50 protein-coding genes, 1 tRNA gene and 2 pseudogenes (2 of these 53 running past the window's edge) are annotated in these 56,751 nt (G+C 66.7%); 18 read left to right on the top strand and 35 right to left on the bottom strand.

Annotation, left to right across the window (positions count from 1 at the left end; genetic code table 11):
• From PXD02_RS05760 to PXD02_RS05745, 4 genes are all read left to right on the top strand, one after another.
• Positions 1-761 carry the 3' portion of a DUF2793 domain-containing protein gene (locus tag PXD02_RS05760; protein ID WP_275105945.1) on the top strand. Its footprint begins 316 nt before the window's first position, so 761 of the gene's 1,077 nt are visible here — the last part of the coding sequence; the start codon falls outside the window, past its left edge; it ends in the stop codon at positions 759-761.
• A 20-nt stretch (positions 762-781) separates the two neighbouring features.
• Complete coding sequence (locus tag PXD02_RS05755; protein ID WP_275105944.1) at positions 782-994, top strand: DUF6127 family protein; 213 nt, start codon at positions 782-784, stop codon at positions 992-994.
• A gap of 149 nt (positions 995-1,143) precedes the next feature.
• Positions 1,144-1,818 (top strand): YcbK family protein, encoded by a 675-nt coding sequence (locus PXD02_RS05750; protein WP_275105943.1) that lies wholly within the window; start codon positions 1,144-1,146, stop codon positions 1,816-1,818.
• Complete coding sequence (locus PXD02_RS05745) at positions 1,815-2,072, top strand: hypothetical protein (RefSeq protein WP_275105942.1); 258 nt, start codon at positions 1,815-1,817, stop codon at positions 2,070-2,072. Before PXD02_RS05750 ends, PXD02_RS05745 begins: the two co-directional genes overlap by 4 nt.
• A 197-nt stretch (positions 2,073-2,269) precedes the next feature.
• Here the strand turns inward: PXD02_RS05745 and PXD02_RS05735 are convergent, their stop codons facing one another.
• The 10 genes and pseudogenes from PXD02_RS05735 to PXD02_RS05690 all read right to left on the bottom strand — a co-directional run bounded on the left by PXD02_RS05735 (position 2,270) and on the right by PXD02_RS05690 (position 12,596).
• Positions 2,270-3,415, bottom strand: coding sequence for a cation:proton antiporter domain-containing protein (locus tag PXD02_RS05735; RefSeq protein WP_275105941.1), 1,146 nt, complete (start codon positions 3,413-3,415; stop codon positions 2,270-2,272).
• A 57-nt stretch (positions 3,416-3,472) separates the two neighbouring features.
• On the bottom strand, positions 3,473-3,742 hold the full coding sequence (locus tag PXD02_RS05730) for a thioredoxin family protein (protein WP_377707386.1): 270 nt from the start codon (positions 3,740-3,742) through the stop codon (positions 3,473-3,475).
• Positions 3,726-4,022: pseudogene (locus PXD02_RS05725) on the bottom strand (rhomboid family intramembrane serine protease); the annotation flags it as partial. The pseudogene PXD02_RS05725 and the gene PXD02_RS05730, both read right to left, overlap by 17 nt.
• Positions 4,023-4,063: 41 nt before the next feature.
• Positions 4,064-4,624: an NADH dehydrogenase ubiquinone Fe-S protein 4 gene (locus PXD02_RS05720; protein ID WP_275105940.1), complete on the bottom strand. Its 561-nt coding sequence runs from the start codon at positions 4,622-4,624 to the stop codon at positions 4,064-4,066.
• 1 nt (position 4,625) lies between these two features.
• Complete coding sequence (locus tag PXD02_RS05715; RefSeq protein ID WP_028720451.1) at positions 4,626-5,246, bottom strand: hypothetical protein; 621 nt, start codon at positions 5,244-5,246, stop codon at positions 4,626-4,628.
• Positions 5,247-5,454: 208 nt separating this feature from the next.
• Entirely contained in the window at positions 5,455-6,102 is a 648-nt protein-coding gene (locus PXD02_RS05710; protein WP_275105939.1) for an HdeD family acid-resistance protein, read from the bottom strand.
• A complete protein-coding gene (locus PXD02_RS05705) occupies positions 6,099-7,271 on the bottom strand; it encodes an RNA polymerase sigma factor (RefSeq protein ID WP_275105938.1) in 1,173 nt (390 codons plus the stop codon). Before PXD02_RS05705 ends, PXD02_RS05710 begins: the two co-directional genes overlap by 4 nt.
• 77 nt (positions 7,272-7,348) lie before the next feature.
• Positions 7,349-10,255, bottom strand: a complete 2,907-nt coding sequence (locus PXD02_RS05700; RefSeq protein WP_342759678.1) for an ATP-dependent Clp protease ATP-binding subunit — start codon at positions 10,253-10,255, stop codon at positions 7,349-7,351.
• Positions 10,256-10,318: 63 nt separating this feature from the next.
• Positions 10,319-12,151, bottom strand: coding sequence for an ATP-dependent zinc metalloprotease FtsH (ftsH, locus tag PXD02_RS05695; protein WP_275105936.1), 1,833 nt, complete (start codon positions 12,149-12,151; stop codon positions 10,319-10,321).
• A gap of 16 nt (positions 12,152-12,167) precedes the next feature.
• Positions 12,168-12,596 (bottom strand): MarR family winged helix-turn-helix transcriptional regulator, encoded by a 429-nt coding sequence (locus PXD02_RS05690; protein ID WP_144863637.1) that lies wholly within the window; start codon positions 12,594-12,596, stop codon positions 12,168-12,170.
• A 201-nt stretch (positions 12,597-12,797) separates the two neighbouring features.
• On the opposite strand from PXD02_RS05690, the gene PXD02_RS05685 reads away from it, so the two are divergent.
• The 6 genes and pseudogenes from PXD02_RS05685 to PXD02_RS05660 all read left to right on the top strand — a co-directional run bounded on the left by PXD02_RS05685 (position 12,798) and on the right by PXD02_RS05660 (position 16,824).
• Entirely contained in the window at positions 12,798-13,223 is a 426-nt protein-coding gene (locus tag PXD02_RS05685; protein WP_036751099.1) for an Hsp20/alpha crystallin family protein, read from the top strand.
• 14 nt (positions 13,224-13,237) lie between these two features.
• Positions 13,238-13,636, top strand: coding sequence for an Hsp20/alpha crystallin family protein (locus PXD02_RS05680; RefSeq protein WP_144863638.1), 399 nt, complete (start codon positions 13,238-13,240; stop codon positions 13,634-13,636).
• A gap of 20 nt (positions 13,637-13,656) precedes the next feature.
• Positions 13,657-14,148, top strand: coding sequence for an Hsp20/alpha crystallin family protein (locus tag PXD02_RS05675; protein WP_144863640.1), 492 nt, complete (start codon positions 13,657-13,659; stop codon positions 14,146-14,148).
• Between the two features lie 115 nt (positions 14,149-14,263).
• Positions 14,264-14,698, top strand: a pseudogene (locus PXD02_RS05670) (phosphate-starvation-inducible PsiE family protein); the annotation flags it as partial.
• 109 nt (positions 14,699-14,807) lie between these two features.
• The gene (locus PXD02_RS05665) at positions 14,808-15,869 is read left to right on the top strand and encodes a S1C family serine protease (RefSeq protein WP_275105935.1); all 1,062 of its coding nucleotides are present in this window, start codon (positions 14,808-14,810) and stop codon (positions 15,867-15,869) included.
• Positions 15,870-15,879: 10 nt separating this feature from the next.
• The gene (locus PXD02_RS05660) at positions 15,880-16,824 is read left to right on the top strand and encodes a zinc metalloprotease HtpX (RefSeq protein WP_144863645.1); all 945 of its coding nucleotides are present in this window, start codon (positions 15,880-15,882) and stop codon (positions 16,822-16,824) included.
• Positions 16,825-17,055: 231 nt separating this feature from the next.
• On the opposite strand, the gene PXD02_RS05655 is transcribed toward PXD02_RS05660, so the two are convergent.
• The 12 genes from PXD02_RS05655 to coaBC all read right to left on the bottom strand — a co-directional run bounded on the left by PXD02_RS05655 (position 17,056) and on the right by coaBC (position 30,255).
• Positions 17,056-17,355 (bottom strand): M48 metallopeptidase family protein, encoded by a 300-nt coding sequence (locus PXD02_RS05655; RefSeq protein WP_473092071.1) that lies wholly within the window; start codon positions 17,353-17,355, stop codon positions 17,056-17,058.
• A gap of 75 nt (positions 17,356-17,430) precedes the next feature.
• A complete protein-coding gene (locus tag PXD02_RS05650) occupies positions 17,431-18,216 on the bottom strand; it encodes an NHL repeat-containing protein (RefSeq protein ID WP_275105934.1) in 786 nt (261 codons plus the stop codon).
• A gap of 117 nt (positions 18,217-18,333) precedes the next feature.
• Positions 18,334-20,520, bottom strand: a complete 2,187-nt coding sequence (gene uvrB / locus PXD02_RS05645; RefSeq protein WP_275105933.1) for an excinuclease ABC subunit UvrB — start codon at positions 20,518-20,520, stop codon at positions 18,334-18,336.
• Positions 20,521-20,670: 150 nt separating this feature from the next.
• Positions 20,671-21,885, bottom strand: a complete 1,215-nt coding sequence (locus PXD02_RS05640; RefSeq protein WP_275105932.1) for an NAD(P)/FAD-dependent oxidoreductase — start codon at positions 21,883-21,885, stop codon at positions 20,671-20,673.
• 100 nt (positions 21,886-21,985) lie between these two features.
• The gene (locus PXD02_RS05635; RefSeq protein ID WP_275105931.1) at positions 21,986-23,197 is read right to left on the bottom strand and encodes a cysteine desulfurase; all 1,212 of its coding nucleotides are present in this window, start codon (positions 23,195-23,197) and stop codon (positions 21,986-21,988) included.
• The gene (locus PXD02_RS05630; protein ID WP_275105930.1) at positions 23,194-23,787 is read right to left on the bottom strand and encodes a Yip1 family protein; all 594 of its coding nucleotides are present in this window, start codon (positions 23,785-23,787) and stop codon (positions 23,194-23,196) included. Before PXD02_RS05630 ends, PXD02_RS05635 begins: the two co-directional genes overlap by 4 nt.
• Complete coding sequence (locus PXD02_RS05625) at positions 23,784-24,272, bottom strand: hypothetical protein (protein WP_275105929.1); 489 nt, start codon at positions 24,270-24,272, stop codon at positions 23,784-23,786. Before PXD02_RS05625 ends, PXD02_RS05630 begins: the two co-directional genes overlap by 4 nt.
• Positions 24,269-25,609 (bottom strand): SufB/SufD family protein, encoded by a 1,341-nt coding sequence (locus PXD02_RS05620; RefSeq protein ID WP_275105928.1) that lies wholly within the window; start codon positions 25,607-25,609, stop codon positions 24,269-24,271. The genes PXD02_RS05625 and PXD02_RS05620 overlap by 4 nt, the downstream gene beginning before the upstream one ends.
• The gene (sufC, locus tag PXD02_RS05615; RefSeq protein WP_275105927.1) at positions 25,609-26,364 is read right to left on the bottom strand and encodes a Fe-S cluster assembly ATPase SufC; all 756 of its coding nucleotides are present in this window, start codon (positions 26,362-26,364) and stop codon (positions 25,609-25,611) included. Before sufC ends, PXD02_RS05620 begins: the two co-directional genes overlap by 1 nt.
• A gap of 67 nt (positions 26,365-26,431) precedes the next feature.
• The gene (gene sufB / locus PXD02_RS05610) at positions 26,432-27,952 is read right to left on the bottom strand and encodes a Fe-S cluster assembly protein SufB (protein ID WP_275105926.1); all 1,521 of its coding nucleotides are present in this window, start codon (positions 27,950-27,952) and stop codon (positions 26,432-26,434) included.
• Positions 27,953-27,982: 30 nt separating this feature from the next.
• Positions 27,983-29,023 (bottom strand): cysteine desulfurase family protein, encoded by a 1,041-nt coding sequence (locus PXD02_RS05605; protein ID WP_275105925.1) that lies wholly within the window; start codon positions 29,021-29,023, stop codon positions 27,983-27,985.
• On the bottom strand, positions 29,020-30,255 hold the full coding sequence (coaBC, locus tag PXD02_RS05600; RefSeq protein ID WP_275105924.1) for a bifunctional phosphopantothenoylcysteine decarboxylase/phosphopantothenate--cysteine ligase CoaBC: 1,236 nt from the start codon (positions 30,253-30,255) through the stop codon (positions 29,020-29,022). Before coaBC ends, PXD02_RS05605 begins: the two co-directional genes overlap by 4 nt.
• Positions 30,256-30,382: 127 nt before the next feature.
• On the opposite strand from coaBC, the gene PXD02_RS05595 reads away from it, so the two are divergent.
• Both PXD02_RS05595 and PXD02_RS05590 read left to right on the top strand, forming a co-directional pair.
• On the top strand, positions 30,383-31,897 hold the full coding sequence (locus tag PXD02_RS05595) for a YifB family Mg chelatase-like AAA ATPase (protein ID WP_275105923.1): 1,515 nt from the start codon (positions 30,383-30,385) through the stop codon (positions 31,895-31,897).
• A gap of 128 nt (positions 31,898-32,025) precedes the next feature.
• Positions 32,026-33,423 (top strand): hypothetical protein, encoded by a 1,398-nt coding sequence (locus tag PXD02_RS05590; protein ID WP_275105922.1) that lies wholly within the window; start codon positions 32,026-32,028, stop codon positions 33,421-33,423.
• 16 nt (positions 33,424-33,439) lie between these two features.
• On the opposite strand, the gene pyc is transcribed toward PXD02_RS05590, so the two are convergent.
• The gene (gene pyc / locus PXD02_RS05585) at positions 33,440-36,883 is read right to left on the bottom strand and encodes a pyruvate carboxylase (protein ID WP_275105921.1); all 3,444 of its coding nucleotides are present in this window, start codon (positions 36,881-36,883) and stop codon (positions 33,440-33,442) included.
• 181 nt (positions 36,884-37,064) lie between these two features.
• Here pyc and uvrA point away from each other — a divergent pair, with 181 nt between their 5' ends.
• A complete protein-coding gene (uvrA, locus tag PXD02_RS05580; RefSeq protein ID WP_275105920.1) occupies positions 37,065-39,929 on the top strand; it encodes an excinuclease ABC subunit UvrA in 2,865 nt (954 codons plus the stop codon).
• 4 nt (positions 39,930-39,933) lie between these two features.
• Here uvrA and PXD02_RS05575 read toward each other — a convergent pair whose 3' ends face one another.
• Positions 39,934-40,308, bottom strand: a complete 375-nt coding sequence (locus PXD02_RS05575; RefSeq protein ID WP_275105919.1) for a hypothetical protein — start codon at positions 40,306-40,308, stop codon at positions 39,934-39,936.
• Positions 40,301-40,912, bottom strand: a complete 612-nt coding sequence (locus tag PXD02_RS05570) for a DUF5671 domain-containing protein (protein WP_275105918.1) — start codon at positions 40,910-40,912, stop codon at positions 40,301-40,303. The genes PXD02_RS05575 and PXD02_RS05570 overlap by 8 nt, the downstream gene beginning before the upstream one ends.
• A gap of 163 nt (positions 40,913-41,075) precedes the next feature.
• Here PXD02_RS05570 and PXD02_RS05565 point away from each other — a divergent pair.
• Both PXD02_RS05565 and PXD02_RS05560 read left to right on the top strand, forming a co-directional pair.
• A tRNA-Gly gene (locus PXD02_RS05565) sits at positions 41,076-41,150 on the top strand.
• 296 nt (positions 41,151-41,446) lie between these two features.
• Positions 41,447-42,001 (top strand): TetR/AcrR family transcriptional regulator, encoded by a 555-nt coding sequence (locus tag PXD02_RS05560; RefSeq protein ID WP_275105917.1) that lies wholly within the window; start codon positions 41,447-41,449, stop codon positions 41,999-42,001.
• Here the strand turns inward: PXD02_RS05560 and PXD02_RS05555 are convergent.
• Positions 41,966-44,518: a GcvT family protein gene (locus tag PXD02_RS05555; RefSeq protein ID WP_275105916.1), complete on the bottom strand. Its 2,553-nt coding sequence runs from the start codon at positions 44,516-44,518 to the stop codon at positions 41,966-41,968. The genes PXD02_RS05560 and PXD02_RS05555 overlap by 36 nt on opposite strands.
• A 168-nt stretch (positions 44,519-44,686) precedes the next feature.
• Here PXD02_RS05555 and panC point away from each other — a divergent pair, with 168 nt between their 5' ends.
• Entirely contained in the window at positions 44,687-45,538 is an 852-nt protein-coding gene (gene panC / locus PXD02_RS05550) for a pantoate--beta-alanine ligase (protein ID WP_275105915.1), read from the top strand.
• A 3-nt stretch (positions 45,539-45,541) separates the two neighbouring features.
• Entirely contained in the window at positions 45,542-46,351 is an 810-nt protein-coding gene (panB, locus tag PXD02_RS05545; RefSeq protein WP_275105914.1) for a 3-methyl-2-oxobutanoate hydroxymethyltransferase, read from the top strand.
• 63 nt (positions 46,352-46,414) lie between these two features.
• On the opposite strand, the gene PXD02_RS05540 is transcribed toward panB, so the two are convergent.
• Together PXD02_RS05540 and PXD02_RS05535 are read right to left on the bottom strand one after the other, a co-directional pair.
• Entirely contained in the window at positions 46,415-47,566 is a 1,152-nt protein-coding gene (locus PXD02_RS05540) for an MFS transporter (RefSeq protein ID WP_275105913.1), read from the bottom strand.
• Positions 47,567-47,638: 72 nt separating this feature from the next.
• Positions 47,639-48,640, bottom strand: coding sequence for a 2-hydroxyacid dehydrogenase (locus PXD02_RS05535; RefSeq protein ID WP_275105912.1), 1,002 nt, complete (start codon positions 48,638-48,640; stop codon positions 47,639-47,641).
• 170 nt (positions 48,641-48,810) lie between these two features.
• On the opposite strand from PXD02_RS05535, the gene PXD02_RS05530 reads away from it, so the two are divergent.
• A complete protein-coding gene (locus PXD02_RS05530) occupies positions 48,811-49,377 on the top strand; it encodes an SH3 domain-containing protein (protein WP_275105911.1) in 567 nt (188 codons plus the stop codon).
• Here PXD02_RS05530 and PXD02_RS05525 read toward each other — a convergent pair.
• The 7 genes in view from PXD02_RS05525 to PXD02_RS05495 are tightly spaced (at most 40 nt apart) and all read right to left on the bottom strand, a layout consistent with a single transcriptional unit that may run on beyond the window.
• A complete protein-coding gene (locus tag PXD02_RS05525; RefSeq protein WP_275105910.1) occupies positions 49,374-51,398 on the bottom strand; it encodes a M3 family metallopeptidase in 2,025 nt (674 codons plus the stop codon). The two genes, PXD02_RS05530 and PXD02_RS05525, sit on opposite strands and share 4 nt — an antisense overlap.
• A 23-nt stretch (positions 51,399-51,421) precedes the next feature.
• Positions 51,422-52,504 (bottom strand): HesA/MoeB/ThiF family protein, encoded by a 1,083-nt coding sequence (locus tag PXD02_RS05520; protein WP_275105909.1) that lies wholly within the window; start codon positions 52,502-52,504, stop codon positions 51,422-51,424.
• Between the two features lie 4 nt (positions 52,505-52,508).
• Positions 52,509-52,964 (bottom strand): dUTP diphosphatase, encoded by a 456-nt coding sequence (gene dut / locus PXD02_RS05515; protein ID WP_275105908.1) that lies wholly within the window; start codon positions 52,962-52,964, stop codon positions 52,509-52,511.
• A 40-nt stretch (positions 52,965-53,004) separates the two neighbouring features.
• Positions 53,005-53,787 (bottom strand): crotonase/enoyl-CoA hydratase family protein, encoded by a 783-nt coding sequence (locus PXD02_RS05510; RefSeq protein WP_275105907.1) that lies wholly within the window; start codon positions 53,785-53,787, stop codon positions 53,005-53,007.
• Positions 53,780-54,643 (bottom strand): hydroxymethylglutaryl-CoA lyase, encoded by an 864-nt coding sequence (locus tag PXD02_RS05505; RefSeq protein WP_275105906.1) that lies wholly within the window; start codon positions 54,641-54,643, stop codon positions 53,780-53,782. Before PXD02_RS05505 ends, PXD02_RS05510 begins: the two co-directional genes overlap by 8 nt.
• On the bottom strand, positions 54,636-55,367 hold the full coding sequence (locus PXD02_RS05500; protein WP_275105905.1) for a glutathione S-transferase family protein: 732 nt from the start codon (positions 55,365-55,367) through the stop codon (positions 54,636-54,638). Before PXD02_RS05500 ends, PXD02_RS05505 begins: the two co-directional genes overlap by 8 nt.
• Positions 55,360-56,751: the 3' portion of an acetyl-CoA carboxylase biotin carboxylase subunit gene (locus PXD02_RS05495; protein ID WP_275105904.1), read on the bottom strand. 537 nt of this gene lie beyond the right edge of the window; 1,392 of the gene's 1,929 nt are visible here — the last part of the coding sequence; its start codon lies beyond the right edge, outside the window — the gene reads right to left on this strand; the stop codon is at positions 55,360-55,362. Before PXD02_RS05495 ends, PXD02_RS05500 begins: the two co-directional genes overlap by 8 nt.

Below are 56,751 nucleotides of genomic sequence, written 5' to 3'. Positions count from 1 at the left end.
GGTCTGATTGGGTCGGCACCACGCCCAGCCAGTTGCAGAACATGGCGCTCCTCGGCATCGGCACGACAGCGGATGGGTCGAACCCGTTCTCGGCCAAGCTGAACGCCGCGCTCTGGACCGCGAAGACCGTGGCCGAGGGCGGCACCGGCGATCTGTTCTACACCATGAACAAGGAGGCCGCTGGCGACGATCTCGGGCTGACGCTGCAGACCGGCTTCGTGACCAAGGCGCTGCTGGGCCTCTTTGGCTCCGACCGGTTCCGCCTCGCAGTCTCCGCCGACGGCAGCACCTTCTTCGACGGGCTGAGCGTGGACAACGCCACTGGCATCGTCGACCAGCCCCGGCTGCCCCGGTTCAAGGCGTACACCAACTACGACAACTATGTCGGCGTCGGCACCTGGACGAAGATCGGGCTGAACAATACCGACTACAACGATCAGGGCACCTTCGACGCCGCGAACAACCATTTCGTGGCCCCGGTCGACGGCACCTACCTCTTCGGCGCGACGCTGCTTTACAAGGTCAACGCCAGCACGTCCGCACGAATGAGCGGCCGGTTCGTGCTGAACGGCACGACGGAAATCCGCGGCTCCCTCGGCGAAATCTCCGCCACCCACGTCTCGCTCGCCACCGCGATCTGGCTGCAGACCATGGTGCCGCTCACCGCGGGCGATACCGTCGAGCTGCAGGGGTACTTCCGGGTCGCGGACGGCTACTTCGCCGCCGATCACACGTCCTTCTGGGGCTGCAAGATCGGCTGAGCGGTGGAAGGAGGATCCCGATGACACCACCCCGATCCGACGGCTTCGTCCGCATGCCCGACGCCGAATTCGAGGCGATCCTGACCCGGGCCGCCGAGGAAGGCGCGAAGCGCGCGCTCGCCGATGTCGGTCTCGACGGCGACGAGGCCGCGCTCGACATCCGCGATCTAGCTCGCTCGTCGACTGCATCCGCCTGGTGCGCCGCACCGCCATGCAGACCGCCGTCCGCATGATCACCACGGGCGTCATGCTGGCGCTGCTCGCGGGCATCGCCATCAAGCTCAAGATCTTCGGCGGCAGCCCGTAGCCGCGCCCCATCCCCATTCATCAGCCCGCAATGACCCGCCCTCGTGGCGGGTTTTTTTTCGTTTCGGAGAACCCCATGACCACGACCTTCTACGACCACTGGCGCGACGTCCCCGTGAGCAGCTGGCGCTGGCCCAACTTCTCGCCAGCCGAGATCGCCTGCCGGGGCACTGGCAAGCTGCTCATCAACGAACCCGCGCTCGACAGGCTGCAGGCGCTGCGCGACCGGCTGGGCAAGCCGCTGATCGTCCGCTCCGCCTATCGCAGCCCCGAGCACAACCGTGCCGTGGGCGGCGCGACCCGCTCCAAGCACCTCGACGGCGCCGCCTTCGACATCGCCATGGCGAACCACGACCCGGTGGCGTTCGAGGCGGCGGCGCGGGAGGTCGGATTCCTCGGCTTCGGTTTCTACCCGCGCTCGGGCTTCATCCATGTCGACCTTGGACCCGCCCGGCAGTGGGGCGAGCGGTTCCCGGTCCGGGCGACCGCATTTGCAGCCGAGACGCCGCCCGCGCGCGAGGTGCTGGCTGACAGCCGCACCATGAAGGGCGGCGGCGCAGCCGGTGTGGCGACGCTGGGTGCCGCCGGGGTCGAGGTGGCTCAGAGCGTCCTGGCGGAGACCCAGTCCGCGATCCTGCCGCTCGTGCCGTATCTCGACACACTGCGCTGGGTGTTCATCGCGGTGGCGCTCGCCGGCATCGCGGTCACGATCTACGCTCGGCTCGACGATTGGAAGAAGGGGCTGCGATGATCGCCGCGCTCCTGACCGGGTTCGCCGCCCGCCCGTGCATGCGGGTAGCTCTGCGCTACGGCGCCATCGCGTTCGCCGTGCTCCTGTTCCTGCTTTCGCTTCGGCGCTCCGGGGGGCGAGCGGGACGCCTCGCCGCACGCCTTGAAACCATGGAGAAGGCCAATGACGTCCAACGTCGGATGCTGGAAGCGGCGGCTCGCCGTCCTCGCGATCACCACGAGCTTGCTGAACGGATGCGGGACGGTTCGTTCTGAGCATGGCAGGCTCGCGACTTGCCCGCCCGTGGTCGAGTATGGCCGGGAGTTCCAGGCGCGGGCAGCCGACGAGCTCAATCTGCTGCCGGAGGGATCGGCAATCGTTGAAATGCTCGCCGACTACAGCGTCATGCGGGATCAGGCTCGGGCGTGCTCTTAGTAAACTGAGCAGTATAGTTATCTTTATGTTTGCCCTACTAAACCTTTAGCCCCGCCCACCTGACCATAAGCGTCCCGGCCAGCATGCTCACGCCAATCGCGAGGAGTAAAGGACCAGCGAATTCCTCTGCAACAATGCCCGATGTCGAGGAAACCGACAGCAGCATGAGACTAAACTCGCCCCCATGAGCAAGAATGATTCCAGTTCGCCATGAAATCTGAAGCGACTCGCCGAATAGTCGGGCGACGGCCATAACAATCAGCGTCTTGCCCACGAGAAGAATGACAAGCCAGATCAGTACTACACGCCATGCAGATGGAATGATCCAAAGTGGCAATTGCGTCCCGATGCCGACAAAGAAAATCCCGACAAACAGATCGCGGAAGGGCCGAATCTCGTTCTCGACAGCATGGCGCGCGTCGCCCTCGCCGATGATCATCCCGGCCGCGAATGCGGCGAGTGCCGGAGAAAGGCCGGCGGTGGCCGCGACAATCGCAGACCCTAGTACAATGGTGAGCGCGAGAAGCTGGGCAAGTTCCGGATCGCCACGCGACGCTACCCAACGGGCCAGCAACTGCAACGGGCCACGGGCAATGAACAGAGCTGCAACCAATGCCGTTGCACTGGCGACGACCGTTATCACGCCATACCCTTCGGCGGCTCCACTCATCGAATCGTGCAGAAGCAGGAATGCGACAGCTGCCAAGTCTTGAAACAGAAGCACTGCAATGGCCAGACGCCCTTGGGCCGATCCCAGAGCGTTCGCGCTTGCGAGCACCTTGAGGCACATGGCCGTGGATGACATGGCAACGGCCCCGCCGATGAGGATTGCGGGGACGGGCGCGAGATCGAAGATCAGACTCGCTATCAACGACACCGATATCGTCGTGACTGCAACCTGCGCGGCTCCAAGACCGAAGACATGCTTCCTGAGCGTTACGAGCTTCTCGAACGAGAATTCCAGGCCAAGAGCGAACAGCAGGAGTACTACTCCGATCTCGCCGATGCTGCTCAGGGCAGCGTTTTCGGCGATCAGGCCGAGGCCGGCAGGTCCGATGACTATGCCGGCAAGAATGTAACCGACGATACTGGGCACGCCGATCCGTGAACATATCGTCACGAGCACGAACGCGGCAAAGACCAACAAGGCCGCACTTTCAATAAATCCGGTCACGCCATGCATGTTCTTGTCCTTCTTCTCCTGATGGCATGGCGCAGGTAAGGCCAATACCTGTAAACTCTAGACGTGCGACCGCGCCCACTGCGCTATCTGCGCGGCAGGCATTGCACCGCTCGTCCTCGCGATTTCCTTGCCGCTCCTGAACAGGATCATGGTGGGAGTGCCGCGGATCCCGTAGCGGCCGGCAATCTGCTGTTCGGCCTCGGTGTCGAGCTTGCCCAGGCGGACATGGGGTTCGAGCGAGCGCGCCGCCGCCTCGAACTGGGGCGCCATCATCTTGCATGGCCCGCACCACTCGGCCCAGCGTGAATCTACCCGGTCCGAGCCGATCTTCGACGGCGGGGCCGAAGATCCACAGCGTCCACATGTTCAGTATGAGGTGCAGCCAGCCCCCGTGCAGAAAGATGTTGGTCAGGAACGGGGTCCAGTCCGACGGGGCGACGAGGCTTAGTTCCCCGAAGAAGCGCGAGGGAACCAGCGCGAACTCGAACAGGAACCGGTCCAGCACGCGCGGCGGCAGGCCGCTCTGGCAGAGGAAAGCGAGAAGGCTGATCCCGACGACTGACCAGACGGCCACGGGGGGTATCTGCGAGCAACGGTATCGGCCCATGGAAACATCTCATTTCCCCGAGCGCATGCAGCTGGCCGTCATCACGTCGTCTTTCTTGCAATTGTCACAGCCGTCCACGCCGGAGGATCAGAGGCGGGGAAGGATTCGAGCGAGGCTTCGAGGACCGGATCGAAACTCTCCCTGTCGCTGGTAGACGGGTCGGCCGTGCTCTCATGCTGGACGCCTCTTGAGAGGCGGCGATCGGGGCGGAACGGGACCCGGAAGGCTCCCGGAGCATCGACGCCCCTGTGCAGCCGGTGGCGCGTCTCCCCCGCCCACGGGTTCGCCATCCGGGCCCCCCCAGCGTCCTCGCGCACGACATAATGCCAGTCCTGCCGCTCTGCGAAGTCCACGGCGCTGTCGCGATCCGGAAACTTCAGCCGGATCGGACGATAGGGATCGCCGCTTGCCGTCCATCCCATCAGCGGCTCGATCTGCGGCGGCCGGGACGGCTCGAACTCGAGAACCCAGTAGCTGGGCCGGGGCGCCGATGTCATCGCGGAACGCGCCGGGCGGTAGATGACCGCGGTCGGCACGTCCCAGGATGGCAGATCGGTTCCGGGAATTTTCGGCGGGAATGGTGGACGATTATGGCCGCGCATATCAGTTCTCCCGGGTGTCGGTGGATACGAGAAGGTGACGTTCGAGATCGTCGAGTTTTTCCATTCGCCTCGAATTCAGGCGAACGGCGCGTTCGATGTTCTGCGAAGGAAAGGCAGCAGCGTGCAGGACGTCCGACCGCATCGCTATCGTGAGATCGGCGACGGCATTCATCACGCCCTCTCCGTCCCCGTCCGAGAGCGTGCCGTCAGCAAAACCGGACTGCAAGCTCTCCAGTACCTGCTCGAAGCTGGACACGACCCCTGCACTCGCGACCACAGCCAGCTTGTGGCTGAGAACACGCAGTTCATCGATCAGCTTCGCATCGTGCCTTGCGGTTTCCACGATCTCTGCGACCTTCTCGATGCAGGCCATGTAAATGTCGCATTGCTGCTGGAGGATGATGACCCTTCCTTCCTTGCGAAGCTCGAGATCGGTCTGGCGATTGAGAAGCGCCGCGGTCAGAATGATCGTCACGACAGCGCCGAGAAAGATGAGCGTCATCTCCTGCGCGAAAGGCAGCGTGTCTTCGGCAAGATACATCGAGCGAAAAAGGAAAACGATGCCGATGCCCAAGGCAGCGGCCGCAGCCGCAAGTGCCAAGTCAGGCAGGCGGTTCGACATCAGCACCTCGCATTTTCGGTATCAGGGGGCATGCACGGCCTTGCATCGGCGCACGCCTCTGCGTCCGGGTGCCGCAGGAAGATCGGCGTCGGACCGCTGCCGAACGGATTGAAGCCGGCGCTAAGGCAACGGTCGAAGATCGTTTCGTCCCATCGGGTGAAATCGGGCTCCTCGCCGGCAAGTCGCCCGTCATCCACCACAGGGCACCTCACGCCTTTGCCGATGGGGGAGCGTCATCGAAGGCCGCACCGTCCGAACGATCCGCCTTGCGAAGCCGTAGCCCGAGGAGGATCATCATCACCCCGAAGACCGCGGCGTAGAAGCCGATCAGCCAGCCGAGCGCGAGGAAGCTTTCGACCGGGCGCGTCAGCAGCATCCAGGTCACGACGACACCGAGAACGACCGAGACGAGGCCGCTCAGGATCAGCCAGATCTCGCCCTCGATTTCCTTGCGCAGGCGGATTGCTGCCGCGATCTCGAGGGCACCCGAGAACACGGACCAGAATGCGATGCTGGCCCAGAGGAATGTCGCAAGCACAAGCGTCGCCACGAACGGCGAGAAGACCACGACGACCCCCGTGGCGATCCCCAGAATGCCGCTGAACATCAGCCAGCCCCAGCGATCGCCCCCGCGGATGTTGCGGACGGCGGCGACGAGGCCGAACACGCCATCGGCGAAGGCGAAAGCGCCGAAGACCAGCGTCAGAGCAAGCAGCGACTCCGCAGGCATGAGGAAGGCGAGAACCGCGATCACCAGCGCCAGGACACCGCGCAGCACGAACAGCCACCAGTTCCCGGACAGGCTGCACAGCATGTCCTGCATCGTGTCGGATTGTTTTGCAGAGGTTGTCGTCATTGGTCCATCTCCTGTTCAGGTTTCAACTCAGTAGTACCGATTGTCTCCGCGCCGGCCAGGGCGGCCACCACGCGGCGGCGGTCCTCGACCGGCTGAGGCAGACACTGCGTCCGGGCAATTTCCCTTTCCACGGGCGCGCGCCCCGATGCCTCGCCGATCAACCCGGCCTCGACCAGCGTGCCGCGCAGTGTCTCCGCCGCGTTCTCTGCAATCTTCAACACTTCCGCCTCAGTGAGACCCAGGAGGTGCGCCGTCTCCGCGATCGTGGCGTCTTCCAGGTACATCCGATAAAGGACGCGGCGCTCGACCGGAGCAAGATCTGCGATAGCCCGGTGCAGTGCCATGGCGATATCATGACGATCCACTTCGGTATCGGGGTCTGTGCCGCCGTCGTCGGCGATGAGGTCCTCCAGCATCAGCACTTCGTCGGGCTGGTAGAACTCGAACATCGCCTGATCCGCCTCGGTCGGATCCTCCGCCGGGGCCTCGGGTTCCGCCTCGATCGAGGCGGCATCCTCGGGCACCGCGCGGCGCGCAGCCTGCGCCTCGGCCTCGATGGTCTCAAAAGCCAGCCGTTTCAGCCAGTCGCCGACGGAAAACTCCGAAGGCCGATCCTCGAAGCGGGCCAGCCCCTTGAGGATCGTCGCATCGAAGAGACCGCGAACGCTCAGATATCCCTCCGGCACAGACCCGCTACACTCGAGATAGGTCAACTCGCGCCTGACGGTATCGTAGACCGTATCGAGATGATCCTCGATCAGGTCGAAGAAGAGTTGGCGCCGGTCCGCTTCCGCCGCATCCCGCGCGGACGGCAGCGGGGCGCCGATCCGGCGCCGGCGGGCGGGACGCTTGTATTCAGACTCGTGCTTGAGGCGCGCCACATGCCGGTCAACCCGCTGGCGCAGGTCGGCAAAGGCCTTGCGCAGGACAGGCTCGATCTCAAACCCCTCTTCCTGTGCCGCGATCACGCCCGAGGGCAGTTGCAGGCGCAGGCTGACCTGGATGCGCGTCTTGCCCCTCGTCTGGGAGGCGACGACTTCGAGCCGGACCAGATCCTCGCGGAAGCGTACAAGGTGCGGTTCAAGTTGCCGCACCTCTTCCTCGATGACCTCAGGCGCGCGCTGTTGGCCGTGCCGGTCGAGATTGCGGAATGATCTGATGACGTTCATGCCGTGCACCTTCCTATAACTCTCCGAAGAGATGGTCCGGCGCGACCGATATCGCGCCGGGCCAGTCTTTTGCGCTGTCACTCGGCGGACTTGTCGTCCTTGGACTGCACCTCATCCTTGGCCTCGGCCGGGACGTCGGGCGTCGGAGCGTGCGCCTTTTCTTGGGCAACTTTGCCGGACTCGTCGATCCCGGCCTTGGCCTGATCGTCCGGGCTGTCGTCACCGGTGTCCTTTGCGATCTTTTCGAACACGACCTTCTGCTCGTCCGCCGACCAGGCGACGCGGACCTTGTCACCATCCTCGATCCGCCCGGAGAGCATCTCGCGAGCCAACTCGGTCTCCAGCTCCGACCGGATCAGCCGGCGCAGCTCGCGGGCGCCGAATTCGGGGCGGAAGCCGACCGCGCCGAAGTGATCCACGACGCTCACGTCGAACTCGAGCTCGACGCCCTGGCCGAGGGCGGTCCGTTTCACCCGGTTCAGCTGCAACCCCACGATCTGGCGGATTTCCGACTGGTTCAGCGAGTGGAAGACGATGATCTCGTCGATCCGGTTGATGAACTCTGGCCGGAAATGACCGCGCAACACCTCCATCAGCTCGGACTTCTGCTTTGCCTCGTCGAACTCCTTGGTGCCGCGCTTCTTGAGGTTGCGCTGGATGATGTCCGAACCGAGGTTCGACGTGGCGATGATGATGGTGTTGGTGAAGTCCACCACGCGCCCCTTGCCGTCGGTCAGCCGACCGTCGTCGAACACCTGCAACAGAATGTTGTAGACATCCGGGTGCGCCTTCTCGATCTCGTCGAGCAGCACGACCGAGTAGGGCCGACGGCGCACCTTCTCGGTCAGTTGCCCGCCTTCGTCGTATCCGACGTAGCCGGGAGGCGCGCCCACCAGCCGGGCGACCGAGTGGCGCTCGCCGTACTCGGACATGTCGATGCGGATGATTGCGTCCTGATCGCCAAAGATTACTTCGGCGAGCGTCTTGGCCAGTTCCGTCTTGCCAACCCCGGTCGGCCCGAGGAAGAGGAATGTCGCGGTCGGGCCGCGTCCCTCGCGCAGTCCTGCGCGCGCCAGGCGCACCGCATCCGCCACGGCGCGGATGGCCTCTTCTTGGCCGATGACGCGCTCGTGCAGCTTCTCCTCGAGCTTGAGGAGCTTGTCTTTCTCCTCGGTGGTCAGCTCAGTGACCGGAACGCCGGTGATCTTCGAGACGATCTGCGCGACATGATCGGCGCGCACCTCGGCGGTGGCGGAGGCCTGGTCGCGCTTCCAAATCTCCAGAAGCTCGTCCAGTTCCTTCTGCTTCTGTTCGAGTTCCTTCTTCAATTCCGCTGCCCGGTCGAATTGCTTGCGGGCTGCGGCATAGTCCTGCTCGCGCTTGATCTGCGCGACCTCGGCCTCCAGCTCCTGGACGTCCACGGGGCGCGCTGTGGCGCTGATCTTCACACGTGCGGCGGCCTGATCGATCAGGTCGATCGCCTTGTCAGGCATGAAACGGCCAGTGATGTAGCGGTCCGAAAGCTCGGCCGCCGCGACGATGGCCTCGTCGGTGATCGTCACCTTGTGGTGCGCCTCCAGCGTGTCGCGCAGACCGCGCAGGATCATGATGACCTGAGCCACCGTAGGCTCCTCGACATAGACCGGCTGGAAGCGACGTTCGAGTGCTGCGTCCTTCTCGATGTATTTCTGGTACTCGTTGAGCGTTGTCGCGCCGATCAGGTTCAGCTCGCCCCGCGCCAGCGCCGGCTTGAAGGTGTTGGCGATGTCTAGACCGCCTTCGCCACCGCCCTGACCGGCGCCGACGATGGTATGGATCTCGTCGATGAACAGGATCAGACTGTCCTTCTCCTCGGTGATCTCCTTGAGGATCTTCTGCACCCGCTCCTCGAACTCGCCCCGATACTTCGACCCGGCCACCATCGAGTTGATGTTGAGTTCGACCAGCCGCTTGTCGCGCAGCGCCTCTGGCACTTCCCCTGCGACGATCCGTTGTGCAAGTCCCTCGACGATGGCGGTCTTGCCCACGCCAGGCTCGCCGATCAGCACCGGGTTGTTCTTTTTCCGGCGGGCCAGCACTTCGATCGTCGTCTCGATCTCACGGGCGCGGCCGATGACGGGATCGAGCTTGCCCTCGCGGGCGAGCTTCGTCAGGTCACGGCTGAACTGGTCCAGATCGGGCGTGCTGGAAGGCGCCTCCACGCGGCCTTCCTCGGCTCCCTTGCCCACGACCTTGGTCACCTGCTGGCGAAGCGCCTGCGGCGTGAGGCCGTACTTGCGCAGGATAGACGCGGCCAGGCCCTCGCCCTCCTCGGCGAGGCCGATCAGCAGATGCTCGGGGCCGACATAGGAATGGCCGAGTTCGTTCGAGGCGATGAAGGCCCGGTTCAGCGCGTCCTTCAGGCGAGGACTGACGCCGATTTCGCCCTCCGTCTTGGCCTCTCCACGCTTCGCTTCCTTCTCGATCTGGCGCCGCAGATCGTCCACATCGACCTTGAACTGTTCCAGGATCGTCTTGACGACGTCGGACGAGGTCAATGCCAAAAGCAAATGTTCGGTATCGACCTCGCTGCGCCCGAACTCTCCGGCCTTCTGTGCGGCATCCTGCAACAGCTTGTTGCCCTGTTCGCTCAGCCGGTCAGCGATGGTGCGTCCACCGCCGCGCCGCGATCCACGCCGCGGGGCACCCTCACCGAAAGTGGCGTCGACGACATCGTCATCGCCGTCACCCATGGAGCCGAGCGTGCCGCCCCGCAGCGGGCTGTCGCCGAGAAGGCTGCCGAAACCGCTATCGCCGAAGAATTCGTCGAAAAGGGAATGCCGCCCGAACAGGGACTCCAGCGGCGATGCGCTGCGGCCCGACCGGCGCACCATTTCACGGTAGTGCTGATCGCACAGCTCCATGTTCTGAACTCTGCCGTTCACCGAAGCGCGCACGCGCGCCGTCGCCGGGCGACCGCAAATATCGCAAGTTCCATTTGCCATTTTTGCTCTCCGTTTCTTTATCCAGTCAGGGTTGTCCGCCGATCATCTGCGTCAGTTACGGCGTCACGCAGCGACCGCTTCCGTTCTTTTCACCTGGGACCCAATTGCCACCAGATCGGGCTCGTCCAGTGTCTCGCGTTGCAGGAGATCCTGCGCCGATTGCTCGAGCAGCGCCCGGTTGGCTTCGAGAAGCGAGAGGGTGCGCTTGAACACGCCATCCACGATGTCGCGCACCTTCGCGTCCATCCGCTCGGCAGTGGCGTCGCTGTAGCGGCGGTTCAGCCACGACGACTGGTCGCCGGTGCCGAGAAAGCCGGGCCGATCGGTGTCGTAGCTGACATGCCCGAGGTCTTCGTCCATCCCGTACCGCGCGACCATGGCGCGGGCGATATCGGTAGCCTTGACCAGATCGTCGGCCGCCCCGGTCGAGAGGTGGTCGTAGACGATCTTCTCGGCCGCGCGCCCGCCGAGGAGGACGGCGATCTTGTTCTCCAGCTCCTCGCGCGTCATCAGGAAGCGGTCCTCGGTCGGGCGCTGGATGGTGTAGCCGAGCGCGCCGATGCCGCGCGGGATGATCGAGACCTTGTGCACCGGATCCGTGCCGGGCAGAGCCATCGCCACCAGCGCGTGCCCCATCTCGTGATGCGCCACGATCTCGCGTTCGCGCGGATTGAGCACGCGGTTCTTCTTTTCCAACCCTGCGATGATGCGCTCGACGGCATTGTTGAAGTCGTCCATCGTCACCGCATCCGCCTTGCGGCGCGTGGCGAGCAATGCTGCCTCGTTGACGAGATTGGCGAGGTCCGCCCCGGAAAAGCCGGGAGTAAGCGCTGCGACCTTCTCGGCATCGACGTCCGGGGCGAGCTTCACCTTTTTCATGTGAACGCCGAGAATCTGCACACGTCCCTTCTTATCCGGCCGATCCACCAGCACCTGCCGGTCGAAGCGTCCCGCACGCAGCAGCGCGGGGTCGAGGATCTCTGGTCGGTTGGTGGCGGCCAGGAGCACGATGCCCACCGAAGGGTCGAAGCCGTCGAGCTCGGTCAGAAGCTGGTTCAGCGTCTGCTCACGCTCATCGTGGCCGCCAGCGATCTGGCCGGAGGAGCGCGCCCGCCCGAGAGCGTCGAGTTCGTCGATGAAGATGATCGCCGGCGCGGATTTCCGGGCCTGCTCGAACAGGTCGCGCACCCGTGCGGCACCGACGCCCACGAACATCTCGACGAACTCCGATCCCGAGATCGAAAAGAAGGTCACGCCCGCCTCACCCGCCACCGCGCGGGCCAGCAGCGTCTTGCCGGTGCCCGGCGGCCCAACGAGCAATATGCCTTTGGGGATATGTGCGCCCAGCTTTCCGTATTCGGCGGGGTTCCTGAGGAACTCCACGACCTCCTCGAGCTCGGCCTTGGCCTCGTCCACGCCAGCCACGTCGGCGAAGCTGACGCCGGTTTCTTTTTCCATGTAAACTTTGGCCTTGCTGCGGCCGACCTGCATGAACCCGCCGAAGCCCTGCTTGTCGGCGAACTTGCGGAACAGCAGCATCCAGATTCCGAAGAAGACAAGCGCTGGCGCTACCCAGGAAATCAGCGTGCCGAGAAAAGTGTTTTGCGGAACGCCAGTGATCTCGATACCTGACCGGTCTATCCGCTCCAGGATTGCGGGATTCACTACGGTCGTCACAAACTGCTTCTTGCCGTCGACCGGTTCGGCGAAGGTGCCTGTGATAGTGTCTGCCCCGACCGCGACAGAGGAAATTTTCCCGTCAGCGAGATACTTCTCGAACTGGCTGTAGCTGATCGGCGCGACGGATTGCCAGCCGGCGATCAGGTTCTGGATGAAAAGCACGGCTATGAAAGCCACCACCCAGTACCAGATGTTGTATTCGGTCTTCCTTTCCATACCTATTCGCCCCCCTCTAGCGTAAAAGCCGCGACTTGATCCGCTCGAGCAGCGCCAGCAGAATGCGCCTTTCGTCCGCCGACAGATCCTGCAGGATTTCATCTTCGAGCGCCGACTGCCGCGGCGCGAGTTCCTCCAGCATCGCCCTGGCCTTAGGTGTTGCCGTGACGATCTGCGACCGCCGGTCGTCGGGCGAGGGCCACCGCTCGACCCAACCGCCCTGTACCATGCGATCGACGAGCTGGCCCGCAGTGGCCCGGCCTACCTCCAGCCGCCCGGCCAGATCGCCGATGGTCAGCCCGGGCGAATCCTCGACATGTGTCGCCGCCATCCAGGACAGGCGGGTCAGGCCGCTGTCGCCGATCTCGTTGTCGATCCGCTGCTGGATGAGCTGCGCGACCCGGTGGATCGTCGTCCCGATCAGGGCAAGATCAGAAGAGATCATGGGTATCCTTCCTCCACTGCATGAGAAACAGGATAGACTGCTCTCCATCCAAGGCGCAATGCATGCACCATATATGCTTGCATAATAAATGGGACCGCCTATCTTGATAGGCGGTCTCCGAACCCACATCCGGCCGGCACCGTTGCCCGGTCCGTCCATGCCGACGGTTCGGGGGCATCGATCAGCAACAGGAGGCCAGCAATGCTCTACCCGACATATCTGCGCCGCAGCGATCCCTTCGCGCTGATGCGCTCCATGATGCGCGATCTCGACCGTGGTTTCTGGCCGCCGTCCCGCGCGGCGTTCCCGGCGGTGAATGTCTGGCAAGGCCCTGAGGCCGTTGGAGTCACCGCTGAACTTCCCGGCATCGAACCGGGCGACATTGAGATTTCGGTCAAGGACAGCGTCCTGACCCTTTCGGGCGAACGCAAGGCGCCCGAGGTTCCCGACGGTGCGCGCTGGCACCGCAACGAACGCGGTTACGGCAGGTTTTCCCGCGCTATCCGCCTGCCGTTCGCGACCTCGGATGACAAGGTCGAGGCGAGGATGACGAACGGCGTATTGCGGATCGTCATCTCCCGGCCCGAGGAAGAAAAGCCGAAGAAAATCGAGATCAAGGCAGCCTGAGAAGAGCTGGCACGATGAGCACCGACATCACGCAAGCCGCCGAAAAGACGCCGACCGACTCGCCCGAAACCACCGGCGACGGACGCATCTACCGCCCGTTGACCGATATCGTCGAGACCGATCAGGGCGTCTCCATGATGCTTGAAATGCCTGGGGTCGCTCCCGATGCGGTCGAAATCACGCTCGAAAATCGCGTGTTGACGATCCGCGGCAAGGTTGACCCGGTGCGGCCGGAAAACCTCGAACTTGCCCATGCCGAATATGGCGAGGGCGATTTCGAGCGTGCCTTCACGCTTTCCGAGGACTTCGACCCCGACAGGATCGAAGCCGAGATGCGTGGCGGCGTCCTCACCCTGACGCTCCCCCGAGCCCCTGAAGCGCAGCCGAAAAGGATCGTCGTCAAGGGCGCCTGAAAACCGAAGGAGACCATATCATGCAGATCAAAGACTTCATTCCCTGGGCGCGCAAGGACGGCGCGCCAGATGCCAAGAGCGGCGAAGACAACCCGATCGCGACACTCCAGCGCGAAATGAACCATGTGTTCGAGAACTTCTGGAACAAGGTCGGTCATTTCGAATGGCCCTGGGGCAGCGGCGAAGCCAAATCCGACATGGTCGAGACCGACAACGCGATCGAAGTGTCGATCGAGCTGCCGGGCATGGAGATGAAGGACATCGAGGTGACAGTTAACGATGACATGTTGACTGTGAAGGGGGAGAAAAAGATCGAGCGCAAAGAGGAGAAGAAGGGATACTATCTCTCCGAGCGCAGCTACGGCGCGATCTACCGGACAATTCCGCTCCCTCCCGGTGTGGATGGCGAAAAGGCGCAGGCATCCTTCAAGAACGGGGTTCTGACGATCAAGCTGCCCCAGACTCCCGAGGCGCAGGCGAAGGTCAAGCGCATCGAGGTCAAGAACGGCTGATTTGCCACATTGGGTGTCGCCGGTTTGCGGCGTCCCCTCCGCTCCTTGCGATATCGCACCGTCTGGAGAAGCCCCGGGGAGCTTGTCTCTCCGGGGCGGCCTTCGAGAGGCAATCATGAAAGACTTGCAACGATCCGGGCTGACCCGTGAACAATGGTCGGCGATGACGCTCTACGAGAAGTTCGAGCAAGTTGTCATCTTCGTCCTCAGCGTCATCATTGCGGCGATCGTCGTGGCGTCGGTCTGGGCGCTGATGCGCGAAGTCGTGAACCGCCTGGTTCTGGGGGCATTCGACACTCTCGATTACGCCACCTTCCAGGTGGTGTTCGGCATGATCTTCACCGTGGTGATCGCGCTCGAGTTCAAGCGCTCCCTTCTTGTTGCGACCGAACGCAGCTTCGGGATCCTCCAAGTCCGCACGATCGTGCTGATCGCGCTCCTCGCCGTCGCGCGCAAATTCATCATCCTGGACCTCGGCGAGACGGAGCCGGCAAAGATTGCCGCACTCGCCGCCGCAGCGCTTGCACTGGGCGCTGTCCACTGGCTGGTGCGCGATCAGGACCGGCGCGAGCAGCACCATGCCGGAACGGCGGCAGGCGGGGGTGACCGGGTGCTTCCATGCGCGGCTCGTTGCGGCGACCGCGGCCGCGCTCGTCCTGATGGTGGCCTGGCAGAGCCTGCCGATCCTCCAGTCCGCCATCCTCGGCCGCTTCGCCGAACCGCGCACCGTAGCGCCGCGGGGCGATCTGGCCGCCTCCGAACAGAGCACCATCGCGATTTTCGAAGCCGCCCGCGACAGCGTCGTCTTCATCACCACGGCCGAACGGGTGATCGACCCCTGGACCCGCAACGCCTATGACATCCCGCGCGGCAACGGCTCGGGCTTCGTCTGGGACGAGCTCGGCCACGTGGTGACGAACAACCATGTCATCGCCGGGGCGAGCGGCGCGACCGTGCGCCTGGCCGACGGCCGCGCCTATCCCGCGCGACTGGTCGGCCGCGCCCCCGAGCACGACCTTGCCGTCCTGCACATCGGGGTGGGCGCGGACCGGCCGCCGCCGATCCCCATTGGCACCAGCGGCGATCTGCGCGTGGGCCAGAGCGTCCTTGCCATCGGAAATCCCTTCGGGCTCGACTGGACGATGACGACAGGCATCGTCTCTGCCCTCGGTCGCGAGCTTCCGGGCGAGGGCGGACCGCCGATCCGGGGCCTGATCCAGACCGACGCGGCGATCAACCCCGGCAATTCGGGCGGACCGCTGATCGACAGCGCCGGGCGGCTCATCGGCGTCAACACCGCCATCTTCAGCCCCTCGGGCGGCAGCGCCGGGATCGGCTTCGCGGTGCCGGTCGATACCGTCAACCGGGTGGTGCCGCAGCTGATCGCGCGCGGCCGCTATGACCCGCCGCGGCTGGGCATCCTGACCGATCCCCGCATCGATGCTATGATCGCGCGCGAGGGCGGGTCTGGTGCTCTGGTCCTTGGTGTGGAACCGGATAGCCCCGCAGCCAGTACCGGGCTGATCCCGGCGCGGGTGTCCCAGGACGGACTGATCGTCGTAGGTGACCGTATCGTCGGTCTCGGCGCCTCGAGGATAGGTGATTCGCGGGATTTATTCGCTGCTCTCGAAGAGTATCGGCCGGGTGACAGGGTCGAGTTGCACATCCAGCGCGGCGCACAGCTCCTGCGTCTCGAGATCACGCTTCGCCAGCCGATGTAGGACGGGCGACATGACGACCATGCTGATCCGGCACCGGCTGTTGAACCTTGTCCAGTCTGCGCTTCTGCTGACCCTCATGGCGGCCATCGCCTGGGTATCGGTGACTGCGGTCCTCGGTGCGCAGGCCGGTCTCCTCGCGGCGCTCGGCATGCTCCTGGGCCTCGCGTTCGCGCCCGACCTCTCGCGGCGGATGCTGATGTCGGCCTACCGGGCGCAGCGCCTGACCGCACGTGAGGCGCCGGGCCTCGTCGCCACCCTCGCCGAACTGGCGCGCCGCGCCGGCCTGCCGCGCATCCCCGCGCTCTATCGCGTGCCGAGCTCCCTGCCCAACGCCTTCGCCATGGGCAGCCCCGAGGACAGCGCGATCTGCGTCACCGACGGGCTGCTCGGGCTACTTGACGGGCGCGAACTGGCCGGTGTGCTGGCCCACGAGGTCGGCCATGTCGCCAATCGCGATCTCTGGCTCATGGGGCTGGCGGATGTAATGTCGAGGCTCGTGTCTCTGGCAAGCTGGATCGGACAGTTCCTGCTGATCCTCAACCTGCCCCTTGTCCTTGTCGGCGCCGTCCATGTGCCCTGGCACATCGTGCTGCTGCTCATCCTTGCCCCCACCCTGATGACGCTTGTCCAGCTTGGCCTGTCTCGGACCCGCGAATATGATGCCGACCGGGCCGCGGCCGAGCTGACCGGCGACCCGGAAGGCCTCGTTCGCGCGTTGCGCAAGCTCGACCGTCAGCTCGGCCGCTTCTGGGAAGAGATCCTGCTTCCCGGGAGGCGGATGCCCGATCCATCGCTGCTTCGGACGCATCCGCCGACCGACAGCCGGATCCGCAGGCTCCGCGAACTGGCCGCGCGCAGGACGGCCCCGATCCCGCCCCTCGCAGACTTTCCGAGCGACAGGTTTCGTGCGCCGAAGACGGCGCCCCGCTTCCGAAGCTTCGGCCTCTACTGGTAGGAGACGGCAGCGGTCCGTCTTTCCCTGTGACGGCCAGCGATGGCAAAGAAGCAGAGAAGGTTGGATATCAGACCCATCCCCTCCGCCACTTGCCCTCGCGAAAACGTTCTCCCGATCCGGCTACGGCCGGATTTTTCCGTTGTTTTCGAGGGTTATACGGAAGGGGCTGAGCACTGGCCTCAGCGCCAAGGGGCTCGGAAGCGGTCTCTCAGGGCCCGTATTCTCCAGACCTCATGACTGCGCAGATTTGGTGAATTTCCTATAAGTGCTTGTCGGAACAAAGAAAAATCCCGGCCCTGAAATTACTTGGATTGGGGTCGCGTTTGCGTCTGCCGCGACCGGGTTCGGAAGTTCTCGGGCCATGGCCCGTTCCAACCTCTGCTTCCGCCGCTCCCAATCGGGCATCACCTTGTCAAGTAGCTCAAAGAATGCGGCGCCGTGATGTGGCTCGGCCACATGGCAGAGCTCGTGGGTGATCACGTAGTCGATGGCGTCGACCGGCGCCTGCACAAGGCGGCGGTTCAGCAGCAGGCGTCGGTGCGGCCTTGGCCTGAAAAAGCACGGGCCGCAGCGGATGCCGCGGCCCGTGGTTCATGTCGCGGACAGTCAGGACAAGGCCCTGCCGCGCCGCCCGGCCCTTCCCAGCAGCACAAGCCCCCCCGCCAGCAGCACCCCTGCGGGCGGGACCGGGACGGGCGCAGGCTCGGCGCCGGATTCCGTATAGAAGCTCTGCCCATAGGCCGCCCCCAGGCCGTGACCGGCGAAAGACAGCCGGTTTGTCGCAAGCCCGGTCGTCACGTCCACCTCATAGATCGAGGTGCCAGCCACGCCGTACAGCTTGCCATCGGGCGCCGTCGCCAGCCCGAAGACGTTGCCGACGCCGAAAGGACCGATGGCCGCCGTGCCGCCCGGATTTGCCAGGTCGATCTTGACCAGCTGGTTCGCGCTGGAAGCGAGATAGAAATCGCTTCCCACAAAGGCCAGATCGCCGCCCGAAAAGAATCCGATGGAGCCAAGCGAGCTTCCCGCCCCGGTCGTCGTATTCAGCGTGTAAAGATTGGTCGTCGTATTCCCCGCCCCATACAGCGTGCCGTCAACACCGAAGACAAGGGCGTTTCCACCGTTGATCCCATGGGTTCCGATCAGGGTGCTGGCCCCGGTGCCGGGATTGATGCGGTAGAGAGCCGTGAAGCTCATCCCATAAAGATTGCCTGTCGGATCGAAGGCAATGTCGGTCATCACCACGCCCATGTCGCCGATGACGGACACCGCGCCGGTCGTCGTATCAACCGTGCCCAGCATACCGTTCGAATCGTGAACATGCATCGTGGCGGACAGCGCAGGAGTCGCCGCCATCACAAAGAAGGCGGTCGTCATTCGCTTGATGTACATCGTGCGGTACCCCCCAGTATCGTTAACCAAACCAAAGCAAACCGACCAGTCTGCCCGGACACCGTAACACGGACCATGATTCGCACGAAGTCGTGAATGGAGGCAGCGGTCCGGGCCCTATCGCCGCCGCTTGGACCGCTTGTTGCCGCCGCGCTGTCCCGCCCGGCCCGCCGTGGACCGGCCCGAGGCCTTGACGGCATCCTCGGCCGCCTCCTCGATCACGGACTGGCGCGCCAGCGGATCGTCGGCGACGGCCAGTTCCACGGCTTCCAGGCGCTTTACCTCGTCGCGGATCCGGGCGGCTTCCTCGAATTCCAGGTTCTCGGCGGCCTTGCGCATCTGCGCGCGCAGGGCGTCGAGATGGGCGGCCAGGTTGGCCCCGACCATCGGCTTGTCGATCTTCGCCGTCACGCGCGACTGGTCGGTGTCGCCCTGCCACAGGCCCGCCAGAACATCCTCGACATTCTTGCGCACGGTCTGGGGCGTGATGCCATGCGCCTCGTTATAGGCCATCTGCTTGGCGCGGCGGCGTTCGGTTTCGGCCATCGCGCGTTCCATGCTGCCGGTGATGCGGTCGGCATACATGATGACGCGGCCATCGGCGTTGCGCGCCGCCCGGCCGATGGTCTGGATCAGCGAGGTTTCGGACCGCAGGAAACCCTCCTTGTCCGCGTCCAGGATCGCCACCAGCCCGCATTCGGGAATATCCAGCCCCTCGCGCAGCAGGTTGATGCCGACCAGCACGTCGAAGGTGCCCAGCCGCAGGTCGCGCAGGATCTCGATGCGTTCGATCGTGTCAATGTCGCTGTGCATATAGCGGATGCGGATGCCCTGTTCGTGGAAATATTCGGTCAGATCCTCGGCCATGCGCTTGGTGAGCGTCGTGACCAGGGTCCGCAGCCCGGCGGCGCTGACGCGGCGGATCTCGTCCAGCAGGTCGTCCACCTGCATCTCGACCGGGCGGATCTCGATCTCGGGGTCCAGAAGGCCGGTCGGGCGGATGACCTGTTCGGTGAAGACGCCGCCGGTCTGGTCCAACTCCCATTGCGCGGGCGTGGCCGACACGAAGACCGATTGCGGCCGCATCGCGTCCCATTCCTCGAATTTCAGGGGTCGGTTGTCCATGCAGCTTGGCAGGCGGAAGCCATGTTCGGCCAGCGTGAACTTGCGCCGGAAGTCGCCGCGATACATGCCGCCGATCTGCGGCACGCTGATATGGGATTCGTCGGCGAAGACGATGGCGTTGTCGGGGATGAATTCGAACAGCGTGGGGGGCGGCTCGCCCGGCGCGCGACCGGTCAGATAGCGGGAATAGTTCTCGATGCCGTTGCAGACGCCGGTGGCCTCCAGCATCTCAAGATCGAAATTGGTGCGCTGTTCCAGCCGCTGGGCTTCCAGCAGCTTGCCCTCATCGACCAGTTGCTTCAGCCGCCCCTGAAGTTCCGCCTTGATGCCTTTGATCGCCTGCTGAAGCGTCGGGCGGGGCGTGACATAGTGGCTGTTGGCATAGATGCGGATCTGGCGGAAATTGTCGGTCTTCTGGCCGGTCAGAGGATCGAATTCGGTGATCGCCTCAAGCTCGTTCCCGAAGAAGTCGAAGCGCCAGGCGCGGTCTTCCAGGTGGGCGGGCCAGACCTCGACCAGGTCGCCGCGCACCCGGAAACCGCCGCGCTGAAAGGCTGCGTCCAGTCGGCGATATTGCTGGGCCACAAGCTGGGACAGGAATTCCCGCTGGTCATAGCTGTCGCCCACGACCATGTCCTGGGTCATCGCCGAATAGGTCTCGACCGAGCCGATGCCATAGATGCAGCTGACCGAGGCGACGATGATCACGTCGTCGCGTTCCAGCAGCGCGCGCGTGGCCGAGTGGCGCATCCGGTCGATGGCCTCGTTGATCTGGCTTTCCTTCTCGATATAGGTGTCGGATCGCGGCACATAGGCCTCGGGCTGGTAATAGTCGTAGTAGCTGACGAAATATTCGACCGCGTTGTCGGGGAAGAAGCCCTTGAACTCGCCGTAAAGCTGGGCGGCCAGCGTCTTGTTCGGGGCCAGGATGATCGCGGGGCGCTGCGTCGCCTCGATCACCTTGGCCATGGTGAAGGTCTTGCCGGTGCCGGTCGCGCCCAGCAGCACCTGGTCGCGTTCGCCCGCCTGCACGCCATCGGTCAGTTCGACGATGGCGGTCGGCTGGTCGCCCGCGGGCTCAAACTCGGTCCTGAGGACGAAGCGCCGCCCGCCTTCCAGCTTGGGGCGGGTGACCTCGGCAAAGCGCGTGGTCGGGGCGTTGGTGTTGTTGTGACCCATCGGGCGTCCTTTTCGGCAGACTTCCAAAGTGTGTCGCCGCACGCGAATGTCAACCGGCAGTGCTGACCGATTGCGGCAGCAAGGGGGCGCTCGCGCCCCCTCTTGGCCTGCGGCCAATTCACCCCCGAGGATATTTGCGTGAAGAAGAAACTACCGCTTGAAGCGGGCGGGCTGCAATTCGGCCCAGCCCTGCTTACCGTCCAATTCATCAGCCAGGATTTCCGCGGTGACCGGACCCAGCGTGAAGCCCTGATGGCCGTGGCCGAAATGCGCCCAGAGGTTCGGCTGGTCGGGCACCCGGCCGATCACCGGCAGCATGTCGGGGATGCAGGGGCGGCGGCCGGTCCAGGGTTCGGCCTCGACCGGGGAACCGATGTCGAACAGCTCGCGCGCGGCCTTTTCGCCATGCTTCAGCTGCGGCGGCGTCAGGCGGGGATGGCTGGTCAGTTCGGCCGCCGTGGCGATCCGCAATCCGCGCCGCATCGGCGACATCACCACCGAGTTGCCGAAATCCGCGATCGGATGGTTGGGCGGCGTCTGCATGTGGTAATGGCGGTGATAGCCGCGCTTGAAGACCATCGGCACCGTCAGGCCGAAGCGTTGCAGCAGCATCGGCGACCAGGGGCCGAGCGCCACGACGGCATGTTCGCCGCTATGCTCGTCCACCTTCCAGCCGTTGCCCGCGCGATGCAGATCGCCCGCGTCGGCGTTGACGATCCGCCCGCCCCGGCGTTCGAACAGCGCCGCATAGGCCGCGACCAGCCCGCCGGGATCGGAACAGGTCCAGGCGTCCGCCCAATGGGTCGCGCCCTCGACCTCGATCTTGATCGCCGGTTCCAGGGCGCGCAGGGCGCGGCCGTCCATCAGCCGCGCCTCGACCCCGAATTCGTCCAGGAACCGCTTGGCGGTGACACGGGCCTTTTCCATCCGCGCGGGGGTCCGATGGACCTCGATATAGCCGTCGCGGCGGATGATGTTGTCGGCGCCCGCCGCGTCGATCAGCGGCGCATGGCGGTCGGTCGATTGCCGGATCATCTTGCCCCAAACCAGCGTCGCGCGGCGGTGACCCGAAGGCAGCGAGTTGATCGCATAGGTCCAGACGGCGTTCAGTTGCGACAGCAGGCCGCCGACGTTCCATTTCACGTCATAGCCCCGGCCGAGCGCGATCTGGATCAGCGCGCCGGGGGCCAGCGGCATGGCATAGGGTTCGACCGCCTCGGTCTGGATCAGGCCGGCATTGCCATAGCTGGTTTCCCGCCCCGGCACGCCGCGTTCGACGATGGTCACCTGATGACCGCGCGCCTGCAAAGCCAACCCGGTCGTGACGCCGACCATGCCTGCACCCAGAACCAGAATCTCTGCCATGTCCTTCCCCTGACCAAGTTTCAGTCAGGGATGCAGAGTCACTCGGATCGGGCAAGGATTATCGCACGATCTTCGGCAGCCATTCAAAACTTTGCAAGATTCAGGCGAAAAGCTCTCGGCAAAAGCTCAATCCTTCGACCAGAGCGTCCACTTCCTGCCTGGTGTTATACATCGCGAAGGAGGCCCGCGCGCTGGCGGTGATTCCGAAGAACTCCATCAGCGGCATGGCGCAGTGACTGCCCGCGCGCACGGCGATGCCGCGCTTGTCGAGGATGGTGGACAGGTCATGGGCATGGGCGCCCTGCATGGTCATCGAAAAGATCGCACCCTTGTCCGGCGCATCGCCCTGGACGGCCAGCCAGTTGAGGCTGCGCAGCCGGTCGCGGGCATAGTCGCGCAGGGTCCGTTCATGGGCGGCGATGTTCTCCATCCCCAGATCCATCAGGTATTCCAAAGCCGCGCCCAGGCCGATCTGGTTGACGATGCCGGGGGTTCCCGCCTCGAAGCGCAGGGGCGGATCGGCATAGTCGATGGCGTCCCGCGTCACCGTGCGGATCATGTCGCCGCCGCCCATGAAGGGACGCATCTCGGCCTGCCGCTCGCGCCGGATCCACATCGCGCCGGATCCCGAGGGGCCATAGAGCTTGTGGCCGGTGATGCAGTAGAAATCCACGCCAAGGGCCGCCAGATCGACCGGCATGTGGACCGCCGCCTGCGACCCGTCCGCCAGCACCGGCACATGGGTCGCCCGCGCAATCGCCCCGACGTCAACGATGGTGCCGGTGACGTTGGACATATGCGTGACGGCGATCAGCCTGGTCTTCGGTCCCACGGCGGCCAGAACCTTTTCCGGCGGCAGCGACCCGTCGGGTTCGGGTTCGACCCATTTCAGCACCACGCCCTGGCGTTCGCGCAGGAAATGCCAGGGGACGATATTGGCATGGTGTTCCAGCACCGTCAGCACGATCTCGTCCCCCGGCTGGAACCGGGGCGCGGCCCAGCCATAGCTGACCAGGTTGATCCCCTCGGTCGAGCCGCTGGTGAAGATCACCTCGTCTTCATGCGGGGCGTTCAGGAAGCGGGCGATGATGGCGCGGACGCGTTCGTAATTGTCGGTCGCGAGGTTCGACAGGAAATGCAGGCCGCGATGGACATTGGCATATTCGCCCTCATAGGCGCGGGTGATCGCCTCGATCACCTGGCGGGGCTTCTGGGCGCTGGCGCCGCTGTCCAGATAAACCAGCAGGCGGTTGTTCACCTGCCGCGACAGGATCGGGAAATCGGCGCGGACACGATCGACATCAAAGCTCATTGCGCTATCTCCGGCAGGATACCCAGGGCGGCCGCGATCAGCGACAGGACGAAACCCGCCACGAAGGCGGTGCCGATCAGGCCCAAAGCGACCTTGGCGCTGTTGCGGAACCCATGCAGCGCCTTGGTGAACTGCACCGTCAGCCACAGGAACAGCGCGATGGCGGCCAGGCCCAGCAGGCCCGCCACGCCGGGCAGGACCAGGGACAGGACCAGTTGGACGACCTGGATCAGCAGCAGCAGAACCTCGATCCAGACGGTCAGCAGCAGCGCGTCCTCGAACCGGCCGTGGCCGCCGAACAGGCGGCCGACGCCCGACATCAGCCCGGCCGCCAGCACGATGGCGACAAGCTGCATGGCGGCCAGCGCCATCGGCTGACGGCTGAGCATCACGACCTGGGTTCCGTCCGGGTCAGGGCCGTTGACCAGCATCGCCGCAAGCGAGGTCAGCAGCGCGGAAACCGAGACTGCCACGATCAGCGCCATCCAGCGCGCCGAGACCGGCCAGCCCTGCGCCATCAGCGCATGGGCCGCTGCCTGCGGATCCCGGAACGACAAACCGACCAGGGCCTTGACGTCGTCGAAACTCATGCTTCCCTCGCCAGCGCCGAAAGGCCGGCGCCCCAGATCATCAGAAAACCAAGGCCGCAGACGGCGCGGACCAGGGTCAGGCCCGGTCCCTGCCCCACCAGTCCCGCGACCAGCCCGGCCAGCAGCATCGCGGGCGCGACCGCCAGCAGCGCCCAGAACAGCGCCAGGCGCGAATCCTCGGGCGTCAGCCGCCACGGGGTCAGCCGCGACAGGGCCGCGACCAGCCCCGCCAGGGCATAGCCCAGGATCGGCATCATGAACATCACCGCCAGCAGCGCGCCGCCCATCCGCGCCTGGAACGGGACCGAGGGGTCGATCTGCGCCAGCCGCGCGTTGGCGGGCGCCTGCGCGATCAGGAAGATCAGCATCGCCGCCATCAGGACCGCCAGCTTGACCCGTTCCGGCATGTCGGAAAGGCCCCGCACCACCCGGCGCGGGGCCACCCAGCTTTGCAGCACGCGGGGGACGATGCCCCCCCTGCTCATTGCGTGGCGTGAAGGGTCAGCCATGCTTCCAGCCGGTCGTTGATCTCGGCCCGCAGATCCTCGTCCTCGATCTCCTCAAGCGCGTCGGCCAGGAAGGACAGCACCAGGAACACGATGGCCCGCCCGTAGGGCACCCCGCGAGAGCGCAGATAGAATAGCGCCTCCTCGTCGATGGCGCCGGTCGTGGAACCGTGCGAGCATTTCACGTCATCCGCGTAGATTTCCAGTTCCGGCTTGGCCAGGAACTGGCTGCGTTCGTCCAGCAGCAGCGCCTGGCTGATCTGGTAGCCGTCGGTCTTCTGGGCGCCCGGCTTGACCAGGATCTTGCCCTGGAACACGCCCTCGGCCCCGTTCTTCAGCACCTTCTTGAAGACCTGGCGGCTTTCGCAGCGTTCGGCCCCGTGGGTGATGAAGACGGTGTCGTCGTGATGGAACGACCCGACATTGCCGTCGCCCAGCACGGCCGCGGCGATATGGGCCACCGCGTCGTCGCCCGCGATGTCGATCACCGCCTCGTGCCGCATCAGCGTGCCGTTGACCGACAGGCCGAAGCTTTTGAACAGCGCGCCTTCGGCCACGCGGGCGAACAGATGCGACAGGCCCAGCTTCTGATGCCCGGCGCGCTTGGCGGTGATGTGGTGCAGCCGGGCGCCGGGGCGCAGATCGGCCTCGATCACGCCGTTGGAGCGCGCGCCCACCATGCCGGTTTCCAGGAAGGTCAGTTCGGCGCCCTCCTCGACCCGGATGACGTGGTGCCAGGCGACATCGGCATCCTCGGACGCGCGGCGGTGGATCACATGAACCGGGCGCGCGGGCGAGGATGTGACGCGGATCAGCACCCCGTCCGCTGCCGCGGCCGTGTTCAGCGCGGCGAAGGGGCGGCGCACCGGGGTCTGGCCCGCCGTTTCCAGCCTGCCATACAGATCGGCCGCCCAGTGGTCCGGCCGGGTGTCGGCATGGGCCAGTGTCTCGATCTGAATCCCTTCCAGCGCCAGGTCGTCCGAGGCGGCGGCGTCGAAGCGCCCGTCCACGAAAACCAGCTTCAACCGGTCGCGGTCACCGAACAGCGGCGAATCCGCCTCTTTGTCCAGCAGCGGGATGGGTTGCGGAACCGGCGCGTTGAAGGCGCGCGGATCGGTATAGCGCCAGTATTCGTCGCGCGGACCGGGCAAGCCCATCTCGCGCAACCGCGCCAGCGCGTCCCGGCGCGCCGCCGCCGTGAACCCGCCCTGCGGCAGGGTCAGCACCGCCATCCGCGCGTCAAGCGCGTTGGCGGGCCTCGGCGATCCCTCGACGGTCGGGGTCTGGTCCTTGGTCCTGACTGCCGCGTCCGCCATCAGCGGGCCTCCGCCAGCAGGTCGCCATAACCTTCTTCCTCGACCTGCAAGGCCAGTGCGGGACCGCCCGATTTGACGATCCGGCCATCGGCCATGATATGGACCACGTCCGGCTGGATGTGGTTCAGCAGCCGCTGATAATGGGTGATGACCAGGAAGCTGCGGTCGGGCGAGCGCAGCGCGTTCACCCCGTCCGAGACCAGCCGCATCGCATCCACGTCAAGACCCGAATCGGTCTCGTCCATGATGCACATGCGCGGCTCCAGCATGGCCATTTGCAGGATCTCGTTGCGCTTCTTTTCCCCGCCCGAGAAGCCGACATTGACCGGGCGCTTCAGCATGTCCGGGCTGATCTGCAATTCGGCGGCCTTGGCGCGCACGATCTTCAGGAACTCGCCCGAGGACAGTTCCTCCTGCCCGCGCGCCTTGCGTTGCGCGTTCACGGCGGTGCGCAGGAAGGTCATGTTGCCAACGCCGGGGATCTCGACCGGATACTGGAAGGCGAGGAACAGCCCGGCGGCGGCGCGTTCCTCGGGCTCCATGTCCAGCAGGCTTTCGCCGTCCAGCGTGGCGGTGCCTTCGGTCACCTCATAGCCGTCGCGGCCCGACAGGACATAGGACAGCGTGGATTTGCCCGACCCGTTCGGTCCCATGATCGCATGAACCTGACCGGCGGGAATCTCCAGCGACAGACCCTTCAGGATCTGCTTGTCCTCCGCCTCAAGTTTCACATGCAGGTTGTCGATTTTCAGCATCTTTTCCTCATCAGATGGTGGTGGCGGTGCCAGCGGTCCGGCACCATCATCAAATCCCTTCGCGGCCTCAGCCGACCGAGCCTTCCAGCGAAATGGCGACCAGCGACTGCGCCTCCATGGCGAATTCCATCGGCAGGGCCTGCAAGACCTCGCGGCAGAAGCCGTTCACCACCAGGGCCACCGCCTCTTCCTCGTCCATGCCGCGCGACCGGCAATAGAACAACTGGTCGTCATCGACCTTGCTGGTCGTCGCCTCGTGTTCGACGCGGCTGCTGGTGTTCTTCACCTCGATATAGGGCACGGTATGGGCGCCGCATTTGTCGCCGATCAGCAGGCTGTCGCATTGGGTATAGTTGCGGCTGTTGGTCGCGCGCGGGTGCATCGACACCAGACCGCGATAGGTGTTCTGCGCCTGCCCCGCCGAAATCCCCTTGGAAACGATCCGCGACCGGGTGTTCCTGCCAAGATGGATCATCTTGGTCCCGGTATCGGCCTGCTGGAAGTTGTTGGCGATGGCGATGGAATAGAACTCGCCCTGCGATTCGTCGCCGCGCAGGATGCAGGAGGGGTATTTCCAGGTGATCGCGCTGCCGGTTTCCACCTGCGTCCACATCACCTTGGCGCGGGCCTCGCGGCAATCGGCGCGCTTGGTGACGAAGTTGTAGATGCCGCCCCGGCCTTCCTCATCGCCCGGATACCAGTTCTGGACGGTCGAATACTTGACCTCGGCGTCTTGCAGGATGACGATCTCGACCACCGCCGCGTGAAGCTGGTTCGTGTCGCGTTTGGGCGCCGTGCAGCCTTCGAGATAGCTGACGTAAGATCCTTGATCCGCAATGATAAGCGTGCGTTCGAACTGGCCGGTGTTTTCCGCGTTGATGCGGAAATAGGTGGACAGTTCCATCGGGCAGCGCACGCCCTTGGGGACATAGACGAAGGATCCGTCGGAAAACACCGCGCTGTTCAGCGTCGCGAAATAGTTGTCCGACTGCGGCACGACGCTGCCCAGGTATTTCTTCACCAGGTCGGGATGTTCGCGGATCGCCTCGCTGATGGAACAGAAGATCACGCCGGCCCTGGCAAGCTCCTCCTTGAAGGTCGTGCCCACCGACACGCTGTCGAAAACCGCATCAACGGCCACGCGGCGGCCCTCGACGGGGGCTTCGTCGGCGCCCTCGACCCCGGCCAGGATCATCTGCTCTTTCAGCGGAATACCCAGCTTTTCATAGGTCGCCAGCAGCTTGGGATCCACCTCGTCCAGCGACTTGGGCTTCACCTCCATGCTTTTCGGGCGGGCATAGTAATACTGGTCCTGATAGTCGATGACCGGATAGTTCAGCATCGCCCATTTCGGTTCCGTCATGGTCAGCCAGCGGCGATAGGCTTCCAGCCGCCAGTCCAGCATCCATTCCGGCTCGCCGTTCTTCTGCGAGATCAGGCGGACGATATCCTCGGACAGCCCCTTGGGGGCATAGTCCATCTCGATCTCGGTGTCCCAGCCGTATTTATAGCTGCCCATGTTCTGCACGGTCTCGACCGTTTCGCGGTCGACGCCCTCGCGCACCTCAAGATCGGTGATCTCGTTCATCCTTTGTCCTTCCATGGGCCGGGCGGTCGCCTAGCCAGTCCTGTCGCGCCAGCGTGAATACGCGCTTTCCCACACTTGCGCAAATCGGTTCACCTGATCGTCGCCCACAGCCGGGCTTATGGATATCCGAATTGCCGATTGCGCGGCCCTGTCGTCGAAACCCATGGCCTGCAAAACGCCGCTGGCCCGAACCTTGCCCGAGGAACAGGCCGACCCGGCTGATATCGCAAAGCCCGCCAGATCCATCTGCATGACCTGGGTCTCCCCCTTCCAGCCCGATGTAAGAAGGCAGGTCGTGTTCGGCAAGCGTTTCGCGCCCTTTCCGGCAATCATTGCGCCCGGCGCGGCAGCCAGCAGCCGCTCCTCCAGCGCATCGCGGCGTTCGGCGACCTGATCCCACAGCCCGGCGTCAAGATCCCGTTGCGCGGCGGCGGCGGCGGCGGCGAATCCCAGGATGCCGATCAGGTTCTCGGTCCCGCCGCGGCGGCCCTGTTCCTGCCCCCCGCCCCGGATCAGCGCCGGAATGTCGGTGCCGCGCTTCACGATCAGCGCGCCGATGCCCTTGGGACCGCCCAGCTTGTGGGCGCTGACAAAGCCCGCCGTGACGCCCAGCCAGTTGAAGGCAAAGGGGATTTTTCCGAACGCCTGGGTCAGGTCGCTGGAGGCCAGCCCCTGCGGCAAGTCCTGGATCACGCCGGTTTCGTTGTTCGCCAGTTGCAAGGACGCGCGCGCCGGATCGGGCACCGAGACGATCCCGTCCCCGTCCACCGCCAGATCCTGTTCGCACCAGACCTTGACGGCGCTGTGTTCGACCGGCGCGCAATGAACGCCACGGTCCGCCAGCACCATTGCCGCAGCCTCGGTCGTGCCGGATGTGAAGATCACGTCCGCGCCTTCCGCGCCCAGGGCCGCCGCCACCTGTTCGCGCGCGCGCTCCATCGCCATCTTGGCCTCGCGCCCCTCGGTATGGACCGAGGACGGGTTTCCGACGATCTCCATCGCCTCGCGCATCGCGGCCTTCACCTCGGGGCGCAGCGGGGTGGTGGCGTTCCAGTCCAGATAGGTTCTCATCCGATCACTCCGGCGATCTTCTGGGCCAGCTTGCGGGCCACGGCGTCCTTGGCCATGCGCGGCCATTCCTCGGGTCCGTCCTCGGTGATGACGGTCACGGCGTTTTCGGACCCGCCCATGATGCCGGTGCCCTCGCTGACATCATTGGCCACGATCCAGTCGCAGCCCTTGCGCAGCCGCTTGTCGGTGGCATGGGCGACGACATCGTTGGTTTCGGCGGCAAAGCCCACCACCAGCCGGGGACGGCGCGCGCCGGGCTGGCTGACCCAGGCCAGGATATCGGGATTCTCGGTCATCTCCAGCGACAGAGGCTTGCCCGATCCGTCCTTCTTCATCTTCCTGGCCGATGAATTCCTGATCCGCCAGTCGGCCACCGCCGCCGCCATCACCGCCGCATCGGCGGGCAGCGCGGCCTCCACCGCGTCGCGCATCTGCCCGGCGGTCTGGACGCGGATCACCGTCACCCCCTCGGGCGGGGCCACCTCGGCCGGGCCGGTGACAAAGCTGACCCGCGCGCCCATGTCGCGCAGCGCGGCGGCAATCGCCGTCCCCTGCGCGCCCGAGGAGCGGTTGGCGATGTATCGCACCGGGTCGATCGGCTCATGCGTCGGGCCTGACGTGACGATCACATGCCGCCCCGACAGCGCGCCCGACCGCACCTGCGATTCCGGCAACAGCTTCAGCGGCGCGACGGGTGACAGTTCCTCGCGGATCGCGGCGACGATGGCCTCGGGCTCGGACATGCGGCCGGTGCCGAATTCGCCACAGGCCATGTCGCCGTCCTCGGGGCCGACGAACAGGATGCCGTCGTCGCGCAGGGTCCGCAGGTTGCGCTGCGTCGCCGGGTGGTGCCACATCCGCACGTTCATCGCGGGCGCGACCAGCACCCGCTTGTCGGTCGCCAGCAGCAGGGTCGAGGCCAGGTCGTCGGCCAGCCCATGCGCCATCTTGGCCAGCAGATCGGCGGTCGCGGGGGCCACGACCAACAGATCGGCATTGCGCGACAGCTGGATATGGCCGATCTCGGCCTCGGAGGCGATGTCCCACAGGCCCTCATGCGCGGCTTCCCCGGCCAGGACGGATACGGTCATCGCCGTGGTGAACTGCGCGCCGGCCTGGGTCAGGACCGGCGTGACGGCCGCGCCCTCGGCCCGGATCAGGCGGATCAGCTGGGGCACCTTCATCGCCGCGATGCCGCCGCCCACGATCAGCAGGATACGCTTGCCGTTCATCTTGCCCCCTTGGCGATACGCATCAGACACATAGCCCCCCGGCCCCCGCGTCGCAAGCAATCGGACCCCCGTTAACCTTTCCTTAAACCGATCCCGTTAACCATCGGCGGGATTGAAGGGGGTTTCCATGGTCGCCATCGCCTATTCGGTCGCCTTCGAGGGGATCGAGGCGCGGCTGGTCGAGGTTCAGTGTTCCGTCGCGGCGGGCCTGCCCGGTTTCGCCATCGTCGGCCTGCCCGACAAGGCCGTCAGCGAGGCGCGCGAGCGCGTCAAGGCCGCCTTCGGGTCGCTGTCCATCGCCATGCCGAACCGGCGGCTGACGGTGAACCTGTCCCCCGCCGACATGCCCAAGGAAGGCTCGCATTTCGACCTGCCCATCGCGCTGGCGATCCTGGCCGCGCTGGAGATCATCCCGTCCGAGGAACTGTCGCGCTGCGTGGCCTTGGGGGAACTGGCGCTTGACGGGCGGCTGGTCGGCGTCGCGGGCGCCCTGCCCGCCGCCATGGCCGCGGCCGAGGATGAACGCGCCCTGATCTGCCCCCGCGCCTGCGGCCCGGAAGCCGCCTGGGTCGATGCGGTGCCGGTGCTGGCCCCCGCCACGCTGCGCGAGGTGATCGACCACCTGACCGACCGCGCCCCCATCGCCCGCGCCACGCCCGGCATGATCGACCGCGCCATCACAGGCGGTTGCCTGTCCGAGGTGAAGGGCCAGGAACGCGCGAAGCGCGCATTGGAAATCGCCGCCGCCGGGCGGCACCACCTGCTGATGGTCGGCCCGCCCGGCGCGGGCAAGTCGATGCTGGCCGCCCGCCTGCCCGGCCTGATGCCGCCCCTTGGCGCGGCCGAGGCGCTGGAGACCTCCATGATCCATTCGCTGGCGGGCACGCTGGATGACGGCGGCATATCCCGTCGCGCGCCCTTCCGCGAACCGCACCACACCGCGTCGATGGCCGCCATCGTCGGGGGCGGGCGGGGTGCGAAACCGGGCGAGATCAGCCTGGCCCATAACGGCGTGCTGTTCATGGACGAATTCCCGGAATTTCCCCGGCAGGTGCTGGAAACCCTGCGCCAGCCCATCGAGACGGGCGAGGTCGTGGTGGCCCGCGCCAATGCCCATATCCGCTATCCCTGCCGATTCCTGCTGATCGCCGCCGCCAACCCCTGCCGCTGCGGCTATCTCGCCGATGCAAGCCGCGCCTGTTCGCGCGCGCCGACCTGCGGGTCGGACTATATCGGCAAGATCTCGGGTCCGCTGATGGACCGATTCGACCTGCGGCTGGAGGTTCCGGCGGTCGGCTTCATGGACCTGGAACTGCCCTCGGGCGGCGATACCTCGGTCCAGATCGCGGCGCGGGTGGCGGCGGCGCGCGACGTGCAGGCGGCGCGCTTCCGCGACCATCCGCAGGTGCGCGTGAATGCCGAGGCCTCGGGCAGTCTGCTGGACCAGATCGCCGCGCCGGATGACGAAGGCCGGGCGCTGATCCTGAAGGCATCCGAACGCCTGGGCCTGACCGCGCGAGGCTATCACCGCATCCTGCGCACCGCGCGCACCATCGCCGACCTGGCCGGTTCCGCCGCCGTTCGCCCCCCTCATCTGGCCGAGGCGATCGGCTATCGCCTGCCCTTCGTGGCGGGCGGCTGACCGGGGGCGCCTGTGGATGGCTGACTGTGGGTGGCTGACTGGGGGGCGGCTGACTGGGGGCGGCTGACGAATTGCGTATCGTGCAAGGCGGATCTATGGCAGGGCGACCCTGACGACGGATCCCTGCCATGCCCCACAAAAGCGCCCGGATCGGCGGCATCCTGATCGCCCTCGCGCTTTTGGCGACCATCCCGCATCAATACGGGGCGGGCCGGTGGTCCGAGGTCGTCGCGGCGGCGCTGCTGGTCGCGGCGCTGGCGCTGTTTTCCGCCTCTGCAAGCCTGTCGCGGCTGGCCTTCGTGGCGGTTGGGATCGGGCTGATCGCCTGGGCGGCCGCGACTCGCCAGGGGTGGCAGGAGGCGATCCTGACCGCCCTGACGCGCGGCGGCTTCATCATCGCGCTGTTCACGGCGTTGTCGGCGCTGCGCAGCGCGGCCATCGGATCACAGGCGATTCTGGAATGCGGGCGGTTTCTGGCGCGCCAGCCGCCCGGCCGCCGCTATCTGGCGCTGACGGTCGGCGGGCATCTGTTCGGGCTGATCCTGCTCTATGGCTCGATCTCTCTGCTGGGATCGCTGGCCGCTGAAAGCACCGCGCGGGAAGCGGACGGGGAACTGCGCCGCCACCGGTTGCGCCGGATGTTGGTGGCGATTCAGCGGGGCTTTGCCTCGACGCTGTGCTGGTCGCCGATGGGGCTGTCGATCGCCGTGGCGATGACGGTCGTCCCCGGCGCGTCCTGGCCGAAAGCCGTCGCCTTCTGCCTGGTCAGTTCGGTCCTGATGATCGGCATCGGCTGGCTGCTGGACACGATCCTCAAGCCGCAACTCTCTGCCCCGCCCCCGCCGCGCGCGGTGGAAAGCGATAGCTGGCTGCTGCGCCTGCGCCCCTTGCTGGTGCTGCTGGGCATCGTCGTGGGCAGCACCCTGGCGCTGCATGTCGCGGCCGGCGTGGAGGTGACAGGCGCCGTGATGACGGTCGTGCCGCTGATCGCCATGGCCTGGATCCTGATCCTGCCGCCGCTGCCGGGCGGGCGCATCGCCACCCTCGCCGCCCGCATCGGCCAGTTCGCCATGCGGGAACTGGCGGGCTATAGCGGAGAGATCATCCTGCTGTTCATGGCGGGCTTCATCGGCAGCCTGGGAAGCTGGCTTCTGGTGCCGGTCATGCAGGCGCATGGCCCGGACCTGTCGGCGATCCCGCCGCTGCTGATCCTGGCGGCCCTGGTCTGGGTCATCCCGCTGACCGGCCAGATCGGCATGAACCCGATCCTGGCCGTGTCGCTGCTGGTGCCGCTGCTGCCCTCGCCTGCGGCGCTTGGCATCCATCCCACGGCCATGGTCCTGGCGATCACCGGCGGCTGGGCGATCAGCGGCAATACCTCGCCCTTCACGGCATCCGTGCTGCTGGTCGGCAAGCTGGGCGGGGTCGAGGCGCGCCATGCCGGGATGGTCTGGAACGGGCTCTACGCCCTGGCCACTGGCACGGCGCTGACCCTGTGGGTGCTGGTCGCCGCGACCCTGCTGTAAGGGCTGCGGCGGCGGGTCATTCCACCTCGACCAGCAGATCCTTTGCGTCGATCTGTTCGCCGGGTCTGACGTGGATGGCTTTCACGGTTCCGTCGCGGTCGGCGTGGAGGCCGGTTTCCATCTTCATCGCCTCGATGGTCAGAAGCAGGTCGCCCTGGTGGACCTTGGCCCCCACTGTCGCCGCGACCGAGGCCACCACGCCCGGCATCGGAGCGCCGATATGACCCGCATTCGCCGGATCGGCCTTGGGGCGCGCGGCGGCGGTCGCCGCGGCCTTGCGGTTCGGGACGCGAACCTGGCGGGGCTGGCCGTTCAGCTCGAAGAAGACCTTCACCTCGCCCTTCTCGTCGGTCTCGCCGATGGTCAGGAAGCGCACCTCCAGCGTCTTGCCGGGGTCGATCTCGACGCTGATCTCGTCGCCCAGCTCCATGCCGTAGAAGAAGTTCCGCGTCGGCAGGGTGCGCACCGGGCCATAGATCTGATGCCGCGCCATGTAGTCGGAAAAGACCTTGGGATACATCAGCCAGCCGTTCAGATCCTCGCCGTCAATCTCGACGCCCAGATCCTCGGAGAGCGTCGCGCGGGCGGCCTCCAGATCGACGGGGGGCAGATGCGCGCCGGGGCGGTCGGTGATGGGGGCCTCGCCCTTCAGCACCTTGCGTTGCAGCGCCTCGGGCCAGCCGCCGGGGGGCTGGCCCAGATTGCCCTTCATCATGTCGACGACCGAATCGGGGAAGCTGACCTCGACGCCCGGGTCCAGCACCTGCGCGGGCGTCAGATGCTGGGCGACCATCATCAGCGCCATGTCGCCCACCACCTTCGAGGACGGCGTGACCTTGACGATGTCGCCGAACATCCGGTTCACGTCGGCATAGGCCTGGGCCACCTCGTGCCAGCGATCCTCCAGCCCCATGCTGCGCGCCTGGGCCTTGAGATTGGTGAACTGGCCGCCCGGCATCTCGTGCAGATAGACTTCCGAGGCGGGCGCTTGCAGGCCGCTCTCGAAGGCCGCGTATTGCTCGCGCACCCGTTCCCAGTAGTTGCTGATCTGGCGGATCGCGCCGATATCCAGGCCGGTGTCGCGGTCGGTGCCTTTCAGCGCCGCCACGATCGACCCAAGGCAGGGCTGAGAGGTGCCACCACTGAACGCGTCCATCGCCGCATCGACCGCATCGACGCCCGCCTCGGCGGCGGCCAGGATCGTCGCCCCGGCCAGGCCCGAGGTGTCGTGGGTGTGGAAATGCACCGGCAGCCCGACCTCGTCCTTGAGCGCGCGGATCAGCACGCGCGCGGCGGCGGGCTTCAGCAGGCCCGCCATGTCCTTCAGCCCCAGCACATGCGCGCCCGCGGCCTTCAACTCCTGCGCGGTCCTGACGTAATAGGCCAGGTCGTATTTGGACCGGTCCGGGTCCAGCATGTCGCCGGTATAGCAGACCGTGCCCTCGCAGATCTTGCCGGTCTCGATCACCGCATCCATGGCGACGCGCATGTTTTCAACCCAGTTGAGGCTGTCGAAGACCCGGAACACGTCGACGCCGGTCCCGGCCGCCTGGCGCACGAAGGATTGGACCACGTTGTCGGGATAGTTGGTATAGCCGACGCCGTTCGAGGCCCGCAGCAGCATCTGCGTCATCAGGTTCGGCATATGCGCGCGGATGTCGCGCAGCCGCTGCCAGGGGCATTCCTGCAGGAAGCGATAGGCCACGTCGAAGGTCGCGCCCCCCCAGCATTCGACGCTGAACAGTTGCGGCAGGTTGGCGGCATAGCTGGGCGCCACGCGGATCATGTCGATCGACCGCATCCGGGTCGCCAGCAGCGACTGATGCCCGTCGCGCATGGTGGTGTCGGTGACCAGCAGCCGCGTCTGGGCGGCCATCCAGTCGGCCACGGCCTGCGCGCCCTTCTCCTCCAGCAATTGCCTTGTGCCGGGGGCGGGATCGGCCCCCCTATCCTTTGCGGGCGCGGGCGGCACCGGCGGGCGTCCTTGCGCGGGCGGCGTGGCGCGGCCCGCCGTCTCGGGATGGCCGTTCACGCTGATATCGGCCAGATAGGTCAGGATCTTGGTGGCCCGGTCCTGGCGCCTGTCGAACTGGAACAGCTCGGGCGTGGTGTCGATGAACTTGGTCGTATAGGTGTCATCCAGGAAGGTCGGGTGCTTCAGCAGGTTGATCACGAAGTCGATATTCGTGCTGACCCCCCGCACCCGGAACTCGCGCAAGGCGCGGTCCATGCGCCGGATCGCCCCTTCGGGGGTCTGCGCCCAGGCCGTGACCTTGACCAGCAGCGAATCGTAATAGCGCGTGATCACGCCGCCCGAATAGGCGGTGCCGCCGTCCAGCCGGATGCCGTTGCCGGTGGCGCTGCGATAGGCGGTGATCCGGCCGTAATCGGGGATGAAGTTGTTCAGCGGATCCTCGGTCGTCACCCGGCATTGCAGCGCGTGGCCCGACAGGGTGATCTTGTCCTGGCTGGGCACGCCGGTCGCCTCGGCCAGCGTCGCGCCCTCGGCGATCCTGATCTGGCTTTGCACGATGTCGATGCCGGTGACCTCCTCGGTCACGGTATGTTCCACCTGGACGCGCGGGTTCACCTCGATGAAGTAGAACGCTTCGCTGTCCATATCCATCAGGAACTCGACGGTCCCCGCGTTCTGATAGCCGACCGCCCGGCCGATCCTCAGCGCCAGCTCGCAGACCTCGGCCCGCTGTTCCTCGGTCAGATAGGGCGCGGGGGCGCGTTCCACGACCTTCTGGTTGCGGCGCTGCACGGTGCAGTCGCGTTCATAGAGGTGATAGAGCCCGCCATGCGTGTCGCCCAGAAGCTGCACCTCGACATGGCGGGCGCGCAGGATCATCTTTTCCAGATAGCCCTCGCCATTGCCGAAGGCGGCCTCGGCCTCGCGGCGGCCCTCGCGGACCTTCTCGACCAGTTCCTCGGGGCCGTTGATCGGCCGCATCCCGCGCCCGCCGCCGCCCCAGGACGCCTTCAGCATCAAGGGATAGCCGACCGCCTCGGCATCGGCCTTGATCGCCTCGAAATCCTCGCCCAGCACCTCGGTCGCGGGGATCACCGGCACGCCTGCCGCAATCGCCACCCGCCGGGCCGAGGCCTTGTCGCCAAGCGCCCGCATCGTCTCGGCGCGCGGGCCGATGAAGGCGATCCCGGCGGCGACGCAGGCATCCACGAAATCGGGATTCTCGGACAGCAGCCCATAGCCCGGATGGATCGCATCCGCGCCGCTTTCCCTGGCCACCCGGATGATCTCGGGGATCGACAGATAGGCCGCCACCGGCCCCAGCCCCGCACCGATCCGATACGCCTCGTCCGCCTTGAAGCGGTGCAGCCCCAGCTTGTCCTCCTCGGCATAGACCGCGACCGTCCGCTTGCCCAGCTCATTCGCCGCCCGCAGGACGCGGATCGCAATCTCGCCACGGTTCGCAACAAGGATCTTCTGAAACATCGCGCGGTCCCCTTCGAAGTTGCGCGCGAGACTAGCGATGCCGCAGCGCAGCGCAAGCCGCACGGTGGACCGACCGCAACAAAAAGGTTACGCGGGGTCGTGTTCGCTTGATGTTCTTATTCTGCGGTTGCTTTTTGCGACGAGGTCACTATCTGATGCGCTTGGCTGACAGGGACGGTCCATGGAACAGAAGTTCATCGAAGTTCGCGGCGCGCGCGAGCATAACCTGAAGGGCGTGGACATGGACATCCCGCGCGACAAGCTGGTGGTGATCACCGGATTGTCGGGTTCGGGCAAGTCGTCCTTGGCCTTCGACACCATCTATGCCGAAGGGCAGCGCCGCTATGTCGAAAGCCTGTCGGCCTATGCGCGCCAGTTCCTGGACATGATGGGCAAGCCCGATGTGGACCATATCAGCGGATTGTCCCCCGCGATCAGCATCGAACAGAAGACCACCTCGAAGAACCCCCGGTCCACGGTGGGCACGGTCACGGAAATCTATGACTATCTGCGGCTGCTGTTCGCCCGCGCGGGCACGCCCTATTCCCCCGCAACCGGCCTGCCGATCGAGGCGCAGCAGGTGCAGGACATGGTCGACCGGATCATGGAGATGCCCGAGGGCACCCGCGCCTATCTGCTGGCCCCGATCATCCGCGACCGCAAGGGCGAATACAAGAAGGAATTCCTGGAGCTTCGCAAGCAGGGCTTCCAGCGCGTCAAGGTGAACGGCCAGTTCCATGATCTGGACGAGCCGCCCATCCTGGACAAGAAGTTCCGCCACGACATCGACGTGGTGGTGGACCGCATCGTCGTGCGCGAGGGGTTGGAGACGCGGCTGGCCGATTCGCTGCGCACCGCCCTGGATCTGGCGGACGGCATCGCCATCGTGGAAACCGCCGCCGCCGAGGGTGAGGGCGATCCCCAACGCACCACCTTCAGCGAGAATTTCGCCTGCCCGGTCAGCGGCTTCACCATCCCGGACATCGAGCCGCGCCTGTTCAGCTTCAACGCGCCCCTGGGCGCCTGCCCGGTCTGCGACGGGCTTGGGGCGGAACTGTTCTTCGACGAACGGCTGGTGGTGCCGGACGCCGCCCTGTCCGTGGACAAGGGCGCCATCGCCCCCTGGGCCAAGTCGAAATCGGCCTATCTGACCCAGACGATCAACGCGCTGGCCAGGCATTACGGCTTTGACAAGAAGACCCCCTGGAAGGATCTGCCCGCCGACGTGCAGCGCATGTTCCTGCACGGATCGGGGGCCGAGGAGATCGCCTTCCGCTTCGACGATGCCGGACGCGTCTATAACGTCACCCGCGTGTTCGAGGGCGTGATTCCCAACATGGAACGCCGCCTGCGCGAATCCGACAGCGCCTGGGTGCGCGAGGAGTTCGAGCGGTATCAGAACAACCGTCCCTGCGGCGCCTGCCACGGCTATCGCCTGAAGCCAGAGGCCCTGGCGGTGAAGATCGCCGGAAACCATATCGGCGAGGTGGTGGAACTGTCGATCCGCGAGGCCCTGGCCTGGATCGAGGCCGCGCCCAAGCACCTGTCCAGGCAGAAGAACGAAATCGCCGTGGCGATCTTCAAGGAAATCCGCGAACGGTTGGGTTTCCTGGTGAATGTGGGCCTGGACTATCTGACGCTGAGCCGGGCGGCGGGCACGCTGTCGGGCGGCGAAAGCCAGCGGATCCGCCTGGCCTCGCAGATCGGGTCCGGGCTGACGGGTGTTCTGTATGTGCTGGACGAACCCAGCATCGGCCTGCATCAGCGCGACAACGATCGGCTGCTGGACACGCTGAAGGGACTGCGCGACCAGGGCAATTCGGTGATCGTGGTCGAACATGACGAGGATGCGATCCGCCATGCGGACTATGTCTTCGACATGGGACCGGGCGCGGGCGTTCATGGCGGCACCGTGGTCAGCCAGGGCACGCCTGACCAGATCGCCGCCGATCCTGCCAGCCTGACCGGGCAATACCTGTCGGGCGCGCGCGGCATCGCGGTGCCGAACGAACGCCGCAAGGGCAACGGCAAGACGCTGACCGTGGTCAAGGCTACCGGCAACAACCTCAAGGAGGTGACGGCGGAATTCCCGCTGGGCAAGTTCGTCTGCGTGACCGGCGTGTCGGGCGGCGGCAAGTCCACGCTGACCATCGAGACGCTGTTCAAGACCGCAAGCCTGCGCCTGAACGGCGCCCGCCAGACCCCCGCCCCCTGCGAGACGATCAAGGGGCTGGAGCATCTGGACAAGGTGATCGACATCGACCAGCGGCCCATCGGCCGCACGCCGCGGTCGAACCCGGCCACCTATACCGGCGCCTATACCCCAATCCGCGACTGGTATGCGGGCCTGCCGGAATCCAAGGCGCGCGGATATAAGCCCGGCCGGTTCAGCTTCAACGTCAAGGGCGGCCGCTGCGAGGCCTGCCAGGGCGACGGCGTCATCAAGATCGAGATGCATTTCCTGCCCGATGTCTATGTCACCTGCGAGACCTGCAAGGGCAAGCGCTACAACCGCGAGACGCTGGAGGTCCAGTTCAAGGGCAAGTCCATCGCCGACGTGCTGGACATGACCATCGAGGAGGGGCAGGAGTTCTTCAAGGCCGTGCCCGCGATCCGCAACAAGATGGACGCGCTGATGCAGGTGGGCCTTGGTTACGTGAAGGTCGGCCAGCAGGCCACCACCCTGTCGGGCGGCGAGGCGCAGCGAGTCAAGCTGGCCAAGGAACTGGCCCGCCAGTCCACCGGAAAGACCCTGTATATCCTGGACGAACCCACCACCGGCCTGCATTTCGAGGATGTGCGCAAGCTGCTGGAGGTGCTGCACCATCTGGTCGATGAGGGCAACACGGTCGTGGTGATCGAACACAATCTGGATGTCATCAAGACCGCCGACTGGATCATCGACATCGGTCCCGAAGGCGGCGACGGCGGCGGGCGCATCGTCGCCACCGGCACGCCCGAGGACGTGGCCAAGGTCGCCGAAAGCCATACCGGCCGCTATCTGGCGCCGATGCTGGCGCAGGCGCGGGTGCGGGCCGCGGAATGACGGTCTAGCGAAGCTCTATCCGCCACACTCTGCATCCGGCCTCGTCGCGCAGGGACATTTCCACCGGCAGTTCGAAGCCTGCACAAAGGCGGATGCTGTCCGGGGCCACAAGCTCGACCCGATAGGGTGCGGCGGTAAAGGGATCGGCCAGGCGGGGGGTCATCGGGCAAGCCTCGGTCGGGGTCGGATCGATCACGACATGCCCCGCCTGTTGCGCCTTGCAGTCGAGCAGCGACTGGATCTGGGCCAGGTCGTTGTCCCGCGTCTGGTCGCGCCTTTCTGCCCGGCCCTGTCCAGGCCCACCGGTGGCGACCAGCCCCGCCGCCAACACCGTCACGCCAAGCACCGTCAACCCCTGGACCGCCCACCGCCTAGCCATCCAGATCCTCGCGGTAACAGGCGGCGACCAGCAGCCCGGTCAGCGCGACCAAGGCCAGCTTGGCCGCAAGGCGCGGCGTCAGATCGCCCGACAGGAACGCATGGACGGCCGCCACCACGTCCCCCAGCAACACCAGGGCAGCCGCCAGCACCGTGATCGAGGCGAAGATCCGGCGCGCCTGCGACCGGCGCCGGGGATCAGAGCCGATGTCGCGGCGCGCCATCCGCGCGTCCAGCACCACGAACAGCGGCAGAAAGGCGATGAGAGCGGCGATGGAAAACCGCATCGACCCGCTGTCGCGCAGCCCCCTGTCCACCAGATCGGGAAAAACTCGGTCTATGACCTGAAACCCCAGCCCCAGGACATGATAGCAGACCAGCACCAGGGCGATCATCAGCAGCGCGTAAAGCATGGCCTCGCGCGCCGAGACATATGGCCGCGGGCGCGGCACCGGAGGCAGGTCGCCGCCCGGATCCCAGGCGGACAGGGCCTGGTCGATCTCAGGCCCGGTCCAGCCCGCCTGGCCAAGCGCCGCGCGGATTCGCGCCGCGTCATGGCCGGCCGCCATCGCATCGCGCACGAAATCCGAAAGATGATCGACCATCGCCACCTTGCGCACACCCTTTTCCGGGCAGGTTCATGCGCTTTGCCCCAAGCTGTCAACGGCCCGGAAAATTTCGCCGGGTTTGACGATTTTCCTCTTGCACCCCCCGCCGCAGTCCCATAAATCACCGCTCACCGAAGGCGATACACCCTCGGGAACGGATGCGGGCGTAGCTCAGGGGTAGAGCATAACCTTGCCAAGGTTAGGGTCGTGAGTTCGAATCTCATCGCCCGCTCCAAACAAAAAAGCCGGACCTTGGGGTTCGGCTTTTGTTTTTGCTGGATAAAAAAATTCGCCTTTTGGTTGCAGAATCTGCAAGGTGGGCTATGATCCTTCAAAAAAGGCTCTGGCCCCATCACCAATGACTCAAAAAACGAACAATAACAGGCCAGAGCTTAGGCGGGCGACCCGGAAACCCCTGACACAAGCGCGAAAATTACGGCTGACTCATTCCTGAGCGTGCCGTTAACCATCCGGGTCGCGCCACTTTTCGTCGATTATCTTTACACTGTCAAGTTGAGTAACGGAGATGGGATGGCCCCACGCCCTGACCTGCCCCCGCTGTTGATTCAGGTCGGTCTGGACATTCTGGACGAGGACGGGTCCGAGGGGCTGACCCTGCGGCGAATAGCCGCACGGGCGGGGGTGTCCCATGCCGCTCCGGCGCATCATTTCGGCGGGCTGCCGGGGCTGAAGGTTGCAATCGCGACCTGTGGATTCCGGTCCTTCCTGGACCACCTGAATGCCGCGCGCGACGGCATGTCCGACAGCGACCCGTTTCAGCGCCTGCTGGCGGTGAACCTGGCCTATATCCAGTTCGCGTCCTCGCGCAGGGGGCTGTTCCGGCTGATGTTCGACCAGTTGCCCGCCCAGGATCCCGAATTGAGCAAGATCGCGCTTGGCAGCTATGCCGTGCTGAAGCAGCTGTGCGCGCCCTTTGTGGAAGGGCGCCCCGCCGCGGCCCTGGAGACCGCCGTCTGGGGGCTGACCCATGGTTATGCGGCACTGAACCTGGATCAACGCCGCCCGCCGAATTCCCCTTTGGACATCTCGTCATACGAAGCCGCGCTGCGCCTGCTGATCGGCTGACCGGCGGGCGCCACGCGCGCGATTTCGGCCGTCCATGCGGATCCGGGCGTTTTGCGGATCATAGGGACTGTCCTCGGCCACTTCGGCGTCCCACAACTCGCGGAACATGCGGACCTTCAGCCTGGTGCCCGGCCGGGCGAGGTCGGGGCGGACATAGCCCATGCCGATCTGCTTGCCGAAGGCCACCGAATAGCCGCCCGAGGTCAGGCGACCGACAGTCCGGCCGTCCAGGAACATCCCCTCGCGCCCCCAGGGATCGGCGTCCTGCGGCCCGTCGATCAGCAGCGTGACGCAGAGGGACCGAATGCCCTTGTCCTGCATCGCCGCCTTGCCCCGGAAATCCTTGGACAGATCCACGAAACGATCCAGCCCGGCCTCAAGCGGCGTGGCGTCCCGGCCCAGTTCGGTCCCAAAGGCACGATAGGATTTTTCCTGCCGCAGCCAGTTCTGCGCCCGGCTGCCCACCAGCTTCAGGCCCAGCGGCTCGCCCGCCTCGACCAGCCTGTCGAAGAGGTGATTCTGCATCTCGATCGGGTGGTGCAGCTCCCAGCCAAGCTCGCCGGTATAGGCCACGCGGATGGCATTGACCGGCACCATGCCCAGCTCGATCTGTTTCGCTGACAGCCAGGGGAAGCGCTTATTCGACAGCGCGGTGTCCGGCTGCGCATCGCGGATCAGACCCGCCAGAATGTCGCGGGACGCGGGCCCCGCCAGGGCAAAGACGCCCCATTGCGTCGTCACATCCTGGATGGCGACGTATTCGCCGCCCGCCGCCATGAAATCCTCGGCCGATTTCACCAGGTGGTCGCCGTCATAGGCCGCCCAGGCCCCGGCAGAGACCAGGTAGTAGTCGTTCTCGGCCAGCCGGACGATGGTGTATTCGGTCCGCGTGGTTCCCGCATCGGTCAGCGCATAGGTCAGGTTGATGCGCCCGACCTTGGGCAGCCTGTTGGTCGTCAGCCAGTCGAGGAAGGCCGTCGCGCCCGGCCCCTTGACCATGTGCTTGGCGAAGGCCGTCGCGTCGATCAGCCCCGCCGCGTTGCGGATCGCCTCGGCCTCGGCCTTGGCATAGCGCCACCAGCCGCCGCGCCGGAAACTGCGCGAGGCGTGATCGTCGAAGCCCTCGGGGCCGTAATAGTTCGGGCGTTCCCAGCCGTTCACATGGCCGAACTGCGCGCCGCGCGCCTTCTGCCGGTCATAGGCGGGCGCGGTGCGCAGCGGGCGGCAGGCTTCGCGTTCCTCGTCGGGGTGGTGCAGGATGAAGACATGCTCATACGCCTCTTCGTTCTTGCGGGCGGCGTATTCGGTGGTCATCCAGCCGCCGTAGCGGCGCGGATCCAACGAGGCCATGTCGATCTCGGCCTCGCCGTCCACCATCATCTGCGTCAGGTAATGGCCGACGCCGCCCGCCGCCGTGATGCCGAACGAAAAGCCCTCGGCCAGCCACATATTGCGCAGGCCGGGCGCCGGGCCGACCAGCGGGTTGCCGTCGGGCGTATAGCAGATCGGGCCGTTGAAATCGTCCTTCAGGCCCACGGTTTCGGAGGTGGGGATGCGGTGGATGAAGGACATGTATTCCCCTTCGATCCGCTCCAGATCCAGCGCGAACAGATCGGCGCGGAAGCTGTCGGGCACGTCAAAGAGGAACCGCGCCGGGGCATTCCGTTCATAGGGCCCGAGGATCCAGCCGCCGCGTTCCTCTCGGACATACCATTTGGCGTCGGCATCGCGCAGGACCGGATGCTCGGGGTTGCCCTCGGCCCGCCATTTGACCAAAGCCGGGTCCGGTTCGGTGACGATATACTGATGCTCGACCGGGATCGCGGGGATCTTGATGCCCAGCAGCCGCGCGGTGCGTTGCGCGTGGTTGCCGGTGGCGGTCACGACATGCTCGGCCCGGATCTCGACGGTCTCGCCCGACCCGACCAGGTTGCCGCCCTTCTCGACCAGCTTCTCGCAGGAAACGATCCATTCGGACCCGGTCCACTTATAACCGTTGACCTGGATCTTGCGCTCGATGGTGGCCCCGGCCATGCGCGCGCCCTTGGCCATGGCCTGGGTCACGTCGGCGGGGTTGATATAGCCGTCGGTCGGATGGAACAGCGCGCCCTTCAGATCCTCGGTCCGCACCAGCGGCCAGCGGTCCCTAATCTGCCGGGGCGTCAGGAATTCGTGTTCGATCCCGACCGTCTCGGCGGTGGCGGAATACAGCATGTATTCGTCCATCCGCTCCTGCGTCTGCGCCATCCGCAGGTTGCCGCAGCGCGTGAAGCCCGCGTTCAGGCCGGTCCGGGCTTCCAGTTCGGCATAGAGCTTGACCGAATAGTCGTGGATATGGGTCGCGGCAAAGTTCATGTTGAACAGCGGCAGCAGCCCCGCCGCGTGCCAGGTGGATCCGGCGGTCAGTTCGTCCCGCTCGACCAGCAGGGTTTCCCATCCGGCGCGGGCCAGATGCAGGGCGATGCCGCAGCCGACCGCGCCGCCCCCGACGACAAGAACCTTCACATGCGACTTCATCCGCGCGACTCCCTGGGCCTGTTGTTGCCCCGTTACTGCCACGGCCCGCGCCAAACGGTTCGATAGGCCCGACCTATAAGGGCGAAAAGCGACATGCTGCGACGCAGCACTTGTGCGAATCTGCAACGGTCCCTTAGGGTGCGCGCCACTGGGGGGATGGGGGACCGGATGCAGATATGCCGCGACAGGCAGGCGATGCGCGATTGGCGGCAGGGCCAGGGCCGCGTGGCCCTGGTGCCCACGATGGGCGCGCTGCATGACGGGCATCTGGCCCTGGTCGCGGCGGCGCGCGCCTGGCTGGACGCGCAGGGCGGCGGCCGGGTCGTGACCTCGATCTTCGTCAATCCCACCCAGTTCGGCCCGAACGAGGATCTGGCGGTCTATCCGAGGGACGAGGAAAACGACTTGGCGCTGCTGCGTCAGGCGGGTTGCGACGCGGTGTTCCTGCCGACCGTCGCCGAGATCTATCGCCCCGGCGCACAGACCGTGGTCGAGGTCAGGGATCTCTCGCGGATGCTGATGGGCCGGTTGCGCCCCGGCCATTTCCGGGGCGTGGCGACGGTGGTGACGAAGCTGTTCAACATCGTCCGCCCGGATGCGGCGGCCTTCGGCGAAAAGGACTATCAGCAGCTTGCCGTGATCCGCCGGATGGTCGCGGATCTGGACATGCCGGTCCGGATCCTGCCCGTGCCCACGGTGCGCGAAGCCGATGGCCTTGCCATGTCGTCGCGCAACCGCCGCCTGTCGCCCGGGCAGCGCGCCGCCGCCCCGGTGCTGGCCCGCGCCCTGGACGGGGCCGAACGCATGGTGGCCCAGGGCGCGGGCCTGTCGGCCATTAGGGCCGAGATCCGCCGCATGATCCGCGCCGAACCCCTGGCCGAAATCCGCTCCATCGACATCCGCGATGCCCACGACCTGTCGCGCATCGCCACCATCCAAGCCCCCGTGGCGATCCTGCTGGCCGTCCGTTTCGGCGACGTGCTGCTGATCGACCAGCGGGTCGCGCATCCGAAAGGCTGAACGATGTCCGCCCAAGCCCCCGTCAAGCGCGTCACCGCCCCGCAGATCCTTGCCCGCAAGGGCGGCACCCCCATCGTCGCGCTGACCGCCTATACCGCGCCGCTGGCGGCGAAGGTCGATCCCCATGCCGACATCATCCTGGTCGGCGACAGTCTGGGCATGGTGGTCCACGGCCTGCCCTCGACCATCGGCGTGACGATCGAGATGATGATCCTGCACGGCCAGGCGGTCATGCGCGGCAGCCAACGCGCCATGGTGGTGATCGACATGCCCTTCGGCAGCTACGAGGAAGGCCCCCGGCAGGCCTTCCGCAACGCCGCCCGGATCCTGGGGGAAACCGGCTGCGGCGCGGTCAAGCTGGAAGGCGGCAGCCGCATGGCGCCGACGATCCGCTTCCTGGCCGAGCGCGGCATCCCGGTGATGGGCCATGTCGGGCTGACGCCGCAGCAGACGCATACCTTCGGCGGCTTCAAGACCCAGGGCCGCGACACCGACAGCTGGGCGCGCCATATCCAGGACGCGGCCGACGTGGCCGAGGCCGGGGCCTTCGCCATCGTCGTCGAAGGCGTGGTCGAGGATCTGGCCGACCGCATCACCGAGGCAGTGGCCGCACCCACCATCGGCATCGGCGCCTCGGTCCGCTGCGACGGGCAGATCCTGGTGCTGGACGACATGCTGGGCCTGACCGGCCGGGTGCCGCGCTTCGTCCACAGGTTCGCGGATCTGGGCGCGCAGGCGGACCGGGCCATCGCCGATTATGCGGCGGCCGTCCGGGACCGCAGCTTTCCGGGGGACGGCAACGTCTATCGCTGACGGACCCGGATCAGGACGGTGCGGCAGGCGGACCGGTGTCCGCCGCGCGGCGGCCTTCTTTCCCTAGCCCTCGAAATCCGCCCTGCGCGCCAGTCGCGACAGGGCCAATGGCACCAGCAGCAGCAGCGACAGGCCCAGATAGATCAGCGAAAAGCTGGTCCGCTCGGCCAGGAAACCGATGGTTCCCGGCGCCAGCAGGATCCCGGAATAGCCCATGGTCGTGACCACCGACAGGCCCACGCCCTGCGCCAGCCCCGGCAGGTTGCCCGCCGCCGAAAAGGCGATCGGCACCATGTTGGCGATGCCGATCCCCGCCAGGCCGAAGCCGATCAGCGCCACCGGGGGCGATCCGGCCAGGGCCGCCAGGGCCAGCCCCGCCATGGCGATCAGCGTGCTGGCCTGCAACGTCCTGACCGCGCCATGCCGCCGCCGGATGCCGTCCCCCAGAAAGCGCATCACCGCCATGGTTCCCGCGCAGGCGGCGAAGCCCCAGCCCGCCAAGGCCAGCGAGGCGCCCATTTCCCGTTGCAGGTAAACCGCCGCCCAATCCAGGATCGCGCCCTCGGGGATCATCGAGGCAAGCGCCATCACCCCGATCAGATAGGGCAGCGGCGTGCGCGGCAGACGCAGCGGCTGATGCGCCTGCCCTGCCGCCGGGCTGTCGCGCAGCAGCCGGGGAAAGGCCAGGGCCAGGATCGCGGCGACGATTCCGGTCACCGCGACCGCATGGGCCAATTCGCCCATCGCCTGGATGCCCAGGCCGCCCGCCCCCGCCCCGGCAAGGCCGCCCAGCGACCAGAAGCCGTGGCAGGACGACATGATCGCGCGGCGCCCCGCCCGCTCCACCGCCACGGCATTGGCGTTCATCGCCACGTCCATGGCGCCGATCAGCCCGCCGAAGACCAGCACCGCCGCCGCCACCGCCCATACCGTCGGCGCAAGCGAGATCCAGATCAGGCTGGGCGCGAACAGCACCGCCGCCAGCCTGACCGCCCAGGCCGACCCGCGCCGCGCCACCAGGGCGCCGAAGACCGGCATCAGGCAGATCGACCCGACCCCCAGCGACAGGACCAGCAGCCCCGCCACCGATTCGCCGATTCCCAGCCGCGCCATCATCGCGGGTAGCTTCGGCGCCCAGCTTCCGACCACCAGGCCATTCGCAAGGAACAGCGCGGATACCGCCCGGCGTGCCCCGGCCCCGACAGCAGTCGTCATCACGATCCCATCTTCTGCGCGAAAATATCGCCGGGGAATCCCCGGCACGGGGAGGGGGCAGCGCCCCCATCCCTACAGCATCGACGGCACGACCAGATCCGGGGGCCGGTGGCCGTCGGCGAAGGTCTTGATGTTGATGATGACCTTTTCGCCCATCTCGGCCCGGCCCTCGACCGTGGCCGATCCCATATGCGGCAGCAGCACCACGTTGGGCAGTTCGCGCAGGCGGGGGTTGATCTCGTGCCCGTGCTCGAACACGTCCAGCCCCGCCCCGGCGATTTCCCTGGCGCGCAGCATCCGGGTCAGCGCGTTCTCGTCGATCACCTCGCCGCGAGAGGTGTTCACCACCACGGCCGAGGGTTTCAGCAGCTTCAGCCGCCGCGCGTTCAGCAGGTGGAAGGTCGACGGCGTATGCGGCGCGTTCACGCTGATGATGTCCATCCGCGCCAGCATCTGATCCAGGCTTTCCCAATAGGTCGCCTGCAATTCCTCCTCGATCTCGGGGCGCAGGCGGCGGCGGTTGTGGTAATGGACCTGCATCCCGAAGACATTGGCCCGCCGCGCGACCGCCTGACCGATCCGGCCCATGCCCAGGATCCCCAGGCGGCGCCCGCCGACGCGGCCGCCCAGATGCGCGGTCGGCGCCCATCCGGCCCAGCGGCCCGCCTGCATTTCCGCCATGCCTTCCGGGATGCGCCGCGTGACGCCCAGGATCAGCGCCATCACCATGTCCGCGGTATCCTCGGTCACGACGCCGGGGGTGTTGCTGACCAGGATGCCGCGCTGCCGGGCGGACTGCACGTCGATGTGATCGACGCCCGCGCCGTAATTGGCGATCAGCTTCAGCCGCTCTCCGGCCTGGGCCAGCATGTTGGCGTCGATATGGTCGGTGACGGTCGGCACCAGCACATCCGCCCCGCGCATCGCCGCCGACAGGTCGTCGCGCGACATTCTGGCGTCATCCTCGCGCAGCACCACGTCGAACAGCTCCTTCATGCGCGTCTCGACCGCCTCGGGCAGGTGGCGCGTCACCACGACGCGCAGTTTCTGGCGCGAGGGTTGCGGGCTGTGCATGATGGCCTCACTTTCTCGATGTCATGTCGGGGCGGCCTTTCAAACCGGCGCCGCTTTTGGCAAACTGCCCGCGATATGGGGCAGGCACAAGACCCCATCGGGGACGCCGCGCGGCCCCGGCAATGGGCAGAAAGGGCCGCTGCAAGGCGGTCGGCGGGAACGGACGGAACATGCGGATACGGACGCTATTGTGTGGCGGGGCGGCGATCGTGGCGGCATCGGTGGGTCTGGCGCTGGCCCAGTCGCAGGCCGTGCCGCAATCGGCGGATGCGCGGATCCTCCGCGTCCAGGACGAAGGCGGCGGGGTGACGCGCGGCCCGGTCACGAACCTGCCCGTCCCCCGCTATGTCAGCCTGAAGGGGTCCGAGGGCAATGCCCGGCGCGGTCCCAGCCTGTCGCACCGCATCGACTGGGTGTTCCGCCATGCCGGGATGCCGCTGCGGGTCGTCGCCGAGTTCGGCCACTGGCGCCGGGTCGAGGACAAGGACGGCGCGGGCGGCTGGATCCATTATGCGCTGCTGTCGGGCGTGCGCACCGCGCTTGTGACGCAGGACATGGTGGAACTGCGCAGCCGCCCCAACCCGGACGCCGACATCGTCGCGCGCGCGGAAATGGGCGCCATCGTCCGGCTGGGCGAATGCAACCCCGGCTGGTGCCGCATTTCCGGCGGCGGGCAGCGGGGCTGGGTGCCCAAGACCTCGATCTGGGGCGTGGACCCGGACGAGGTGCGGGACTAGGCCAGCCCGCGTCCGCGCAGCAGGGCGTCCACCCCCGGCATCCGCTGGCGGAAGGCCAGCCACAGTTGATCCGCCGGGGCCGAGCCGCCGCGCGACAGGATCGTCTCCTCCAGCCGCCGCGCGGTCGCCGGGTCGAAGATGTCGCCGGTTTCCTGGAAGGCGGCGAAGGCGTCGGCGTCCATCACCTCGGACCACATATAGCTGTAATATCCGCTGGCATAGCTGTCGCCGCTGAAGACATGGCTGAAATGCGGCGTGGCGTGGCGCATCGGGATCGCGGCGGGCGCGTCCAGATCCGCCAGAACCCGGCCCTGGGCGGCCAGCGGATCGGCGGGCGGATCGCCCCGGTGGAAGGCCAGGTCGACAAGCGCGCTTTCCAGATATTCGGTCGTGGAAAAGCCGGCATCCGCCTTGCCCGCCGCCAGCAGCCGGTCGCGCAGATCGGCGGGCAGCGGTTCCCCGGTCCGGTAATGCCGCGCATGGGCGTCCAGCACGGCGGGCTGTTCCAGCCAGTGTTCGTAAAGCTGGCTGGGCAGTTCGACGAAATCCTGCGCGACCGACGTGCCCGAGATCGACGGCCAGGTCACGTCCGACAGGATATGATGCGTGGCATGGCCGAATTCGTGGAACAGCGTGCGCGCGTCGTCCCAGGACAGGAAGGCGGGCGCGCCGGGCTGTTCCGGCGGGGTGAAGTTGCAGACATTGACCACGATGGGCCGCTGGCCCGCGCCGATCTTGTGCTGGACTTGCAGCGACGAACACCACGCCCCCGACCGTTTCGAGGGTCGGGCGAAGTAATCGCCCACGAAGATCGCCATCAGCCTGCCGTCGCGGGTGATCCGCCAGGCGCGGGCGTCGGGCGACCAGAGCGGCGCCTCGACGGGCTGGAACTCCAGCCGAAACAGGCGGTGCGCGACATCCATCATCGCCCCCAGCATCGCCTCCAGCGTCAGATAGGGCTTGATCTGGTCGGCGTCGAAATCGTGATCCTGCCGCCGCAGCCGTTCGGCGTAATGCCGCCAGTCCCAGGGTTCCAGGGCGCCGTTCACGCCGTCGTCGCGCAGCATGGCGGTCAGCCGGGCCTCGTCCGCCGCCGCGCGGGCGCGAGCGGGCTCCCAGACCTGGCTCAGCAATTCGGCCACGCGGTCGGCGCTGCCCGCCATTTCGGGTTCCAGCTTGTAGGCGGCGAAATCGGCATATCCCAGCAGCCGGGCGCGTTCGTGGCGCAGCGCCAGGATCTCGGCCACCAGGGGCAGCGTGTCGGTCGCAGACCCGCCCGCCCCCTGCCCCGACCCGCGCGCGGTCCAGGCCCGGAACGCCACCTCGCGCAGCGCCCGGTCGCCGGCATGTTCCAGGAAGGGCACGATCAGAGAGCGGTTCAGCGTCACGATCTGCCCGTTCATCCCGCGCGCCCCGGCCGCCGCGCGCATGGATCCGATCAGCCAGTCGGGCAGGCCCGCCAGCCGGTCGTCGGGGACCGGCAACACATAGTCGCGTTCGTCGGCCAGCACGTTCTGGGAAAACCGCGTGGTCAGCACCGCCATGCGGGCGCGGATCTCGGCCATGCGGTCGCGCGCGGCACCTTCCAGCCCCGCGCCGGACCGGGTCAGGCCGCGCAGGGCCAGCTCGGTGATGCGCCGGTCCTCGGGCGGCAGTTGGTCGGCCGTCGCCGCCACCGCCTTGACGCGGGCATAAAGGCGCGGATCCATCCCGGTCTTGCTGTTATAGGCGGCAAGGCGCGGGGCGAAGTCGCGTTGCAGCGCCTCTCTCGCCGGGTTCGAATCGACATTCGCCAGCGTGTAGAAGATCGAGAGCACGCGGTTGAGCCCGTCCTCGGCCACCTCCATCGCGGCGACGGTATTGGCAAAGCCGGGCGGTTCGGGATTGGCGGCGATCGCCTCCATCGCGGCTTCGGCGGCGGCCAGTTCACGGTCGAAGGCGGGGGCGAAATCGCCGTCCGCGATCAGGTCGAAACGCGGCAGCCCCTCGGGGCCGGTCCAGCGGGTCAGTTCGGGGTTCATGGCGCCTCCTTGGTCGACACAACCTAAGGGGCGGCGGCGCCGCGTTCCAGAGCCGATCCGCAGACCGGGCAATCCGCGCGCCGCGCCGTGCCGATCATCCGGCTTTCGCCGTAAAGCCCGTCGAAGATCAGCATCCGCCCGCGCAAGCCCTGCCCGGCGCCGGTCAGGTGCTTGATCGCCTCCATCGCCATCAGGCTGCCGACGACGCCCGGCAGGGGGCCGATCACCCCCGCCTCGGCGCAGGGCGGGGCGAGGCCCGGCGCGGGCGCGGTGGGGAACAGGCAGGCCAGGCACGGGCCGCCGCGCGCCGGGTCGTACATCGTCACCTGCCCTTCCCATTGCGCGATGGCCCCGGCGATCAGCGGCACGCGGGCGGCGACGCAAGCGCGGTTGATCGCATCGCGCGCGGCAAAGCTGTCGGTGCCGTCCAGGACCAGATCGTGCCCGGCGACCAGATCCGCATCCTCGGCCGTGATCCGGCGCGGCAGGGGTGTCGCCTGCACATGCGGGTTCAGGGCGCGCATCGCGGCCGTGGCGGCCTGTGCCTTGCCCTGCCCCAGCTGGTCGCTGCGAAAGATCACCTGGCGTTGCAGATTGGACAGGCCAACCGTGTCGTCATCGGCCACCGTGATCCGCCCCACGCCCGCCGCCGCGAGATACAGGCAGACCGGCGCCCCCAGCCCCCCCGCGCCCACCACCAGCACCCGCGCGTCGCGCAGGCGCATCTGGCCCGGCCCGCCGATCTCTCGCAGCACCAGATGGCGGGCATAGCGGTCCAGTTCGGCATCGCTGACCGCAGATGGCGTGGGGACAGGCGGCGTGGGCGCAGATGGCGTGAGGGCAGGTGGTGGTGGCGCGGGTCGGTCAACCGGCAGCGCGCGCGACCGCAGCCAGCCCAGCCCCGCGCGATAGGCCAGGATCAGCGCTGCCAGCCCGCCCGCGACCAGCCAGCCGCGCGCCGATCCGCCGAACAGGCCGATCCCGGCCAGATGCGACAGCACGATCCCAGCCCAGACCAGCGCCAGCGCCGCCAGCAGCCAGCGGCGCGGCAGGCCGAAGACCCAGCCCCCTGCGGCAATCGCCGCCAGCAGCCAGACCCCCGTCACCCGATCACGCCCCGGTCGAGCCGAAGCCGCCCGCCGCCCGCGCCGTTTCCCGGCTGAATCCGTCCACGACCGTGAAGGCGGGCCGCAGGACCGGGACGAAGATCATCTGCGCGATCCTCTCGCCCGGCCGGACGGTGATCGGCGGCGAACCTGCGGGATTGCGGTTCCAGGTGCTGATGAGGATTTCGCCGGTATAATCGGGGTCGATCAGCCCGGTCGAATTGCCCAGCACCAGCCCCCGCCTGTGCCCCTGCCCCGACCGGGGAAGGATCAGCCCGGCAAAGGAGAAATCGCCGAAAGACAGCGCGATCCCGGCGCTGATCAGCACGGCGGGCGCCTGCGGCGCGATGTCCAGCGGGGCGTCGACGCAGGCGAACAGATCCACCGCCGCCGATCCCGCCGTCTGGTAATCGGGGATCCCCCATTCGCGAATCCGCGGATCCAGTATCCTGACTTCCATGACGCCCCCTTTCTTCCGGGTCCGCCATAGCGGAAGCGGGTCAGACCTGCCAGCGCGGCTTGCGCTTGTCGAAGAAGGCCGCGATGCCGTCCGGGGCCTCGTCGCCTTCCCAGACGGCGACCAGCCGGTCGATGCTGTCCTCGATCACGGCGGCGTCGATGCGCGGGCCAAGGGCGCGACATTGCGCCTTGGCCGCAGCCACCGCGCCGGGGGCGGCCAGCAGGAAGGGCGCGACCTCGGCCTCCACCGCCGCGTCCAGATCGCCGGGGGCGACCGCGCGGGCGGCAAGGTTCAGCGCCACCGCCTCGTCCGCGCCGAACAGCCGGGCCGAGAAGAACACCCGCCGCGCCTTGTCCTCGCCCATCCGAGCCAGGACATAGGGGCCGATGGTGGCGGGGATCAGGCCCAGCTTCACCTCGGTCAGCCCGAAGCGCGCTGTGTCGGCCGCGATGGCGATGTCGGCCACCGCCATCATGCCGACGCCGCCGCCGAAGGCATTGCCGTGGACGCGGGCGATCAGCGGCTTCGGCAGCAGGTTCAGCGCCGACAGCATCCCGGCGAGGGTCCGCGCGCCCGCCCGCCGGGTCTCGGCATCGGCCTCCATCTGCGCGCGCATCCAGGCCAGATCGCCGCCCGCGCAGAAGCTCGCGCCCTCACCCGCCAGCACCACCACCCGCACCGCAGGGTCGGCACCAAGCTGCGCCGCCGCTTCGGTCAGCTCCTCCATCATCGCTTGCGACAAGGCGTTGTGCTTGTCGGGCCGGGCCAGCCACAGGGTCGCCACGCCGCGCGGGTCAATGTCGATGCGGATCGTCTCAGGCATGGTCCGCCCCCCTCAAGCTGCGCGCAAAGGCGGCGGCTTGGTCGATCACCGCCATGTCCAGCCCATGCGCATATCCCCGCGCCGCCAGATGCGCCGCGACCTTTTCCGTGGCGACATTGCCCGCCGCGCCCGGCGCATAGGGGCAGCCGCCCAGCCCGCCCACGGCGGCGTCGAAGACCCGCAGGCCCCGCGCCATGCTGGCGTCGATATTCCGCAAGGCCCGGCCCGCCGTGTCGTGGTAATGCCCCGCAAGGCGATCGGCGGGCAGTTCGTCCAGCACGGCGGCCAGCATGGCGTCGATCGTCTCGGGCCGTCCCTGCCCGATCGTGTCGCCCAGGCTGATCTCATAGCAGCCCATGTCGCGCAACGCGGCGGCCACGCCGGCGACGCTGGCGGGCGGGGTCGGCCCGTCGAAGGGGCAGTCCGTCACCACGCTGACATAGCCGCGCACCGGAATGCCGTCGGCCCGCGCCGCCGCCGCGACCGGGGCCAGCCGTTCCAGACTTTCGGCGATGGTGGCGTTCAGGTTGGCGCGGCTGAAGCCTTCGGACGCGCTGGCGAAGATCGCCACCTCGCCGGCGCGCGCGGCCTTCGCGCCCTCATAGCCCTTGATGTTCGGCGTCAGCACCGCATAGCGGACGCCCGGCGCGCGGGTGATGCCCGCCATGACCTGCGCGGCGTCGGCCATCTGCGGCACCCATTTCGGGCTGACGAAGCTGGTGACCTCGATCCGCCGGAAACCCGCCTCCGACAGCAGATCGACCAGGGCGATCTTGTCCGCCGCCGGGATCAGGCGTTTTTCGTTCTGCAAGCCGTCGCGCGGCCCCATTTCGAAGATTTCGACGGTGTCAGGCATCGGGAAGCTCATAGAAATCACGTTCGTAAAGCTGCGGCTCGTCTTCCTGCGGCAGCGCGCGGCGGAAGGCGGGGCGCGCGGTGCAGCGGTCGGCATAGGCTTGCAGCGCGGGCGACAGGCGGACAAAGCGGCCCGCCGTCCAGACCGACCAGCCGACGGCGCAATCCACGCCCGAGAATCCCTGCCCCATCAGCCAGTCCTGGCCCTCGACCGCCTGTTCCACCAGCCGCAGCGCGCGCGCCAGCCGCGCGGTCTCCAGTTTCATCACGGTCAGGGATCGGGTCGCCGGATCGCGCAGCATCAGGTGGCTTTGCGTCAGGTTGGCGATGTGCTGGCCGATGGTTTCGGCAAAATGCAGCCAGTCGAGCCAGCCCAGCCGCCCCTCGGCCCCCGGCGCGCGCCACAGCTGCGGACCGCGCGTTTCGCACAGGTATTCGACCATGGCGCCGGATTCGTGGATCACGTTGCCGTCGATCTGCAAGGCGGGGGCGCGACCCACCGGATGGATGGCGGCATATTCGGCGGCGCGCATGTCCTTGCCGCGCAGATCCATCACGCGCAGGGTGAAGGGCAGTTCAAGTTCATTGAGCAGCCACAGGATGCGCATCGACCGCGACAGGGGGACGTGCCAGAGGATGATCTCGCCCTTGTCGTCCTTGACCGGACCGCCTTGCACAGGCGGCGGCGCCTCGGTGGGGATGGGTTCGGGCGGTCTGTCAGGCATCCTCGTCCTCCAGCCGGATCAGGGGGGCGCCGGCCTCGACCTGATCGCCCGCGCTTGCCAGAACCTCGGCCACCACGCCGTCGCGGGCGGCGGTCAGGCTGTGTTCCATCTTCATCGCCTCCAGCACCGCCAGCCGGTCGCCCGCCTTGACCGACTGGCCCGCCGCGACATGGACCGATTTCACCAAGCCCGGCATGGGCGAGAGGGTCAGCGCCGCCCCTGCCCCGGCATCCGCCTGCCGGTCCAGGGGATCCAGCGGCAGCAGATGCAGGCTGCCCGCGCCGAAAACGCTGACGCCGCTGTCATGGGCGGTGACGCGGTGGCGGCACAGGCTGCCGTCGACCCACCAGCGGTCGCCCTGCCAACGCACCTCATGCGGCCGGCCGTCCAGCGTGACGCGCGCCGCGCCGGGGCCGAGCACCTCCAGCACGGCCTCTCCGTCCTGCCATGCGATGGTGCGGCGCAGGGGCTGCCACAGGGTCGTGCCCCCCCTGACCTGCGGGTCGGCCAAGCCCGCCAGGCCGATGACGGCCAGGGCGCGGGCGGCAGGCTGGGGTTCGGAGGCCGCCACAAGCGCATCCAGATCGCGGCCGATCAGGCCCGTATCGACGTCACCCGCGCGGAACCCGTCATGGCGCGTCAAGGCGATCAGGAAATCCAGGTTCGTCACCGATCCCGCGACTTCGGTATCCGCCAGGGCCGCTTCCAGGGCGCGGAGCGCGATGGCGCGGGTCGGACCCCAGGTCACGAGTTTGGCGATCATCGGGTCATACCAGGGGCTGATCGTGTCGCCCTGCCGGACGCCGGTCTCGATCCGCGCGCCATCGGGGAAACGCAGATGCGCCAGACGGCCGGTGGCGGGCAGGAAGCCCGCGGGCACATCCTCGGCATACAGGCGCGCCTCGAAGGCGTGGCCGTCGATCGACAGGTCTTCCTGACGCGCGGGCAGCGGCTCGCCCGAGGCGACGCGCAACTGCCATTCGACCAGATCGATGCCGGTGATCGCCTCGGTCACGGGATGTTCGACTTGCAGGCGGGTGTTCATCTCCATGAACCAGAAGCCGTCGGGGCGCAGGCCCCCGCTGCCGTCCACGATGAATTCGATGGTGCCCGCGCCGCTGTAACCGATGGCCTCGGCCGCGCGGACGGCGGCCCCGCCCATCGCGGCGCGCATTTCCGGGGTCATGCCGGGGGCGGGGGCTTCCTCGATCACCTTCTGGTGGCGGCGTTGCAGCGAACAGTCGCGTTCGAACAGGTGAACCGCGCGGGTGCCGTCGCCGAAGACCTGAACCTCGATATGGCGGGGGCGCTGGATGTATTTCTCGATCAGCACGGCGGGGTTGCCGAAGGCGGTCGCGGCCTCGCCCTGCGCCGATTGCAGGGC

It is taken from the genome of Paracoccus sp. S3-43, from assembly GCF_029027965.1.
Lineage (GTDB): Bacteria > Pseudomonadota > Alphaproteobacteria > Rhodobacterales > Rhodobacteraceae > Paracoccus.
This window is presented reverse-complemented; position numbering and strand designations above follow the sequence as displayed.

Bases quoted from the DNA above. Each gene is read 5' to 3' on its own strand.
- PXD02_RS05575 (WP_275105919.1), bottom strand. From the start codon at position 40,308: ATGGCTAGGCGGTGGGCGGTCCAGGGGTTGACGGTGCTTGGCGTGACG.
- PXD02_RS05590 (WP_275105922.1), top strand. From the start codon at position 32,026: ATGCCCCACAAAAGCGCCCGGATCGGCGGCATCCTGATCGCCCTCGCG.
- PXD02_RS05715 (WP_028720451.1), bottom strand. From the start codon at position 5,246: ATGTCGAACCGCCTGCCTGACTTGGCACTTGCGGCTGCGGCCGCTGCC.
- PXD02_RS05525 (WP_275105910.1), bottom strand. From the start codon at position 51,398: ATGAACCCCGAACTGACCCGCTGGACCGGCCCCGAGGGGCTGCCGCGT.
- PXD02_RS05630 (WP_275105930.1), bottom strand. From the start codon at position 23,787: ATGAGTTTCGACGACGTCAAGGCCCTGGTCGGTTTGTCGTTCCGGGAT.
- PXD02_RS05755 (WP_275105944.1), top strand. From the start codon at position 782: ATGACACCACCCCGATCCGACGGCTTCGTCCGCATGCCCGACGCCGAA.
- panB (WP_275105914.1), top strand. From the start codon at position 45,542: ATGTCCGCCCAAGCCCCCGTCAAGCGCGTCACCGCCCCGCAGATCCTT.
- PXD02_RS05640 (WP_275105932.1), bottom strand. From the start codon at position 21,885: ATGGCAGAGATTCTGGTTCTGGGTGCAGGCATGGTCGGCGTCACGACC.
- uvrB (WP_275105933.1), bottom strand. From the start codon at position 20,520: ATGGGTCACAACAACACCAACGCCCCGACCACGCGCTTTGCCGAGGTC.
- sufB (WP_275105926.1), bottom strand. From the start codon at position 27,952: ATGAACGAGATCACCGATCTTGAGGTGCGCGAGGGCGTCGACCGCGAA.
- PXD02_RS05745 (WP_275105942.1), top strand. From the start codon at position 1,815: ATGATCGCCGCGCTCCTGACCGGGTTCGCCGCCCGCCCGTGCATGCGG.
- uvrA (WP_275105920.1), top strand. From the start codon at position 37,065: ATGGAACAGAAGTTCATCGAAGTTCGCGGCGCGCGCGAGCATAACCTG.
- panC (WP_275105915.1), top strand. From the start codon at position 44,687: ATGCAGATATGCCGCGACAGGCAGGCGATGCGCGATTGGCGGCAGGGC.
- PXD02_RS05660 (WP_144863645.1), top strand. From the start codon at position 15,880: ATGACGACCATGCTGATCCGGCACCGGCTGTTGAACCTTGTCCAGTCT.
- PXD02_RS05650 (WP_275105934.1), bottom strand. From the start codon at position 18,216: ATGTACATCAAGCGAATGACGACCGCCTTCTTTGTGATGGCGGCGACT.
- dut (WP_275105908.1), bottom strand. From the start codon at position 52,964: ATGGAAGTCAGGATACTGGATCCGCGGATTCGCGAATGGGGGATCCCC.
- PXD02_RS05750 (WP_275105943.1), top strand. From the start codon at position 1,144: ATGACCACGACCTTCTACGACCACTGGCGCGACGTCCCCGTGAGCAGC.
- PXD02_RS05510 (WP_275105907.1), bottom strand. From the start codon at position 53,787: ATGCCTGAGACGATCCGCATCGACATTGACCCGCGCGGCGTGGCGACC.
- PXD02_RS05735 (WP_275105941.1), bottom strand. From the start codon at position 3,415: ATGCATGGCGTGACCGGATTTATTGAAAGTGCGGCCTTGTTGGTCTTT.
- PXD02_RS05675 (WP_144863640.1), top strand. From the start codon at position 13,657: ATGCAGATCAAAGACTTCATTCCCTGGGCGCGCAAGGACGGCGCGCCA.
- PXD02_RS05560 (WP_275105917.1), top strand. From the start codon at position 41,447: ATGGCCCCACGCCCTGACCTGCCCCCGCTGTTGATTCAGGTCGGTCTG.
- PXD02_RS05690 (WP_144863637.1), bottom strand. From the start codon at position 12,596: ATGATCTCTTCTGATCTTGCCCTGATCGGGACGACGATCCACCGGGTC.
- PXD02_RS05500 (WP_275105905.1), bottom strand. From the start codon at position 55,367: ATGCCTGACAGACCGCCCGAACCCATCCCCACCGAGGCGCCGCCGCCT.
- PXD02_RS05605 (WP_275105925.1), bottom strand. From the start codon at position 29,023: ATGAGAACCTATCTGGACTGGAACGCCACCACCCCGCTGCGCCCCGAG.
- PXD02_RS05685 (WP_036751099.1), top strand. From the start codon at position 12,798: ATGCTCTACCCGACATATCTGCGCCGCAGCGATCCCTTCGCGCTGATG.
- PXD02_RS05530 (WP_275105911.1), top strand. From the start codon at position 48,811: ATGCGGATACGGACGCTATTGTGTGGCGGGGCGGCGATCGTGGCGGCA.
- PXD02_RS05540 (WP_275105913.1), bottom strand. From the start codon at position 47,566: ATGACGACTGCTGTCGGGGCCGGGGCACGCCGGGCGGTATCCGCGCTG.
- PXD02_RS05710 (WP_275105939.1), bottom strand. From the start codon at position 6,102: ATGACGACAACCTCTGCAAAACAATCCGACACGATGCAGGACATGCTG.
- ftsH (WP_275105936.1), bottom strand. From the start codon at position 12,151: ATGGAAAGGAAGACCGAATACAACATCTGGTACTGGGTGGTGGCTTTC.
- PXD02_RS05570 (WP_275105918.1), bottom strand. From the start codon at position 40,912: ATGGTCGATCATCTTTCGGATTTCGTGCGCGATGCGATGGCGGCCGGC.
- sufC (WP_275105927.1), bottom strand. From the start codon at position 26,364: ATGCTGAAAATCGACAACCTGCATGTGAAACTTGAGGCGGAGGACAAG.
- PXD02_RS05720 (WP_275105940.1), bottom strand. From the start codon at position 4,624: ATGCGCGGCCATAATCGTCCACCATTCCCGCCGAAAATTCCCGGAACC.
- PXD02_RS05555 (WP_275105916.1), bottom strand. From the start codon at position 44,518: ATGAAGTCGCATGTGAAGGTTCTTGTCGTCGGGGGCGGCGCGGTCGGC.
- PXD02_RS05665 (WP_275105935.1), top strand. From the start codon at position 14,808: ATGGTGGCCTGGCAGAGCCTGCCGATCCTCCAGTCCGCCATCCTCGGC.
- PXD02_RS05625 (WP_275105929.1), bottom strand. From the start codon at position 24,272: ATGAGCAGGGGGGGCATCGTCCCCCGCGTGCTGCAAAGCTGGGTGGCC.
- PXD02_RS05595 (WP_275105923.1), top strand. From the start codon at position 30,383: ATGGTCGCCATCGCCTATTCGGTCGCCTTCGAGGGGATCGAGGCGCGG.
- PXD02_RS05700 (WP_342759678.1), bottom strand. From the start codon at position 10,255: ATGGCAAATGGAACTTGCGATATTTGCGGTCGCCCGGCGACGGCGCGC.
- PXD02_RS05705 (WP_275105938.1), bottom strand. From the start codon at position 7,271: ATGAACGTCATCAGATCATTCCGCAATCTCGACCGGCACGGCCAACAG.
- PXD02_RS05635 (WP_275105931.1), bottom strand. From the start codon at position 23,197: ATGAGCTTTGATGTCGATCGTGTCCGCGCCGATTTCCCGATCCTGTCG.
- PXD02_RS05535 (WP_275105912.1), bottom strand. From the start codon at position 48,640: ATGCACAGCCCGCAACCCTCGCGCCAGAAACTGCGCGTCGTGGTGACG.
- PXD02_RS05680 (WP_144863638.1), top strand. From the start codon at position 13,238: ATGAGCACCGACATCACGCAAGCCGCCGAAAAGACGCCGACCGACTCG.
- PXD02_RS05505 (WP_275105906.1), bottom strand. From the start codon at position 54,643: ATGCCTGACACCGTCGAAATCTTCGAAATGGGGCCGCGCGACGGCTTG.
- PXD02_RS05620 (WP_275105928.1), bottom strand. From the start codon at position 25,609: ATGGCGGACGCGGCAGTCAGGACCAAGGACCAGACCCCGACCGTCGAG.
- coaBC (WP_275105924.1), bottom strand. From the start codon at position 30,255: ATGAACGGCAAGCGTATCCTGCTGATCGTGGGCGGCGGCATCGCGGCG.
- pyc (WP_275105921.1), bottom strand. From the start codon at position 36,883: ATGTTTCAGAAGATCCTTGTTGCGAACCGTGGCGAGATTGCGATCCGC.